Raw genomic sequence first — 56,214 nt, forward strand, 5'->3', positions numbered from 1 at the left:
TTCGCCGGCGCGCTGCGAGCCGCCGGCGGCCGTCGGGCCGGCCGGATTCAGCCGGCCGACCAGCACGAACTCGTCGTGCGGGAACAGCTCCGCCAGCAGGGCGGGCGGAGCGGCTTCGCCGGCGTCGTAGCCGGACGCCAGCTTTTCCAGCACGGCTTCGGCGTCGGGGCCCGCGCCGACGCCTTCTCCCGTGTAGCGGATGCCCGGAATCCGCTTGGCGGTGTTCTGCAGGACGCGCAGCAGTTCCTGCGTCTCGAGCTTCGGCTTCAGGATATAGTCGGCGACGCCGTTTTGGAACGTCGAGCGGACGTAGTCGAATTCGCCGTAGCTGCTGAGCACGATCACTTCGATCTCGGGATGATTCTTTTTGATCAAACGGGTGAACTCTTCCCCTTCCATGATCGGCATGACGATATCGGTCAGCACGATATGGGGCCGCAGCCGCTCGATCGCTTCCAGTCCTTCCCTGCCGTTCGAAGCTTCCCCCACGATCCGAAAGCCGTATTTTTCCCAGTCCAAATAATGCTTGATCCCCTGTCTGACCAGCACTTCATCGTCCACGATCAGAATTCTGCATGCTTGTTCCATTCATGAACCCCCTTTTGTCTGCCTGGTAACGTTTACAACATCGTATCATACCTTTTCGATTAATCTCCAGATAAACCAAACAAGCCGCCTCGGGGGAAGGACTCCCCGCCAGGCGGCCTGCGTGTCACGATGGATCACGGCTCGCTTGCGCAAATCGCGTACGTCCTTTTACCAGCCGTCCGGGCTCTTCGCCATCCCCATACGCTGCGTGATTTTCATCTGGATATAAGGCTTGACGAAGGTGGAAGCCAGCACGATGTAAGACAGCGACAGAAGCAGCGCGTACAGCCAGAACGTACCGCTGCCGCTGCCGTACAGCGCCTTCCACCGATCGGACGGATTGCTGTACACCGGGCGTCCCGCCGCTTCGTTGTACGAAAACCAGTAATCGTAGTAAATGCTGACCAGCGCCTGCGCATACAGAACGACAAAGCCCGCCACAAAATTAATCAGCGGAATGAAGGAAAGGAAGGTGCTGGCAAAGCCGAGAATGAGGCTGATCAGAATCATGACGAACAGCGTCGGGAAGAAGTAGCGCAGGCCCGTTTTCAAGACCGTTCCCAGATTCAGCCTGCCGCTGCGAGCCAGCGTCGGCAGGAAAAAGAGCCCCGCGGACAGCACCCGAATGCCGATGCCCGCGATCGCCCCGTACGCGATCAGCTGGAACGACCCCGCCAGCGCCGCGCCCCATTCTCCCGGCGTAATCTCGCCCGCTCCTCCGGCCATCGACTGAAAGCCGTAAACCATAAGCGTTACCAAATAAACGAATTGTCCATGCAGCAGCAGATAGGCAATGACGGAAGGCAGCGCGAACAGCAGCAGGTGATATTTCAGAAAATCCCAGTATCCCGGTACCCGGCCGTAAGCCTGCCTGTCCATGTCGTAAGCGTATGCCGATCGATCGTCCATGTTTTTCTTCCCTTCCGGTTGTTTTTTATGATAAGGAGTTTCCGTCGTGCCTTGCCGTATTTTTTACCCGTTCCTTCGACCCTGCTCCTACATTCCGTATAAAAAGCCTATCCCGCGGTGCAGTTCCGTATCCGGATCTTCCTGAACCCGCTGCCGCATGACGCTTTCCCATCGTCCCAAGAACTCGTCCAGACGGTACGGCTGCCGATTATGATCCTGCGACAACCCCGCCAGCTGCGCCAGATCAAGCTTCATGGCGCGCAGCTCCTTCAGCGTCTCTTCGCGCGAAGCGTCCAGCGCGGCGTCGCCTTCCTGCCAGCTGCCCGCGAGCTCGTTGCCCAGATAAGCATCGAACGCCCGAAGCGTCGCGGGCATCATGTCCGCGGCGGTGAGCTTGTCCGCCTGTCGGGAGATATCTTCGCGCAGGCTCAGCATCAGCCCCGACGCCTGCGATAAACGGACGCGAACTTCGCCGACCGCGTACAAACTCTGCGAAGCGTCCGCGCCTCCCTCGATTTTGCGAATAGCGTCGTTCAGCTGCGAATCCGCGCTTTGGATCAAGGTCATGGCTTGTCCGAGCACTTGATTATTGTCGAAGACGCCTTCCCTTTCTTTCGTAAACAAACTGAAATTGAAGCCTAGGCTGACCGCCAGCAGCCCGGCCATCACCACCCCGAACATCGCCCAACCGCCGCCTTTTTTCCTGCCCGTTTCCGGTTGCGCATCCCTATCCGTTTTCATGCCTCTCTCCTTTTTCCCGCGAAATCTTTCTCAAACCCGTCTCCCATAATGTCTTCGTCTTCCCGTATCGGCCCGATTCGTACTCCCGGCGTTCCAGCGTCTCCCAATCCGCGTCGGGGAAAAACTTCGCGATCTCTCCTTCGTCGAAAAAGCGCCGCAAAATCCCCTCGCTCGCAAAAAGGTACGGATCGTCCGAAACGGCGCGGTCGCGCCCGCCGTCCATCTCCGAGATCGCGTTCAACCGGCACAGCAGCAGACCGTCCGGCGCCAGAGCGCGGCGAATATCGCCGACGATCCGGCGCGTGACGTTTCCCGGGAAATAATGCAGGCTGAGATCGGCCACGACCGCCTGCAGGCTTCCGTCCGCGAAAGGCAGTCCTTCCGCCATGTCCAGCCGCAGCGTGCCGATCCCCGGCTCTTCCCGGCGAAGCCGCGCCAGCGCTTTTTCCGACAGGTCGCACGCCAGCACGTCGAATCCTTTTGCGGCCAGCGCCCTGGCGTTATGTCCCAGCCCGCAGCCCAGATCGACGACGGTCCCCTTCGACGGATGCAGCAGAGGCAGATAACGTTCCAACCAGCCGTCGTGATCCGCGGAGAACGAAGGGTCCGAGTAAGCGGCGTTCCAATAGCGCTGATCCGACCTGCTCATGATGGAATCCCGCCTTTGTCGATGCCGGTATAGCTGCTTCCCGCGGGCAGGGCCGACAGCAGCAGCGCGCCCATGAAGCCGAGTCCGCAGCCGAAATCGACGATGCGCGCCGGCCTGTCGATTTTCCATACCCGCTGCACCAGAAACTCCAGATAATCGTCGTTCCAGATCGATCCCCGCGATGCTTTCAAGTATTCGATCCGGCTGTTCCAAGCATAATGTTCGTCCGTTTTGTTCGTCTCGCCCATTTGCGGTTCCGCCTTCTTTCTTCTTAATCGGCCAGCGTTTCCGCGTTTTCCGCCAGCCCGCATATCTCGATCGCTTCCATCTCTCCGACCCTTCTCGACCCTTCCATAAAAAAGCCTTTGATGCCGACCGCGATTCGCTTAGCATGTACTTCGCGCCGCATGGCCGGGAACAAAATCCACATCCGGGCTGTCCCTTCCCGCGATACGGGTCCTTCGTCGTCTCTCCATACTTCGCCGTCCGCGTCCTCGAACTCCGGATGAATGGCGTAAATGCCGGTCTGCGAAATATCGTCGCCGTCATAAGCGAAATCCGACCGGTAGCCCTGATAAGGCAGACTTCGGCGTCCGCCTTCCTCTTCGGTATAGAACCGGTAGCGGACGCGGAAATCGTGCGGATGACCCCGGCGCGCTTCATACGGCGTCCACATGGTTCGTGCCTCCTTGCGCTGCTTTTTCATTCGTTTCCTGTTCCTTCGCACACCGCTTCTTTTACGAATCTGTTCCGTAATAGTTCCGGTAAAAAGCAAGCAGCTCTCCCCGGGGCGTCAGCAGCGCTTCCTGCAGCCCTTCCAAATGCCGAAGCAGCGCGGCGGCCGGCGCGCCTTCCGTCAGATCTTCGCCCTCCAGCAGATACAGCATCGTGTCGTCCAGCCCCGCCCCGATCAGCAGTTCCGATTCGACGGCGATCCCGGCGTCGAAGCCGGAACTTTTGGCCGCCCAGATCGTCAGCGCGTCTTCCGGCCGCCCGAAGCTGTACAGCAGCACGCAGAGCAGTTTCATCGCTTCATTGTCTTTCCGGTTCGCATCGCCGATCTCCCGCCGCAGCCGCTCCCCGATCTCTTCCCGATCTTTTTCCGCCGGTTCAAGACCGTACCGTTCCAGCAAAATTTCCTCTTCTTCCACTTTGCCGCCCTCCGTTTGCTACCGCCGTTCCCGCAGCGCTTCGAGTACCCGTTCTACCCGCTCTTCCGTACTGCCGGTGCCCTCGATCCGCAGAACGGGGCAGTCCAGATCCGCCATCCAGCGCTCGTGCTGCTGCAGACTGCGCACGTCCTCGCCCGCATGATCGTACAGCGCCGCCCATTCCAGAAAAGCCTGCGACTGCGCGTGCAGCCGGCCTCCCGGCAGCGCTTCTTCGCCGTACCGCCGCAGCTCGCGCGCCCGCAGGCGAGCCAATCTCTCTTCGGGAGGCACATGCAGGAAAACGACAAAATCGAAGTCCGGCTTAAAGCCGTCTCCCCAGCCGCAGACGGCGCCGGTCAGCATCCAGCGCTCGTGCCGCCGCATGTCTTCCGCGAGCAGGCGCGCCCGCTCCACCGGCGGACGGGCTTCGTCGAATTTGCGGCTCCAGAAATAGTCGTCGCCGTCCAGAACGACATGCGGCAGACTCTTGCCCAGCGCGCGGCCCAGCGTCGTCGCGCCGGAGCCCGACGCGCCGAAGAGATGCAGCCGCCGATAAAAGATCTCCTCAGGCATCATATCCGCTCCTTCATCCCGTTATCCCCGCGTACCGCGGCTTCCCCGTCCGGCTCCGCTTTCTTTCCGAATTCCCGATTGAACTTCGCGACCGTCAGCGGCAGACCGAATACCTTCATCCTCCGAAAACACTTCAATGCTAGTTCTCCTCTCGCTGCGCCGCGCCGGCCGAAGCCGGAAAGACGAGCAGCAGAATAACGGCCGCGATCGCCGCCCAGCCGACGAACATCAGATACGTATTCAGATGCAAGAAGTGACCGTTCATATGCGGGGTGCCCGGTCCCGACATGACCGATTCCGCAAAACTCCGGGCATCCCGCATCCCGTCCGCCGAAGCCGCTTCGACAGTCCGCTGAAACAGCCCGCGATAGCGGATACGCTGCAGTTCGAAGCCCGCCGCTTGATGCGCGAACAGGCCGAGCAGCAGCGAGGTCAGAGCGGTTCTTCGGAAACGGCGCGGACGTCCCCAGGCGTAAATCTGGCCGATCAGCACGATTCCCAGCACGCTCAGCGGCACAGCCAGGATCAGCGTCGGATTGCCGTTGCCCGAATGCGCGCCGGGCGGGGCGGCAGAAGCGTTGCCCAGCCAGAAGATCGCCCCGATCAACAGCAGGTTGGCGACCAGGGCAGCCGGATGCTTCATCCGGCTGCCGAGCGCCGCGGCCACGACGCCGCAGACGAACAGCGCCATGACGACGAGCAGAATGATAATGAGCATAAATTCTCCTCTCCGCGCAGCATTATGCAATAATTAAATCAACACGAACACCCAAGGAGTGAAACAAACATGCTGGAGCATATCCGTAAAAACAACGTCGAGCGCTTCACCGGATTCAGTGAACGATATGATCGCAGCCGTCCGGCCGCGCCCGAAGAAGTCGTTCGCATTTTGGACGCGTATCTGGAAGGAACGCCGCGGCGCGTGGCCGACGTCGGCTGCGGCACGGGACTGTCCACTTTTCTGTGGCTGGACCGCGCCGAACGGATCGTCGGCATCGAACCGAGTTCCGACATGCGGAGAATCGCCGAAGCGAAGCGGGAAGCGGCGGGAAATCCCGAGAAGCTGGAATTCCGAGAAGGCTATTCCGACTCGCTCGATCTCGAAGACGGCTGGGCGGATCTCATTACCTGCTCGCAGTCGTTTCACTGGATGAACCCCCAGCCGTCGCTGGCCGAATTCGCCCGCGTGCTGCGGCCGGGCGGCGTATTTGCCGCTTACGACTGCGACTGGCCGCCGGTGCTGAACGCGGATGTCGAGGCGGCGTACGGAGCGTTATCCGACCTGGCCGACCTCCGCTCGGCGGAACTGACTCCGGAAGAAGAACGGGCGCACAAGTGGCCGAAAGAAGAACATCTGCGGCAGATCCGGGAATCCGGCCTGTTCCGCTACGCTCGCGAAGTCGTATTCCATAACCGGGAAATCTGCGATGCGGAGCGCTACGCGAATCTCGCGCTCAGCCAGGGCGGGATGCAGAGCGCGATCAAGCGCGGCGCCGAAGACGTGAAGGCCGCGGCCGGAGATTTCGCACGGCGCGTCGAAGCCTTTTTTGCCGGCCGCGAGCTGGAGGTGCTGCTGAGCTACCGGATGCGGCTGGGCGTGAAGTAGCCCCATAACCATTTTCGTTCGTTTCTGTTCATAGCTGCGCGCCTCTCGCTGGTTGCGCCGTGATAAGCCTTTTACTGTTCGTACCGTTCATTCAAATAGCGATGGGCACGGGGACCGGGATGTTCCTGCACCCGCCGCTTCAGCGTTTCTTCCCAATTCGATCCCAGCGTCTTCATGTCGAAGCGCTTCCGGTTATCCGGCTTGGCCTGCCGCAGCAGCTCGTCCAGATCGGCGTGGAGCGCATCCATGTCGGCGACCGCACGCTCCCGCGCCTCGCCTTCCAGCAAGTCCGGATTTTTCCGCCACTTGGAAGTCAGCTCGTTGTGCAGATAATAATCGAAGTCGATCGCCGTCGCCAACAAAGAGTGTAAGTCGTGCTTCGGAGCCAGCGTCCACAGCATGCCCTGGGCTTCGTTTAAGCGTGTCCGGACATTGTCTACTGCGTAAATGCTGTCGGCCAATCCCGCACCGCTTTCGACGATCCGCGCCGTGTCGTACAGCTGGGATCCTGCGTTTTCCAGGATGGCCAACAGTTGGTTCGTCTGCTGATCGACCGTGATTTGCGAGTCTCTGTCTTCCATGATCTGAAAAAAAACAAGGACGGCACTGAACGTGATCAGCATGCTGATGATGATCGACCCCATTTTTAACGGCCGTTTCGGTTTAAGCTGCACGCGTTTTCCTCCCTCAAGTTTTCCTTACGTTTCTTCAATAGTAAACGTCAGGAAACCCGAAAAAGTTGGACGCAAAAAAAGCACGGCCGAATTTTTCGAAAAAACGCCTTCCGGCGCTTCTTCTCCATTCGGCCGTGCCTTTCGTTCATTTCCCTGCCGAGCGCCCGGTCATCCGCCGAGCCGCCTCTTTGCTCACACGATTCCGTACTTCTTCAGCAGGTCGCCGATCACCGTGCCCGACGCTTTTTTCAGCGCGCCCTGCTCCAGCAGCTTCAGCAGCACCGGCTGCTTCAGATCGGTCAGCTTTTTGCCGTCCATCATCTTGGAGGTCGAGTCCAGCAGCACGCGGATATCGAACTCGGACGCGAACACTTCCGGTACGCCCCGGTCCACGTTCAGCAGCGTGTAGACGGATTCCATCGCGGTGCGCACCGAATATTCGGTCGTGAATACGGTGTCGCGTTCCGTGTCGGCGAACTGCCCGATGAAGGCGAAGTTCACGCAGCCGTCCGGTACCACTTTCGGCCGGTCGCCCGCCGTGCGCGGCATAAAGAAAGCGGTGATATACGGCATCATGCACGGAATGCAGTTGGCGGAACGGGCGGCCATTTCCGGGATATCGGCTTCCGGCACGCCCATATGGTACAGCCATTCCGCCGTGATTTCTTCGCCGGTGCAGTCCTGCATCGGCTTTTTGATATAATCGCCCGGCACGTCGGTGAACAGCGCATAGAACCAGACGACGAGCTGGTCTTTGGGCTGCTTCTTGAAATGCGGCTGGCGGTTGAGCGTCCAGCTCAGCATCCAGCTCGAATCTTTGACGCTGACGATGCCGCCGGTGACCACCTTGCCGCTGAACGGATCGCGTTTGCAGATCTTCTCGATGTAAGGCGGAATCCGGTCGTCCAGCGTCGTGATCGTCGCCGATTCCCATTTGCTTGCTTCGATGTTCATGCAGAATTTGTCCGGACGGCCGAACGATTCGTCCTGCGCGGCGATATTGCGCCACAGTTCCCAGCATCCGCCTCCGCCGGGCTGCGTATTCAGCACCGGCGCGTGATGATGATCGCCGAGCGACGAATTTTCCGTGCAGCTGCCGTTCGTCACGAATACGAGGTCGTCTTCCGTCAGATCGATACTCTCCGGCTGCCCGGCCCGCAGACACTGTATTTTTGCCGCTATTTTGCGCGTGCCATGGTGCTCGAACACCACGTTCGTCACTTGAGTCTTGTACTGAAAATCGACGCCGTGCGCTTCGAGATACTTCAGCATCGGCTGCACGAGCGACTCGAACTGATTGTACTTGGTGAATTTGAGCGCGGAGAAGTCCGGCAGCCCGCCGATATGGTGAATGAACCGCTGGATGTACAGCTTCATTTCGAGCGCGCTGTGCCAATCTTCGAACGCGAACATGGTCCGCCAATACAGCCAGAAGTTCGACGCGAAAAAGTCTTCCGTGAACACGTCCGTGATCTTCAGATCGTACAGATCTTCGTCCCGGGTCAGGAACAGCTTGACGATCTCCATCGACGCTTTTTCGCTGAGCGTGAATTTGCCGTCCGTATGCGCGTCTTCGCCTCGGTTCATCGTGGCCCGCATCAGCGAGTAGTTGGGGTCTTTTTTGTTCAGCCAGTAAAATTCGTCCAACACCGACGCGCCTTCCGCCTCGAGCGACGGGATGGAATGGAACAGGTCCCACAGACATTCGAAATGGTCTTCCATCTCGCGGCCGCCGCGGATCACGAAGCCTTTATGTTCTTCTTCCCCGCCGTCGAGCGCCCCGCCCGCGATATCCAGTTCCTCGAGAATGTGAATTCGCGAGCCTTTCATCTGTCCGTCGCGGATCAGGAAGCACGCCGCCGCCAGCGACGCCAGCCCCGCCCCGACGAGATACGCCGACTTGCCGTCCACGCCTTCCGGTTTCATCGGTCTTGCGAACGCTTCGTAGTTCCCGCTGCTGTAATACATGAGCATTCCCTCCATAAGTTCGATTGATGACCTTCAGGATCTGCTCCCAGCATAGGATTTTTTATAAAAAGGCGACATAGACAATCCCGGCGGCGTGCCGAAAATTTGGACAGAAGGCGGGAATTGTCTAGATTTTCCGGCTTCCGTGCACGTCTGCATGGAAACGTTCCAAAGCTCCCGCAAAATCGCCCTGAATCAGCACGCTGAGCCGGTTCACGATTGCCTGCGGGTCTTCCCGCATGCCGCCTTTGATCCAATCGAGCACGAGGCCGACGAACGCGAATTTGTAAAAGTGGGCGATAAAGTCTTTGTCGTCTTCGCGCACGCTCAGGTCTCCCGCTTTTTCCTCGATCACGCCCATCAGCAGCCGGTACGCTTCCTCGTGCAAATAGCGTTCCAAATGCTCGCGGTTGACGGAATGGTAGGTGTTCACCACGAAGCTGCGGTTATCCAGCACGTATTCGAAAATATGTAAAAAGCCCTGCTGCCACGTTTCGTACGTCTTTTTGCCGTCGAGCGCTTTGGCCGCCTCGTGCGTGTAGATCCAGTCGATCAGGTCGTAAATGTCTTTGAAATGATAATAAAAAGTCTGCCGGTTCACTTCGCAGTCCTCGGCAATATCGATCACGGTGATCTTGTCGAGCGTTTTCTGCGACAGCAGCTTTTTGAGCGACGCGGCCAGCGCGCGCTTCGTGATCTGCGTCACGGGTTTCCCTCCTTTATACCCGGCCGAATCCGCTCAGCGCGGTCCAAATGCCGGAGACGAGAATCAGCCAGAGCGAGACGCCCTTGAACAGGCGTTCGTCGAAGCGGTTCACCGCTTTGACCCCCAGCCAGGCGCCGAGCAGCATCGCCGGGAACGTCCAACCCAGAAATCCGCCCGTTTCCCTGTTCAGCAGCCCGGCCGCCGCGAAAGAAATCACGCTGACCGTATTGAGGATGACGCCGTTCAATGCCAGATTCGCGCGAACCGCCTGCTTGCTCATCCCTTGATTGGACAAGATGAGGGCCAGCGGCGGGCCGCTGACCGAGATGCTGCCGTTCAGCAGTCCGCTGAGCAGCCCGGCCGTGACGAAAGCGGTCCGCTCGCTGCGAATCGGAAACGTCCGGCCGAGCAGCATCAGGGCGGCGAACAGCGTGATCAATACGCCCGTAGCGGCTTTCAACACTTCTCCCCGCACGACAAGCAGCAGATACGTTCCGAAAGGGGCCGCGATCACGCCCGCCAGAATCAGCAGCCAGATCTGCCGGAGACGGATATCGCGGCGGTTCGAAATCGCCACGCCCAAGCAGACGAACAGGCTGAAGATCACGATGACCGGGACCGCCTGGTGCAGCGGCAGGAACAGGCTGAGCAGCGGCAGCGCGATCAGCGCGAAGCCGAAGCTGGTGAGACTTTGGACAAAGCTCGCGGCCAGAATGATGGCCATGCCGGCCGCCAGCAAAGCGAATTCGTTCATGCGCTCCACCCCTTTTCCTGTTTCCATCATAGCCTATTCCTTCGGCCGCGACCAAGGAGGAGGCTTGGCGATTCGGCGTCATTCGCCAATCGATTGTCGCGCGGTGCCAGTTACAAACGGGCTCCGGGCATGTACGATAAACAGGTCACCCATTCCGACGAAAAGGAGACCGACCATGCCTTCCTCTGGATCCGATCGAATCAAAATGCCTCCCGGCTTCTGGACGGGACTGCAAAAAACCGGCATTCGGCCGTCCGACCTTACGCGCGCGGCAGGACTGCCCTTGACCGCGATCGCGGATTCCGCTCTTCCGCTCGGGCAGTATTTCGCGATCTGGCGAACTTATGCCGAGCTGACCGGCGATGCTGCCGAAGCCGTCGTCCGCATGGTCGGCGCCTTCGATACGGCTCAATATCCTCCCATGGCGCTGGCGGCTTACCATGCCCGCGATTATCGGGATGCGCTGCAGCGAATGGCCCGCTATAAACGAATGTGTCCGCCTGAGCTTCTCGCAATCGAAGAAAAAGGGGCTTTCTGCACGATCGAACTGAATTGGGCCGCTCCCGAAGAGGCAGGACCGCCTGTGCTGACCGGCACGACGCTCGCCTTCCTGTTGGAACTCGGACGTCGCGGGACCGGAAAGGACATAACGGCTCAGCTCGTCGAATTCGTCCTGAAGCCCGGGGACCGAGCCGTTCTGGAGCGGTATTTCGGCTGCGCCGTCCAAGGAGGAGCTTCGTCCGATCGTCTTACGCTGCGGCGCGAACATCTCGATCTTCCGTTCGTTTCCTACAATGAGGAACTTTTGGCCCTGCTTACGCCCGTCCTGGACCGCTCGCTGAACGAAGCGCCGATATCCGCTCCCTCGTCGACGGCCGACAAGACCAAGTGGATCATCAAGCGCTCCTTTACCGCCGGCAGACCGGATATGCGCCATGCGGCCCGGGAACTGGGAATGAGCGAGCGGACGCTTCAGCGCCGCCTGTCGGCGGAATCGACCGGCTTCAATCAACTTCTGAACGAGGCCAGACGCGAACAGGCGCTGGAATATCTTGCCGATCCGGCGCTCGATATTCGGGATATCGCTTTTCTGGTCGGCTATGAAGACGAGACTTCGTTTTACCGCGCTTTCCGTTCATGGGAAGGCGACACGCCCGCCAATTGGCGGGCCGGGCGGCAGGGTTGAACCCGCGCCGCCGATTATCGATACCGGGAGGCTGTTTAAGGATGGAACTGAATTTAACCGGCAAGACCGCTCTGATTACCGGCTCGACCCGGGGGATCGGCAAAGCGATCGCCCGGGAACTGGCCCGCGAAGGGGTCGACGTCATCGTCAACGGGCGGGACGCCGGCGAGACCGCAAAGACCGCGGAAGAAATTCGCGAAGCTTTTCCGTCGACTTCCCCCGGCGCCGCCGCGGCCGATCTGACCGATCCGAAGCAGCGCGAAGCGCTGTTTGAACAGGTGCCCGCCGTCGATCTGCTGATCAACAATATGGGCATCTACGAAATTATGGCTTACGAGGATGCCGGGACGACGTCTGGGAACATTATTTCCGCACGAACGTGTTCGCCGCCAATGCGCTGTGCCGTTTTTATCTGCCGGGCATTCTGCGAAGCGGCGGACGCATTCTTTTTATTGCCAGCGAGGAAGCCCTCATGCCGTCGGGACAGATGCCGCATTACGCGGCGGCAAAGTCGGCGCTGCTGTCTCTCTCACGCAGCCTGTCGAAGCTGACGGCGGGAACGGAAGCGACGGTCAATGCCGTGCTTCCCGGCCCGACGCTGTCGGAAAACGTGCAGCGGATCGTCGAAGGATCGGATACCCGCGCGGAACTCGACTTTTCCGCGAAGGAGCGGAACTTTATGGAGAACGCGCTGCCCGGCTCCGAGCTTCGCCGCTTTATCCGTCCCGCCGAGATCGGCAGGCTCGCCGCTTTCGTCTGCAGTCCGCACGCGCAGGCTTTCCGCGGATCGCCGATCCGGATGGACGGCGGCATGGTGCCGACGGTGTATTGATTCCCGACCTTCCGAAGAAGCCCCGCCTTTCCCTTCCGGGAACGCGCCGGGCTTCTTTTTTGTTCGTTTACGGCCTTTTCCCCACTCGCACAACCAAAAGTAGCGGAAAAACAACCGACGGTAGCGCCCTTTTTCTTCCATCTCCCGTCGGGTCCGGTTAAGCTAATGGCGTCGACAAATCCATACGAACGAAACCGAAAGAAGGGATCCACATGTTAACGCCGATCGAGATCGGAACCAAAATCGCGGAAGCCCGCAAAGCCAAAAACTTGTCACAAGCCCTGCTCGCGCAGAAGCTGTCCCTCAGTCCGCAGGCGGTCGGAAAATGGGAGCGCGGCGAATCGATGCCGGACATCCTGACGCTGAACCGGCTCGCAAAGACGCTGAACGTCGATCTGAATTATTTTTCGGAAGACTTCCCGCCGGCTTCCGCACCCGCGGCCCAGGCCTCAGGCCCGCTGACGGCCCCGGCCGTCCCGCATGCCGATCCGCCGCTCGTCCCGTCCCCGGACATGATCCGCCCCGACTCGGCCCGGAAGAAGCCGGGCTGGAATATGTCGGAAGGCAGTTGGGTCGGCGCGGACTTCTCCGGACTGAAAGATCTGCACGACAAATTCGGCGCTTCCTTTATCCGGGACTGCCTGTTCGTCGGGTCCCAACTGTCGGGCCTTCTGCTGGACAGCAATCACGCGGAGCGGTGCGACTTCACGGACGCCGATCTCGGCGGCAGCCGGATCCGCAATTCGCACCTCGCGGGAGATCTGTTCCTGCGCAGCTCCCTGCGGGAGGCGAGCATCACGGGAAGCCACGTCAAAGACTGCGACTTCTCCGGCGCGGACTTCACGGATGCGACGATCGAATCGAGCCAACTGCAAAACTGCGCGCTGGGCGGAGTCGTATGGGACCGCACCCGTTTCAGCCGCTCCCAACTGACCGGGCTCGTGCTGGAAGGCGCGTTCGGCGGCTGTTCGTTCGAGAACTGCTCCTTTAAGGATGTCGTGTTTCAGAACGCGACGTTCACCGAAACTTTTTTCAAAAACAAAAGCCTCAAAAAAATCCGTTTTATCGACTGCAAAGCGGACCGTCTCACCTATTCTTTTTTGAAAAACGGCAAAGCGGATATGAGTCAAATCGCGTTATTCACCCCTTAAGAGGAGGAACGAGCCATGCCGAAAAACGAAACGGCCATCACGGTCAAAGGGCTGCGTAAGTCTTACCGGAACGTGCCCGTCCTGCAGGAAGTCGACTTCGAAGTGGAAAAAGGAACGGTGTTCGCCCTGCTCGGCGCAAACGGCGCGGGCAAGACGACGATCGTCAAAATTTTGGCCACGCTGCTCAAGCCGGACGGCGGGAGCGCCTTCGTCAACGGATTCGACGCGGCGCTGCAGCCGGACGGCGTGCGGCGTTCGATCAGTCTGACGGGGCAGTTCGCCGCCGTGGACGAAGTGCTGACCGGACGCGAAAATCTGATTCTGATCGCGAAGCTTCGCCATCTGGACAATCCGCGGGCGATCGCGGACGATCTGCTGAACGCTTTCGGATTGACGGAAGCCGGCGGCCGGCGGGTATCGACCTATTCGGGCGGCATGCGGCGCAGACTGGACATCGCCATGAGCCTGACGGGCAGCCCGGCGATCGTGTTCCTCGACGAGCCGACGACCGGGCTCGATCCCGAGGCCCGCCTCGAAGTCTGGAAGCTCGTCAAGCAGTTGGCGGAGAGCGGAACGACCGTATTTCTGACCACGCAGTATCTGGAGGAAGCCGAACAGCTGGCCGACCGGATCGCCATTTTGCATCAGGGTCGGATCATCGCGGACGGCACGCTGACGCAGCTCAAAAGCCTGTTCCCGCCGGCCAAAGTCGAATATATCGAGAAGCAGCCGACGCTCGAAGACATTTTCTTGTCCGTGATCGCCCAAAAGGAGGAGCGTTAACATGAATATTCAACCGGAAAACGCGAAGAACCGCCCTTTTTTCGACGTCTCTACGATGCTGGGCCGCTCTATGCGGCATATTTTCCGCAGTCTCGACACCATCATTACCGTGACGATCATGCCGATCGCGTTCATGCTGCTGTTCGTTTACGTATTCGGCGGCGCGATCCGGACGGGGACGGACAACTACGTCAATTACCTGCTGCCCGGCATTCTGCTGATCGCGATCGGCACGGGAATGTCCTATACGGCGGCGCGCCTGTTCGCGGACAAGCAGGGCGGACTGTTCGAGCGGTTCCGCTCGATGCCGATCGCCCCGTCTTCCCTGCTGTGGGGACATGTGCTGACCTCGCTCGTCTCGAACGCCATCTCTCTGATCGTCATTCTGCTTGCGGCGCTGCTGATCGGTTTCCGTTCGCCGGCCGGCCTTCTTGCCTGGCTTGCGGTCGTCGGCATTCTCGCCCTCTTCACGCTCTCGCTGACCTGGATCGCCGTCATCGCGGGCCTTTCGGCGAATTCGATCGACGGAGCGGCCGCTTTTTCCTACCCGATCATTTTCCTTCCGTTTATCAGCTCGGCGTTCGTTCCGACCGCCTCCATGCCGGGGCCGGTACGGGCTTTTGCCGAAAACCAGCCGGTCACGTCCATCGTCGAGACGATCCGCGCCCTCTTGGCGGGCCAGCCCGCCGGCACGGAAATCTGGACCGCGTTGGCCTGGTGCCTGGGTATTCTCGTCGTCGCTTATTGGCTGGCCATGCGGGTGTACAAGCGGCAGACCGCCTGATTTTATCGCTTGCCTGAGCCGCTCCGCGAATAAAAACGGCGCAAATACTTGAAAGGAACCGGACAAGCATATTAGGCTTAATGGGTAATGGTTCGATATTCCCCATTTGCACAGGAGGCCTGACATGGTTCATCATTTCAACGAAATCTTTATCCAGATCCTGATCCTGCTCGCCATCGCGCTGGCCGTCATCGGGATTGCCCAGAAGCTGAACCGGCCCTATTCGATCGCGCTCGTACTGGTCGGACTGCTGCTGGGCATGATTAACATTCCCGTGCTGGAGCAGGCGGAGACGTACATCACGCAGAGCAACGTTTTCCAGGCGATCGTCATTTCGCTGTTCCTGCCGATCCTGCTCGGCGACGCGACGCTTAAGCTGCCGTTCTCGCATCTGCGCGAGCAGTCGAAGCCGGTCGTCGCGCTCGCGTTCGGCGGCACGCTGCTGTCGTTCGTGCTGATCGCGCTGGGCTCATACTACCTGCTGGGACTTCCGCTGGTCGTCGCCTGCACGTTCGCCGCGCTGATGAGCGCGACCGACCCGATCAGCGTCATCTCGATCTTCAAGTCGCTCGGCGTACCGAAAAAGCTGACGACCGTCATCGAAGGCGAATCGCTGCTGAACGACGGCATCGCCGTCGTCCTGTTCCAGATCTCGTCGATCTATCTGCTGTCCTATTTGGAAATGGGCTGGGCCGGAGTCGGCAGCGGCCTGCTGCTGTTCCTGCAGTTCGCGGTCGGCGGCACGATCGTAGGTCTGATTCTGGGCTATATTTTCTCCCGGATCATCGTGTACTACGATAATTATCCGTTCGAGACGGCGCTGTCGGCGGTTCTGTTCTTCGGCTGCTACTTCATCGCGGAGCATCTGCAGGTGTCGGGCGTAATCGCGGTTGTCGTCGGCGGACTCGTCTTCGGCAGCTACGGCCGCCGCGTCGGCATGTCGGAGACGACCCACACGAATATCGACACGTTCTGGGACACGATCGCGCTGATCGCCAACTCGCTCATCTTCCTGATGATCGGGCTGGAGATCCGCAATATCGACCTCAGCGGACGCTGGCCGTTCATGCTGCTCGCGATCCTGATCGTGCTGATCGCCCGTTCCGGGGCCGTCTACCTCAGCCTCGCGCCGGTCAAAGGCTTCGAAAGCAAGTTCAAGCATATCCTCAACTGGGGCGGCCTCAAAGGCAGCCTGTCGATCGCGCTGGCGCTCAGCCTGCCGATCGAATTCGAAGGACGCGAAGACATTCTGGCGCTGGCGTTCGGGGTCGTGCTGTTCTCGCTGCTGTTCCAGGGCCTGTCGATCGAGAAGCTGATCCTGAAGCTCGGCGTGGCGCCCCGCAAACCCAAAGGAAAGCGCCCGGCCGAGAACGAAGCTTGATCGGATCGGCTTAGAAGCAAGCTGGTCGGACGCAAGCGGACGTGAGTAAAGAAACGGACGTGGGCGGAAAAGCGTTCCTGGCGGAAAAAGTCCAGAAACGCTCGCGTCCGTCCGTCTAATACCCGACTCTCCAAACGGAGAGTCGGGTTTCTTTCGCTTGCCCGGCAGGTCGGCCGACGCGTTCGCGGGCCCGATTTGCAGGTTCGAACTAGGGGTGTCTTCAAATTCGGACGGGAACAGATGAAGTTCTATTTTTGTTCCCGAGAAAGAGCGTTTTGAAGGCGTGCTGGGGCACGTCAAAAAAAACGGCGCAGCGTCGAGGATTCGGCCACGCTTCAAGCCCAATAAGAAATGTGGCAAAAATCCATCATTTTCTGCCGGTATCTGCATTGGATCAGCAAAATGTTGCGGAAATCCATTATTTTCGCGGATTTCATATGATTTAAGGGTGGTTTATTCGAAAATGATGGATTCCTGCAATATTTGCGTCCCTTACTTCTGTCTGTCCGCAAAAATGATGGATATAGACAGCATTTTTACAGTGAACCAAGGTTGGTCGCTGTGTTCGCCGGTTTTTAGTCGTATGCTGCGGGCAGCATAAACTTGAAGACACGGCCTGATAAATAGCTGCGTATAAGCAGTTATTTCCCCAGAAAGCGTTCGTTTTTTAAAAATAACTGCGCCAGAGCAGCTATTTCACAAAAAAGAGCGCAAAAAGGAGGCAAGATAAACAATTAGCTGCTCTCCTGCAGTTATTTGTTGAGAACAAGCGTTTTGGAGCAAAATAAGTGCTGATACGCAGCTATTTATGGAACGAGGGAAAATAGAAGTCCATGTTAACCCGTCGGGAGCGAATACGGCTTGACGAGGGGGTTAGCGAGAAAACTAGTGAGCGAATTAGCGATCGAGTCGATAAGCGGGTCGGTGAGCGAATTAGCGTTTGAGTCGGTAAGCGAGTCGGTAAGCGGGTCGTTCAGCCGGCGCGCAAAAAAAAGCAGTCGGCGCAAAAAGACGGACCGCCAGAGGCGATCCGTCAGCATGCCGAGAAAATCCGGCTTTAATCCGTGTGAAGAGGCGAAGCGAAACTCCGAGATTCGAAGGCGGGTCGAGCGGAGCGACGCCTAGAATTCCGCGGTCGGCCGGCGGCTGCACGGCTCCGCCGCATCCGCGTCTTCCACGCCTTACTCGCCGACCGCTCCGCTTGCGTCAGCTGCGCCGCTGCACAACCGCGCCGCACTCGCATCTCCGCCTTACTCGCCGGGCGCTCCGCTTGCGGCACCTGCGTCTCACTGCCTCATTCGACGGCCGTTCGGCTTTCGACGGCTGCACGGCTCCGCCGCCTCCGCGTCTTCCCCGCCTTACTCGCCGACTGCTCCGCTTGCGTCAGCTGCGCCGCTGCACAACCGCGCCGCACTCGCGTCTGCCCGCCTTACTCGCCGGCCGCTCCGCTTTCGTCGGCGGCGCCTTCCCCGTTCGCCGCGGCGTCCGGGGCCGTTTTCGAATCCGCCGCGGCGCCCTTGCCGCTTTCGGCCTTCGTACCGCCGTCCGCGTTCGATTCGTCATTCGACGAAATCTGCGGCTTCTCGGCCGCTTTCAGGTCGTCCGGTTTCACCGCGTACGCCCAATCGCCGCCTTCCGCGATGACCCAGACGAGCGTGTCGACGTCGGGGTCTTTTTTGCCCGTGTACGTCTGCGACGTTTCTTTGCCGTCCTTGACCGTGACGAGCTTAAGCGTAAAGTCTTCTTTCGCCGAAGCCAGCGTCGAAGCCCGTACCGGCAGCCGGTCGCTCGAAATGTATTTCAGCGAGCCGGATACGGTCGTCGCGTCCTTGCCTTCGATCGCTTTGCCGTCCAGCGTCCAGACCGGCGAAGCGGCGTCGGACGAGGAGTTCTTCAGCGTCCAGCCGGCCGAGCCGCGCTTGTACGCCAGCTCTTTCAGATCGGCGTCGTCCCAGGAGAACGGCGACGTATCGACTAGCGTCGTAATGCTCGGCAGCAGCGACGAAACGGTATTCGAGTCAATCCCGAAAACGGCTCCTCCGTCCATCCGCGCATAATTCGTGCTGCCGGTCGGCAGCGTGCCGCCGATCGCGATCGTGACGACTTTGCCGTCCGAGTCGGTCAGCGTGATGCCCTTTTTCGCGATGTCGAGGCCGTAGCCGCTTACGTCTTCCGGAGCTTCTTCGACTACGCCGCCCCGTTCGGCGCCGGCCAGCGTCTCGAGCCAGGAGTCGACGGCGTACGGATTAACCGGATATTTGTCCGGCTCGGTAAAAGCCCAGCCGTCCTTTCCCTTAACCAACTGAAAAGCGAGGTCGCCGTTCGCGATGCGGATGCCGGCGATCTTCGAGGTATCGAGTTCCGTCAGCTTGGCGGCCGCAGGCTCTTCTTCCTCCCGGAAGAAGTTCTGCGAATAGGCATAGCCGAGGCCGCCGACGAACACCAGCACAAGCAGAAGAGTAGGTATATATTTTCTCATACGCGTCTCCGTCTCCACCAGAACAGCAGCCCGATCAGAACAAAGGCCAGCGGGAAGACGATCATCGTGCCGATCAGAATATAGCGGGCCTGCGGAGCGGTCAGATAAGCCGTCTCGTACTGCTGCTGCTCGCGCGCCCGGATCGTCAGATCGCTCTGGTTGCCGCTCAAGTAATTGATGCTGTTCAGCGCAAAGTCTTTGTTGCCCTGCTCGGCGATCTGGTCGTCGGTCAGGAAATAAGAGGTGCCGAGCAGCACCGCTTTCGGATTGCCGTCCGCATCGTCAACCGCGTAGCCGAGGTAGAGCGGTCCGCTCAGGTCGGTGCCTTTGTCATATTCGCTTTTGGACTGCAGCAGCCCGGCCAAGTCCGTTTCTCCGTAGCTTTCCGCGGACGTGCTAAGCAGCGGCGACACGGTCAGCCCTTTCGGCGCTTCGGCGGCCGCATTCAGCGCCACGGACAGATAAGTCATCGGATAAACTTTTCCGTCGCGCAGCTTCTCCGTGATCTTGTGCGATTCATAGCTCGGCACGACGGTCAGCGGATCGTACAGCTGCGTGTTCGTTCGATCGACCGCGACGGCATGTTCGTCGGTCACGCCGTACTTTTTCATCAGCGCGTCGATGTTTTTCCATGCCGCCTTCATGTCGGGGTTGAAGCCGAGCGACAGGAACAGCTTGCCTTTGCCGTCCAGATACGTCTCGATCAGCTTCAATTCCTTGTCGCTCAGATCGTTCTCCGGCGCGACGATCATCAGCAGGTCGGCGTCATCCGGAATCTTGCCCGCTTGATACAGCTGCAGCTCCGATACTTCGGTGTTATCGGCTTTGAGGCCGGCCGTCAGCTGGGTAAGCCGCGTCAGATCGAACTCGCCGTGACCGGCCAACAGATAAGCTTTGCGCTGTTCGGTCGAAATCAGCGAATTCAGCGCGCTCGTCAGCTTCGATTCGCCCAGAAACGTATACGAGCTGCTGTCGCCGGAGCCGAACATTTCGCGGAACGTAATCGTCTGCGACTTTTTGCCGTACGTCAGCACGACCGAGCTCGACGACAGATTATATTGGCGCGCCAGCTCCGGCTGCTGCACAAGGCTGTACGTGTGCACGTCGAGCTTACTGCTTTTTTTCGCATATTCTTGGACAAGATCCGTCACTTCGCGGGTCACCAGCTCCCCGTCGCCGTCCTTATGCGTAAAGACTTCCAATTTGACCGTGTCCGGCAGCCTGCCGAGCACCGTGTTCGTCTGATCCGACAGCGTATACTGCTTGTTGGCCGTCAGGTCGAGCTGGAATTCGGACGCTTTGTTCAGAAAAAGGGTTAACAGCACGAAAATGCCGATCGATGCGATCGCGACGACGAGCGTATTCGCATGATGCAAAATACGACGTGAATTCGGGTTGCTCGCTTTGGGTTGTTTGTTCATCGCTCTACCTCCACCGTTTCCGTTCGATCACCTGGATGCTGAGCACGACGAACAGCACCGCCAGCGATACGTAAAAGATTACGTCCGGACCGTTAATGACCCCTTTGGTCAGGTTCGAAATCCGGTCGGGCAGCGAGAAAGGCTGAATCCAGGCGGACAGCGTCTCGTTTTGCGACGTCATCGAGCCGGCCAGCCAGAACAGAAGCAGCAGCACGAAACCCGCCACCGCGGACACCATCTGATGCTGGGAAAGCGCCGACGCGAACAGCCCGATCGCCATCATCGAAGCGCCCATCAAGAAGACGCCGAGCAGCGACAGCCAGAGCGTCAGCATGTTCAGGTTCCCGAACAGCGACATGATCGCCGGATAGACGAGGTTGCAGACCAGCAGCATCAGCAGCACGCCGAGCGAAGCCAAATACTTGCCCAATACGACCTCCGTCACGCTGGCCGGGGAAGTGAGCAGCAGTTCGTCCGTGCCCTGGCGAAATTCTTCGGAAATCAGCCGCATGGTCAGGATCGGAACGACAATCAGCAGCATGAACAGCATATCGCTCAGGATCAGCCGGTAATCGATGATGCTCGGCTGATAGGTCACGAAGTCGACGTAGAACATAAAGCTCGACATCAAAATATAGATCGCGAAGGCAAAGTACGAAGTCGGCGTCAAAAAGTACAGCCGCAGCTCTTTGCCGCTAATCGCCAAAATTCGGTTCATGGTCGCTCGCCTCCGGTCGGAGATTTTTGCGCCGGGTCGGCCGGTTCGGAGACAGACGGTTCGGAAATCGGCGATCCGGCATCCTCCTCTTCGGCTCTCTCGCGGGAGGAAGCGGATGGCTTGCGGACGCTGCGCGCTTCTTCGGCGGAAGCGCCGCCGTCTTCCGTCAGCTTGAGGAATACGTCTTCCAGCGTCAGATTTTCCTTGTGCAGCTCCAGGATCGGCAGATCGGCCGCGGCCAGGAAGCGGAACAGTTCGATCCGGAAATCTTCCTGGCCGGGAGCGGTCAGCAGGGCGCGAACGCTTTCGTGAGCATGCGCCGAAGCCTCGGGGGAAGCGGCGCGCCGCGCGGGCGAAGCGCCGTCCGTATCTTCGGCGGCCGCTTCGGCCGATGTTTCCCGCAAAGCGTCCGGAAGAACGGCGGCTTGGCCCGAATCCCGCAAATTCTCCGCCGACTTCGCCGCCGATTCGTCCGCAACCTGCGGCTTCGTCCCTTCCCGAATTTCGGCGCTGATGCCTTTCGCTTCCGCCCATTCTCCCAGGGCCGATTCCACGCGCTCCCGTTCGCCCCGCACTTCGAGCGATACCGCGAAGCGGTTCTCCATCCGCGCTCCGATCTCGTCCGGCGCTCCGTCCATGACCAGCTCTCCGCGGTTGATGATCAATACGCGATCGCACAGCGCTCCGACCTCCTGGAGGATATGCGTGCTGAGCAGCACCGTATGATTTTCGCCCAGCTCGCGGATCAGGCCGCGGATTTCGATAATCTGGCTCGGATCGAGACCGGAGGTCGGTTCGTCGAGCACCAGAAGATCGGGCTTATGAATAATGGCCTGCGCCAAACCGAGCCGCTGCTTGTAGCCTTTGGACAGATGCCGAACCGACTGTTTCTCCCGTCCCGTCAATCCGAGCCGCGAGACCATTTCCGCCGTTCGCATCTTCTGCTCCCGCGCCGGCACGCCGCGCAGCTTCGCGACGAATTTCAAATAAGACTCCACCGTCAGATCCGGATAGAGCGGCGGCGTCTCCGGAAGATACCCGATGCGCGACCTCGCTTTCCTCGCTTCTTCGTGCACGGACAGGCCGTCCACCGTGATCATGCCTTCCGTCGGGTACAAATAACCGGTGATCATGCGCATCGTCGTCGTTTTGCCCGCGCCGTTCGGCCCGAGAAATCCGACGATCTCGCCGCGCTGCATCGAAAAGTCGATCCCGTGCACGCCGCGGCCGCCGTCGTACCTTTTGCTCACCTGTTTCACTTCGAGCACTTCGCTTCATCCTTTCCCGTACCTATGTAGCTTTCCCGACGCCCGCAAGCAGGCATCCAAACTTTTTTAACTATAGGACGGGAAATATAAAGAAGGCTTAAACGAACTTTAATCGAGGCTTAAAAAAATGTGTCTGAATTGTGAACGAAAAGGACGCGGTCAAAACGGCAGCAAAAAAAGACGAAGCCCAAGGTATACGCAGCTTCGTCTTTTGTTTTGCCGTAACGCCGATCTTCTCTTTTCCTTCGGCCGTCCTGCCGAATCACGACCGCGGTTCCAGTTCTCGCGGCGCTTCTTCCGGCTCCCGCTCGATCAGCTCCATCGCCTCTTCCGGTCGTTTGCTTTTAAAAGCGGCGATGATCGCTTCCAGATCTTCCCGATCCAGCAGCACGACTTCGTTATAAGCGGCAAGCTTGCGGCAGGCGCCGGTATACCTTCCCGATGTCAGCACGACCGCGCGCTGCGCTCCGTACACCCGCTTGGAGCCGTACACTTCCTGTACGGCGGACAGCCCGACGGGATTGCTCGCCGCGTAGCGCTTGGCCTGAAGCACCGTTCGGACGCCGTAGCGATCGTCGAAGATCAGATCCGCGCCGAAATCCCCGCTCGCGTTCGTCTTGAAGACGCCCTCGTAACCGAGCTCCGCAAACAGCCGGTGCAAATACCGCTCGAAATCCGAGCCGTCCAGCATGCCGTCGATCTCCTTCATCGTGATGCGGCGCGGGTCGAGCTGACGGCGAATCCGGCGTCGGCGCAGCGCGTTCAGCCGCAGCACGAGAAGGATCAGCAGCAGGATCGCGCCGGCCGCGATCCAGATCGGCGCGCCTCCCGGCAGCCGTTCGTTCCATTCCCCCAAATTTTGCATGAGCTTGCGCCCACTCCTTCCTTCGATCGGGCCGGGCATTCCCGCCCTGTGTCCGAATGCCCGGATCGTGTTCGTTATACGTCGGCAGCCGTCCGATTATTCCGGTTTGGGCGACTCGGGATTACCGGTGCCGTTTACGGATTCTTCCCTATCGATTTGCCCTCCATCGCAGCCGGCAATCAGCGTCGGAATGATCGGTTCTCCCGCGAACGCCGCCTCGCCGGAATAGCCGACTCCGCGCAGAATATACGTGAGGACGTCCATGACCTGCGTATCCGCATCCGGAAAAGGTTCTTCCATCGCCGTTACGATTCCGCTGCGGTTATCCCCGAACAGAATGCTGCCCATGACCTGTACCATCGTCATATCGAGCGAGCGGAACTGAAACAACCCCTGCCGTGCGCCTTCGTCCAAATACCCTCGCAGCAGCTTCCAGCCCCGCGCGATACGCTTCTGCACCAGCGGCGTCCGCGGCGTTTCCCGGGTAATCTCCTGATGGATGATCCGGGCGATCTCCGGATCGGAACTGCGGAACAGCACGATTTCCCGAACCAACGTGCATAGGCCTTCCACCGGACCGAGCTTTCGCTGAGCCAGAATCGCGCTTGCTTCGTAGATCGGGATAAAGGCGTCGAGCACCGCTTCGAATACATGCTCCTTGCCGCCGTAATAATAGGATACCAGCGACAGGTTCGCTTCCGCTTCCGCGCAGATCTCGCGTACCGTCGTCGCTTCGAATCCTTTCTCCGCCGTCAGCTTCTTTGCGGCTTTCAGGATTCTTATTTTCACATGTTCTTCTTCCCTGCCCATAGCTGCTTCCTCTCCCGCCTGAAATCGTTTGCGTCACGGCATGCGAACGATTCGCCGAACCGGCTGCTCTTCCACGAAAAAGACCGCCGCTTCCGCGGCGGCCCCATGTTCTCCGTCTTTTTCGTTCCGTACGCTTATGCGTTTATCATACCATTATGCTTCCGCGGCCGCCACAATCGGAGGGACCGGAGCTTTGTCCCGGCGCAGCGATGTCGAGAAGACGATCAAGGCCAGCGCCACGGCGAGGATCATCACCAGCGCCGTCACGTCTCCGGCGATGCCCGTTCCGCCGAACAGCGTGTTCATCAGCCCTTCCACCGCGTAAGTGGCCGGGAAAATGCTGCCGATCGCCTGATAGAAATCGGGCAGCAGTTCGCGCGGCATCATTGCGCCGGACGACACGAGCTGCACGGACAGCACCAGAATGTTGAACAGCATGCCCGCCATGCCGAACAGGAACAGGAACATCTGCGCCACGAACATGAACGTCAGCAGGAACAGCGCCTGGAATCCCCAGAGGGCGAGGAAGCCGTGCTCCATCTGTCCGCCGAAGGCCGCCACGAGCGACGTGCCGACAAGCGACACCACGACCGACGAAGCGGCCGTCACGATCAGACGCACCGCCATGCGCTGCCAGCGGCCGAAGCGGGCGCCGAGCGCTTTCGACGACACTTCGAAGTTCTGTCCCATAATCATCGCGCCGACGTACGAAGCCAGCACCATCATCATCGGCACCATCTGGTTGTTCATGCCCTGCACCGCATTGACCGACTCGACGTTCGAGACGACGCGTTCGGACATGACGCCCGCCGCGCCCTGCGCCGCCGCTTCCGGCAGCTTGGCCTGCGTCCTCAAGAGGCCCGTCAGCCCGCCCGCGATCGCCTGCTTGTTCACGCTTGCCGTGATGCGGTCGGCCATGGAAGCCATCATGTTCTTGATCGTCACCGGGTTCGATTCGTTGATGAAATAGTCGATCGACGCCGCTTCCTGCGACTGCGCCTTGGAGGCGAAGTCCGCCGGAATCCGGACGATCATCTGCACGCCGCGGTCCTGCAGCATGTCCTGCGCTTCGGCCAGGCTCATGCCCGTCTTCACGCCCACGGGCAGATTGCCCTGCAGATTGCTGACGATCGTATCGCCCATCGTCGGATCTTCATTGACGATCGCGACGTTCAATCGGTCGATCCGATCGTTAATGCCCTGGTATCCCGTCATCCAAACGACGGTAAAAATCAGCTGGAACAGCACGGCGGTTATAATCCCTACCTTGGTTGTCGGCAGCTTGAAAAATGCTTTGAACGCTTGGCCCATTCGTTGTCTCTCCTTTTGCCGCTTCCGTTTCCCGGAGCCGCTTAAACTAACGTTTAAAACAAACGTTTTAAACTCTGCTCTCGGATTATATATGAAAAGAGAGACAAGGGTCAAGATTTATTTTCAATTTTAACTTTCTCCTTACAAACACCGTTCTTACGGCATTCTTCGCGCAAAAAGAGCCCTAAGAAACGAAGTTTCTCGGGCTCTCGTTTGTCATGCGGCATTATTTTCTTTCATTTTCAAGGCTGCCGTCCAGCTTGAAAAACCATTCCAGAAAAGCGTTGAAGTCGGTCCAACGGGGGGAGTCGATTCCGGCCAGCAGCCGGCGAAGCGGTTCGCCGAGCGACACGTCGGCGACTTCGCCGGTCTCCCGGTTATAGAAATACCCTCCCTCTCCCTCGAAGGCATCCAGCGGAATATACGCCTCCGGCAGGCCGAGCGCTTCGTGCGCGCTGCGGACGGACAATGCGTAATTCGTGTTCAGCGCGAACCAGCCGATCTGGTAAATTTCCCGGTTTCGGCTCGGAAACGTCGGAGCATCCTCCACGTGCCGGTGAAACCGGCCGAACGCCGACGCCGGGTCGATGCCCAGCTCGGCCAGCGCCCGGTCGTATTCTTCCGGCACGTCGTCGTGCCACCAGCCGCGTTCGCGGCAGTAGGCTTCTACCTTTTCGGAAAGCATGTTTGCCTCTCCCTTCCTCTGTCCTTTAACGCGCAATCTCTTTCAGCCGCAGTTCGAACCCTTCGCCTTCCACGACCACGGCCGTCATTCCTCCCGCACTGCCGGAAGCGTGATGCTCGCCTTTTTCCCAATAAGCCGCCTGCCCGGGTCCGATCGGCGTCTTCGCCCCGTCCTGCCCGCTGACCCAGCCTTCTCCCTGAACGACGAGAAAAAGCTGCTCGCTGACCGCTTCGTGGCGTCCCACTTCTCCGCCGGCTTCGATATGCATGCAGACCATATGCGTCTCGCCCGAGCCGCCCAGAATCCCCGCAACCGTAAGCCCGTGGCTGCCGAAAGCTTCGACGGCGCGTCCGCTTTCCCGTCCGAACGAATAAATGCGCACTGCAACCCCTCCTATTCCGCTTTGACGGTGATATCGTACACGACCGGCACGTAGGCGACCGCGCTGGCCGGGTAGGTCGTGCCGGACCCGCCGGAAGGCGGAGAAGTCGGCACATACGTGATGACCGCTTCCGTGTCGGACACGAATTCGATCCGGCGGATCTTCAGCCCGTGCCCGGCGCCCGGCAGATTGCCGCGGGTGAGCGTGACTTTGTTGAAATTCGGATCGACGTTCTCGACTTTGTACGTCACCGTCGCTTTGTCCGAAGAAGCGTAGCTTTTGTTGACCATCCGTTCGGCGTGATAGATCATTTCCGCCGCTTCCATCCGGGTGATCGCGGCGGTCGGGCGGAAATTTTTTTTGCTGTCCAGCGCGGCGACTTTCGTCATGAGCAAGTATTCGACCGCCACGCGGTTTTTCGCAGCGATCTGCTTGGCGTCGGCGATCGACGTGTATTTGCTGACGTTGGCGTAATTGCCCTTTTGCAGCAGGCCGAGATACAGCAGCTTGGCGAACTGCTGGCGTGTCGGAACCCCGTTCGCGTCCCAGGTGCCGTCGATCACGACGCCGCGCTCCAGCGCGGTCTTGAGCGCGCCCGCGTACCAGGCATCCTGCGGCACCGAGAGGAACCAGGGCGGAGCGTCGGTTTTCTTTTTGGCCGTCTCGAGTCCGATCGCATCCACGATCAGCTGCACGGCCTGCGCGTTCGTCAGCTTGGCGTTGGGAGCGAATTTGCTCGCGCTGACGCCCTGAATCAGTCCTTTATCCTGCAGCGACTGCACGATGGCGGCCTGCTTCGAATCGGTGATGTCCGAAAAAGCGTACGCCGGCACGGCGCTGAGCAGCAGTCCTGCAGCGGCGGCGGCCGCCAGGATGCGAGTCCGGTTTTTGTTGCGCATGATGAATGTCCTCCCGGGATTACATGATGATCGTCCGCTCGCCCGGCTGATCCGGTTCGCGGAGCTGGTTCGTTCTCTTCCGTTATCATACCATGCCGGAAGCCGCCTAGAAGCCGTCGTACGCGGATGTTCGAAATTCTATCCCGCCCCGCGGCCGATACCCGGCGTTCGGAGCCTCCTCTCCGTTCGTGAATCGTCCGCCAAAACGGTATAATGGAGGCAGCTCGGGAGTTTCGGACGGCATGCGCGCACGCCGGACCGGCTCGAGAAACGCAAGATATATCCGGGAGGAGCCAGACCTTATGAAACCGAACTACCAGGAGATCGATTCGACCGAACAATGGGAAGCCCTGCTGGAACAATCCGGGGAACGCGCCCTGCTGCTGCTCAAGCACAGCACCGCCTGCCCGATCAGCGGCGCGGCTTTCAAGGAATTCAACGTGTATACCCGCAAACCGAAACGGCCTCTGAACTGCGTTCTCGTCAAAGTCATCGAGTCGCGCCCCGTATCGAACGCCATCGAAGCGAAGCTCGGCATCAAGCACGAATCGCCGCAGGTGCTGCTCGTGCGGGACGGAGAAGTGCTCTGGCACGCCTCGCACTGGGACATCAGCTACGAGCGGATCGAGCAGCAGGTGAACGCGCGGATCCCGAAGGCTTGAACAACGGAATTTTGCGAAAGAAAGGAACGGCGAGCATGAACGATAAAGAACGGCTCCGCGCCGAATTCGACGCGGAGCTTCTGAAGGATCTGGCGGCGGCCGAAGCGGCCACGGACGATGCGAAAGCGGACGGCTCCGCAAACGGCGGGGAAACCCGCGAAATATCCCCCGAAGACGAGCTGGCGGACCTGGCGCCTTTTACCCGGGCCGTCGTCAAGACGATCCGATCCATTCCCCCCGGGCGGGTCATGAGCTACGGCCAGGTGGCCGCGGCGTCCGGAAGCCCCCGCGGCGCGCGTCAGGTCGCGCGCATTCTCCATTCCCTCAGCCGCAAATACGGGCTTCCCTGGCACCGGGTGGTCAATATCCGCGGCGAGATCGCGCTGGACGAAAACGGCGGCGGCGGCGAGCAGCAGGCGCGGCTGGAAGCCGAGGGCGTCGAATTCGGCCTGGGCGGCCGAATCGATCTGAAGCGTTACGGGCACGGGGCGGATGCGAGCGAGTGAAGCGCGCCGGCGAGGAGAGCCCGGCGCGGCGGCGCGGGGCGTGCCGCAGCGGAGGGCAGGCGCGGCCCTAAGGCGTGACGACGCGAGGCGTGCCGGGGCGGAGGGCAGGCGCGGCGGCCTAAGGCACGCCGATGCGGAAGGCGCGGCGCTGCAGCGCGGGGCGTGCCGACGCGGAAAGCAGGCGCTGCGGCTCATGGCGCGCTTCCCGCTTCAGCCGGGCGGGAGTACGATCGGCGTATACGCCAGTGCCCGATCGACGACCTCTTCGGGCTCCAGCTCGTCCCAGAAGATCAAGTCCGACACGCCCGGCATCGCGACATTGGCCTCCAACAGCTCCACGTAAAAAGCTTGCAGCGCGGCGATTCGCCCGCCTTCCGGGATACCGGTTCCGCCGGAAGCCGGAAGCGGTTCGAATACGTCCGGCCGATCCATTTCGGACGGTTGACACCCGAAGCTGCCGGATTCCCGGCCTTTCGGATGCTCCGCCCGATCGGGCTCAATGATCCGCCGCACGATCTCGATCAGCTCCTCCCGGGTGATGTCCGGCACCCGGCGCGGATCGGGCTGCGACGCCTGCAGCGCGAATTCCGTACGCGGCATCGAACCCGCATAATCCCGGAAAAATTCCGGCTCGAAGCTCCGTCCGTACGCGGCGTTAAAGCGCGCGATCGCGGCCGAAGCCGCTTCCTCCGCTCCGCGCTCCGACAATCTTTCGATGTCCTCGATTTCCCCCTCGATCTTCCGCAGCTCCGCCGCCGATACCGGCCGCGGCCGCAGTTCTTTCCGCAAAATCATGCTGCGCTCCCTCCCTTTCGCATCGTTCCGTTCTCGTTTGATTTCTAACGGATCGCATATCCGTTACAGGCCAAGTTTGCCGGGTTTCGACAGGCTAACGGATCGCATGTCCGTTAGCGGCGTTTTTAATCCTCGAAAAGGCGTCTTTACCGCCGTTTCGGCATTCTAAGCGCCGCCTCGTTCCGTTAAAATCAAAACGGAACGCAAAAATCGCGCTAAGCGCTTCTGAGATCCGTCAGAATCGGAGAGCCGCCCGGACAGGACCGTCCGCTAGCGCCGCTGCAGGGCGCGGCCTCTTGCTGCCGGAATATCGGCCGAGCCGCCTCCGGAAGTCCCGCCCTCGGCAGCTCGGCTCGCGGCAGTTCAGCACGGGACGGATCTCCCTTCTGCGGCTCGGCCCGCGACAGTTCCGCCGGCAGGCTGCCCTGCTCGCCGATACCTTAGCCATCGCCGCCCTGCGCCCGGCTTCGCTTCAGCCCGCACAAGCCGGGCTCATCCGGCCGCTTTTCGCGCCGGCTTCTTCCCGTCCCGCCAGATCAGTCCCGGCACCGCCCGGACATAGACCAGCTCGCCGATCAGTTCGGTCATCGTCTGGGCGACGATGACCGCCGCGGCGGCATTCGCCGCTTCGCCCGGCAGCGCGAGCGCCAGCGGCAGCACGACGAGCGAGTTCCGCGTGAACGCGCTGAAGATCAGCGCGCGGCCGCTGCCGGCTTCCAGCCGCAGCAGCCGGCCGATCAGCCGCGCCAGAGGCGGCATGATCAGCAGGAACAGCGCGTACACCGGGAGTACGCGCAGCACCGGGCCGGGGTCGGCCGCGATCCGGCCGACCTGCGACGCCGCGAAGGCGATCAACACCAGCGCCATGAACGGCACGGGAATCCAGGCCGCGGCGTCCAGCACGCGCGTCCCGATTGGGGGCGCGCCGGCAGCTGCCGCGCCCATTCTTTCCGCGCGATCCGCCGCGCCGCTCCCGACGACTGCCCTTCCTCCGCCGGCTTCCGCGCTGCCGGCGCCTTCCGCCTCCGCGCGATCCGCCGCGCCGCCCGCCTTCTCCGGCGCGTACGAGCCCGCCTCGTCTCCGCCCGCTTCCTGCAGGGCCTCATATTTCCTGCGCACCGCAGCCGCTGCCGCCTCCGCCGTCCGCCCTGCCCCGCCGCTCCGCGCTGCCCACAGCTGCGTCATTAAGGCAGCGGCCAAAGGCAGCAGAATCAGCGTCAAAAAGGCTTCCGCGAACGGGCCCGCTTGAACCAAGCCGGCGGCTTCCGGTCCCGCGAACAGCCGCAAATACAGCGGAAGCAGCGCCATCTGCAGCACGAACAGCACCGGAGTCGCCGCCGTCATCGCTTTTTCGTCGCCTCTGCCGAGCGCGGTGAATACAATGACGTAATCGATGCACGGCGTCAGCAGCACGAGGCAGACGCCGATCGTCACCGCTTCCGGCTGCGGGAATAACGACAGCAGCCCCCAAACGATCAGCGGCACGACCGCAAAATTCGCAATCAGCAAAGCGGCGACAAATTTCAGATCCGCCAGCGCCTCGCGCAGCCGCAAAAAAGGAATCATCGTGAACATTCCGAACAGCAGTACCGCCAGCAGCGGCGAAATCAGCGGCTCCAGGCTTCGGCCGAGCGGCTCGCTGATCAGGCCCGCTCCCGCGCCGATGACCAGCGCCGCCGCATAGACGGAAATCTGATTCCGTTCCAATCCTTCTCTTTTTTCCATGCTGCATGCTCCGCCTTTTCATGAATTCCGCCTGCTTTCCTGCCGAAGGACGCGCACCCGCGCGTCAAGCCGCGCCGATCAGTTCGAATCCGCCAAAATCCGCTCGAACTTCGCGTCTCCGTTCAGCTCCCGCATCATCGTCTCCAAATGCTCCGGATTTTCGTCATGGTCGAAGAAGTACAGCATGAAATCGTCCGTTCGGCGCAGCGCATCCAAGCCTCCCTCCGACCGCAGCCGTTCCAGCACCCGGAAAGCGAGCGGACGCAGCAGATCGTCGAAGATTCGCACGTCGAACAAATAAGGCCGCGCGCAGCCGTAACCGCCGTACATTTCGTCGTAACGCGCGTGACTCGCCCCTTTCAGCAGCAAACGGGCTTCGAACAGATCATGAAGCTCTTCGCCGAAGCGCGCCGGATAGACGCCGAAGACGTTGCTGCCGTACCAACGCGGCGAGAGCAGCTTTTCTTCTTTCGAAGCTTCCGGATTGCGTTCCTCCTCGTCCGATCGTTCTTCGATGTTCAGAACGGGGTCGATCCGTTCGCTGCCGCCGTCGACATGATAGCCGAAAGCATACACCTCCCGGTTAAAGCCCGACGCTTCGAAATGACGCAGGTACACGAGCGACTCTTCCATCAATTTCTCTTCCAACTGCCGCGGACCGATCGGCGCGACCGCCGCTCCCAGCGCTTCCGGATCGTCGGTCCGCACCGTGCCCGTCTCCTGCGACCAGCCGATGTAACGGAACCCGCCGTATTCTTCGATCATTTCTTCCCTCGATCTTATGTATTGACCTCGCAGCAGCCCGCCGAGCGAAAAATCCATTCCGAACCCTCCTGTTTTCCGTATATCGTCCTTTTCGTATCCCGCCTCTTGAATCCCTGCCGCCTAAAAAAATCCGTCCCGCCGAAACGAAATGTTCCGCGCATGCCGAAGCTTTTTCAGTACGGCGGGCCTTCCCTCGATCCGGTGATTGACCAGCACCAGATATTCAAGCTTCTTCAAATTCGCCAGCTCGTCCGGCAGCTCCGTCAAGCCGCTGTAAGTGACGTCGAGCACTCGCAGATCCGCAAGCTGTCCGATCTCCGGCGGAAGCTTCGTCAGCTTCAGTTCCTCTTTGGCCGGCGCCTTCCACCCGGGTTCCGTGTGCGGCTCGGGATGGCTTCCGTTGGTGATATTCAGCCTCTTCAGATTCTTGGCTCGCCCGACCGCCGCCGGAATGCCGTGCAGATTGCCCGTATAAACGGTGAGCTCCTCCAACAGCGGAAGATCGAACAAGCTGTCCGGAAGCGCTGCAATATGGGCGTCGAACAGCTCGACGATGCGCAGTTCGGGCAGCTCGCACAGGCGGGGCAGCACTTCCGCCGTACCGGCGCCCCACAGATTCAGACGATCCGAACCGTGATATTCGGCCAGCTCGACCAATTCCTTCGGCGTCGGCGGCGACTTGGGGTCGACCAGCATGACGCCGCGCAGCTCATCCTTCAACGTTTCGGCTTCCTCCGCCGCGGCGTTCAGTTCCCGGATGCCTTCGTGCGTGACCGTCCAGAGCCAATTTTTGCCGTCGGCGTTCTGGAAGCAGAGGTCTTCGGGCATCCCTTCCCCGCCCCAACCCTGCAGATTATCCGTGTGCGCTTTCACGATCATTGCGGCTTCCGGGCAGCATTTCCAGACATAGACGGGCGAATCGTACGGATAAAAACGCTGCCCCGTTCCGATCCCGCTCTCCGCCCACTTTTCCCGCACCAGGTAAGGCTTCAGTTCTTCGACGATCCGCAGCGGAAAGTAAGGCGGAATATCGAATTCCTCTCCTTCCGGCACGCGGGCGTCCGTCAGCGAAAACGTCTCGCAGCGCTCCATCGCGTAATCGATCAGGCGGTAATACGCGTCCCCAGACGGGTTGTTATAGATGTTCATGCAGACTCCCTTTCCAACGAATGATAAGTTCGAGCGGCTCTTATTTACCGTCATCCGAAAACTATAACGCTCGATGCACCGTTACTATAACGAAAGGAGGGTGAACGATGCACCCCTTGTTCCGTATCCTCGGTTTTTTCGTCCTGCTGTTCACGGCGATCGTCTTTTTTGTTTTTGTCGTCAGATTGGTTATTTATTTTTTCAAACGTACACGGTTTCCGCGAAAAACCCTGGTATCGGCTTTGACCGGCCTTATCGTTTTTTCGGGTATCTTCGTGTACCTTCAGTATTTTTTCTCTTTTGACGCCATCGATCGAAGCCATAAGCAGGAAGGTCCCGCGACTTCGTCGCCGGCAGGACAGTATACGGCCAATGCTTATTATGAACCTTACGGCGGCGCTGCCGGCGGCGTAAACGTATGGATCGAAGTCACCGACCATGCCGAGAACGCGACCAGAACGATTTATTACGCAGATGCCAAGCAACAATTTTCCCTGAACTGGATCGACGAAGAAACCCTTTCCGTGACGAACGCGGACGAATACCCCGATTCCGATCGCAGCGCGGTATTGAAAGTGAGAAAAGAAATTTATGACGAAAACGGCCTGGCCTGCAAAAGTTTGTTGATGAAAAACGATTATGAAGAGTGCTACCGATACGAAAAACGCTGATCAAAGAATCGCTCGGCGCCGTAAACGAGCCGGTGCGCGCAGTCCCTGTTATTCGCTTTCCCCCATTATCGCAGAAAAAGAAGGCGCCGGGCAAAACCGGCGTCAACATGTCGAGAAAGTCTAACGCAGCTAGAATCGAGAAGGCGGAGGGAGAAATTCAGTGCAGGAGCGCCAGCGTTCGCCTTTGAAATCGGGAAAATTCCACTAAAATCTAATCCTTTTCCCGATTTCAACACGCGACCGGAACGAATTTCTCTCGGAGCCTTCTCGATTCCCCCGCCTATGTGACTTTCTCGACAACCTGGCGCCGGGCAAAACCGGCGTCTTTTTCGTCTGCTTTCCACCAAACTTCCAAAATCCCGCTTCATTCCTTCACCGGATTTACGCACAGTTGCTCAACACTTCTCTAAACTTCCACCTTCTTTTTTTCGCTTTTTTGCTTCTTCGCGAACAAATTCCTCTTCTTTGTCTTTTGGTTTTCGGATTTTGCGTATAGAATAGGGACAGACGAACTTTATCAACATCTCACAAAATTCCTTCTTAGGAGACGCATAAATGATCAAATCGCAGCGCATCAACCAAATCAAGGAATACGTTTTCGAACACGAATCCGTCTCGCTGGAGGAATTGGTCGAGCATTTCGGCGTCTCGATGAACACCATTCGCCGCGACGTGAAAGACCTGGTCGACTCCGGCGTTCTGCGCAAAGTGTACGGAGGCGTCTCGGTCAATCATTCCACGCTGGTCGTGTTCGACGAACGCAAAGACCGCAACTTGACCAAAAAGCAGGAGATCGGCCGCCTGGCGGCGCAGTTCGTGGAAGACGGAGACGTCATCTTCATCGATTCCGGCACGACGACGCTCGAAATTCTGCCCTACATCAGCCAAAAACAGCTCACCGTCGTCACCAACAATTTCGACTTTATTCATCAGGCCAAACCGTATCCGGGACTGACCATCTTCTCGACGGGCGGCATGTTCGAGCGCAAAACGGATTCGTTCGTCGGCTTCCAAAGTATCGAGCTGCTGAAAAAATACAATATCAACAAAGCGTTCGTCGCTTCGACCGGCATCTCGCTGACCAACGGCGTGACCAACTCCTCGCCGCTCGAGACGGATCTCAAAAGCACGGTCGTGCAAAAAAGCCTCAACGTGTTCCTGATGATCGATGACAGCAAATTCGACAAGTACGCGCTGACGACGTACTGCTCGCTGAGCGACATCGACGTTCTCGTGACCAACAGCGTGCCGAACGATACGTACACGCAGTATGCCCGGGAAAACGACATCCGGATCGTCACCCCTTAAGCGCGGATTCTCCCGGCGATCCGATAAAATAAGCCGCGGCTTCATCCCCGCTTCTGCCTCAAACCGCAAAAAGACCCGCATGCGCAGGATCGCTCCCGGCGCGCAGCGGGTTTTCGTTTTTTTCTGCTCGTCTCGTTTTGCGTGTCCGGCTTTGCGCGATCGCTTTCCGTTCCCCGGCCGTTCCCCGACCGTTCTCCGCGTAAGCTGCCGGCGACCGCCTGCCGCGTTCGCTCCGACTTACGCCAGCGGCTGCACGCCGGCATCTTCGCGCTCGCCTGCCGGCATTCTCTCCGGATTTCCCGCCGCGCCCGCGCGGCCGCTCGAGCCGAACTCGCGGATCTTCTCGCGCACCGCGTGCCGGATCGCGTCCCGGGCCGGCGTCAGAATTTTCCGCGGCTCGGTCGTCTCCCGGTCCTCGTCCAGCGTGCGTCGCAGCTGCTCGGACCAGACGGTCACGCATTCCGTATTGATGTTGACCTTCGCATGTCCCAGCTGAATCGCCCGGTGCAGCTGATGCGTCGGAATGCCCGACGCTCCGTGCAGCACCAGCGGCACGCCGACGGCTTTGGAGACGGCTTCCATCTCCGCAAAGCCGAGCTTGGGCTCGCCGACGTACTTCCCGTGCACGGAACCGAGCGCCGCGGCCAACGCGTCGATTCCGGTATCCCGGACGATACGGACGCACTCGCCGAGATCCGCATAGGAGATGCCGCCGATCAAGCCGTCTTCCATGCCGCCGACGGTGCCGACCTCCGCTTCGACCGAGACGCCGTGCGCCCCGGCATATTCGACGACCTTTCTCGTATCGCGGACGTTGAGTTCGATGGGGTCGTGCGAACCGTCGTACATGACGGACGTAAAGCCGGCGTCGATCGCCCGGAAGCAGCTCTCCACGCTTTTGCCGTGGTCCAGATGCAGCGCCACCGGAACGGTAATGCCTTTTTCTTCGGCCAGCGTCCGCACCATGTTCGCGACGAGGCGATACCCGCCGAGGAAATCGATCAGCCGGTCCGACGCCGCCACGATGACCGGAGCGTCTTCCTCCTGCGCCCCGTCCAAAATCGCGTGCACCCAGGACAGGCCGTTCACGTTAAACTGGCCGACGGCGTACCGCTGCTTTTTCGCCCGCTCCAGCATCTCTTTCATGGATACCAGGGTCATGCCTTCCACCTCCGCTCGTCAGGCCGGTCTGTTTTACGCCAGCCCGAGACCTTCCTTCATTTTTCTCAGCGTGATCTCGTTGGACCAATCCACCTTGTCCCCGTAAGCGAATACCGCGTTGGTCGCGATGCCGTCGAATTTCATTTCGCGCAGCTTGCGGAACAGCGTATCGAAGTCCACGTCTCCCTCGCCGATGTTCAGATGCTGGTGCACCGTCACCTGCGCGTCCGGCGGATTCACGATGTAGCGCAGTCCGTAGGCGGCTTTGTGGTTGAACGTATCGGCAAAAAGAACGTGATCGAGCAGGTCGCCGGCTTCGTCCAGCATCTTGGCGATATCGCCCACCCCGTCGTCGTAGAAGAACGTATGGGCCACGGAGTAGACCAGCTTGATCCAATCGCGGTCCAGCGCCCGGATCATGTTGATGGCGCCGGTGTTCGTCTCGATAAAATCGTACGGATGCGCCTGCAGGTTCAGCCGGATGCCTTCGCGTTCGAATACGGGGATCAGCTCGTCCATCGACTTGACGAACTTCTCCTCGCAAATCAGCGGCTCGTACTTGGACCCGCTGAATTCGCTGTTCATCAGGTCGACGTCCAGCTCGACGGCGATCTCGATCGCGCGCTTCCAGTTGCGGACGGCGGCCTGGCGGCGGTCTTCGTCGGGTCCGGCCCAGTGATAGAGCGGCAGCAGCGAGGAGAACTCGAGGCCGGCTTCGCTCATCCATTTTTTGACCTGCTTGATCTTATGTTTGTCGACTTTCGGATATTCGTAGAACCAGCAGAAATCTTCCCGCGGCGACAGTTCGATGTATTTGTAGCCGAGATCGGCCACTTTGAAAATCATTTCTTCCAAAGAATGCGAATGGCGCAGATGCGACGGGTCGTAGGCGAGTTTCATGGTTTTCCTCCTATTCGGCTTCTTGGGCGGAGAGACTGCCGGGAGAGCCCTCCGCTTCGCCAAGCCGCTTTGTACTCGTTGTATTTGTACTCGTGCTGGGGGTTAAGGGATTAAGGGGCGATCAGTATTTCTTCGCCGATTCCAGCTTCTTCGCGCGGCGGGCATAGGCCTGCCGGACGCTCTCGCTATCGGACACTTCGGCGACGCCGACGTTCCACCAGCCGTCGTAGCCGTCGGACATGGTCTTCGGCAGCACCTTCATCTCGATCAGCGTCGAGACGGTCTGCTTTTTGGCGTCCTCGACGGCGGCTTTCACTTCTTCGGCGGTGTTGGCGCGGTAGACTTTGGCGCCGTAGCCTTCGGCGACTTTGGCGTAGTCGATGTTCATGACCTTGCCCTGGTAATCGCGGAATTCGCAGTGGAAGCTGCCGCTGCCGTTCTCCATCTGCAGGTTGTTGATGCAGCCGAAGCCGGAGTTGTCGAACAGCATGACGTTGATCTTATTGCCGGTCTGAATAGCGGTGATCAGCTCGGAATGCAGCATCAGGAAACTGCCGTCGCCGACGATGCTGTACACTTCTTGCTCCGGCTTCGCGAGCCGGATGCCCAGGGCGCCCGAAATCTCGTAGCCCATGCAGGAATATCCGTATTCCAGATGGTACGTATTCGGCGCTTCGGCATTCCACAGCCGCTGCAGATCGCCGGGAAGCGAACCCGCCGAGGAGACGACGACCGCGTCTTTGTCGACCGCTTCGTTGACCGCGATCAGGGCGGCGGTCTGCGCGAATTCCGTGCCGAGCGCGTCGGCGTATTCGTTGAGAATCTCCTGGGAGAACTGCTCCTTGATCTCCGGCTCGAAGCCGGAGCGCTTGAACGTCACGCCGCCCAGACGGGCGCGTTCGGCGTCCCATTCGGACTTCAGTTCGGCGATGCGCGAGCCGAATTCCGCCTTGTAGCCGGACAGCCGCTCATGCAGCGCGGATATCGCCAGCTTCGCGTCGGCCACGACCGGAAGCCCTTCCAGCTTGTACGTCTGCATCCGGCTGACGTTGATGTTCAGGAAGCGGGTCCGGTCGAAGTCGAACGCGGTCTTCGACGATGTCGTGAAGTCCGTATAGCGGGTGCCGATTCCGATAATCAAGTCGGCTTCGCGCGCCGCCGCGTTGGCGGCCGACGTGCCGAGAATGCCCGTGCCGCCCAAATGGTTGGCGAACGTGTACTCGACCGTCGATTTGCCGGCATGCGTCTCCACGAGCGGAATGCCGCACGCTTCCGAGAACGCGATCAGCTCTTCCCGGGCGTCGGAATATTTGGCGCCGCCGCCTACGAGCAGCAGCGGCTTTCGGCTTGCCCGGATCAGTTCCTCGGCGGCATCCAGTTCGCGCTCGCTCGGCTGCAGCCGGTCCATGTAATGTACGCGCTTACGGAAAAATCCGGCGTCGTAATCGAAGGCTTCGCCTTCGGTATCCTGGCAGATGCAGATCGTCGCCGGGCCGCTGCGGGCCGGATCGGTCAGCACTTCGAACGCTCGCAGCAGGCTGCTCATCAGCTGCTCGGGGCGGGTGATGCGGTCCCAATAGCGGGAGACCGGCTTCAGCGCGTCGTTGGTCGTGACCGCGAAGCTGTATTCCTGTTCGAACTGCTGAAGCACGGGATCGGGCTGGCGCGTCGCGAACGTGTCGGCCGGCAGCAGAAGCACCGGCAGATTGTTGGCCAGCGCCGTCGCCGCCGCCGTCACGAGGTTGGCCGAGCCGGGACCCGAAGACGCGGTCACGGCGTAGATGCTGCGGCGCAGCTTCTCCTTGGAATAGGCGATGGCGGCATGCGCCATGCCCTGCTCGTTTTTGCCCTGGAACACTTTCAGACGGCCGGGGTCCTGCTCGAGCGCCTGGCCGATGCCGAGCACGTTGCCGTGGCCGAACACGGTGAAGACGCCTTCGACGAACGGCGTCTCTACGCCGTCCACCGAAATGTACTGCTGGTTCAGGAATTTGACCAGCGCCTGCGCTGTCGTCAAACGGATTGTCTCGCCCATATGCTAATCCACCTTTGATTGAGAGTGTGTGCCGACGCCTCAGGAATGCAGCAGAGGCTGCCCGGCGATCAGCGCCTCGATCTCGTCGACGCCCGGCATGGCGTCCGAGGAGCTGTGCCGGCTGACGACGATCGAAGCCGAAGCGCTGCCGTATTTGAGCGCCGTTTCCAGGTCTTTGCCGGTCACGAGCGCGTACAGGAATGCCGAAGCGTACGAATCGCCGGCGCCGAACGTTTTGAGCACGTTCGTCTTGTAGGCGTGCGCGCGGAACGTCCCGCCTTCCCGCGTGTAGGCGTAAGAACCTTCCACGCCGTGCTTGATGACGACGGTCTGCGCCGCGTGCGCGAACAGATAAGCCGTCGTTTGCTCGTTGGAGCCGCCTTCCCCGTTTTCCATCATGTCGTATTCGTCGCGGGTGCCGATCACGATGTCCGACTGTTCCGCCACGAGCGAGTAGTAGACCGACGTTTCTTCCGCCGACTTCCACGTATACGGACGATAGTCGAGCTCGAACACGACTTTGACGCCGTTCTTTTTCGCCAGCCGGACCGCTTTGAGTACCGCTTCGCGCGAAGGACTCTTCGCCAGCGCCGTACCGGACACGATCAGCATGCCGGCCCGCTTGATGTAATCTTCCCGCACCTCGTCCGCTCTCAGGTACAGGTCCGCCACGTCGTCCCGGTACATCAGGATGCTGCATTCTTCCGGGCTTTTGATCTCGGTAAACGCAAGTCCAGTCTTATGTCCTTCCGTATCGACGACCATGCCCGATACGTCGATGCCGGCCTTCTCCATATAGCTCCGGATAAAACGGCCGTGCTGGTCGTCCGCGAGCTTGCCGATGAAGCCCGCTTTCAGCCCCAGCTTGGCGGAGCCGATGGCGATGTTCGCCGGGGAGCCGCCGACGTATTTGGTAAACGTCATCGTCTCCTCCATCGGCCGGTTGTATTCCGTCGCGTTCAGATCGATGCAGGCCCGCCCGATCGCGATCAGGTCGAATTTTTCGCTGCTTGCTGCACTGCTCATGTTTTCACGGCCCCTTTGGCTTTGACGTTAGATGTACGCTGCTTGCGCGATTTCCGCGCTTCCATGTCGTTAAGGACGATTCAGAATCCATTCGTGGTCCGGATCGTTATGGAACTTCCAGATCCGCTTCGGTCCGGCCATCACGTTCAAATAATAGGACGTATAGCCGTCGGGCACGCCTACCGGATGATAGCCGGCCGGCACGATCACGACGTCGCCGTGTTCGACGGCCATCGTCTCGTCCAGACTGCGGTCGTCCGTGTACACGCGCTGGAACAGGAAACCTTGGCCGGGATCGATCTCGTGGTAATACGTTTCTTCCAGAAACGACTCTTGCGGCAGATTGTCCCGGTCGTGCTTATGCGGCGGATAGCTCGAAAAGTTGCCGCCTTCCGTATACACTTCCACGACGAGCAGGCTGCTGGCCGTCGGGTCCGAATCCGGCAGAATGTTGTGCACGGTCCGCCGGTTCTGGTATTTGCCGCGCTGCTCGGTTCCGACTTCGTCCGCCCGAATCAGCTTGGTCGGCAGCGGCTCGAGCGACGGCGAGTAGCAGAGCGCCGCCCGCGCTTTCGTCACGCCCGTGACGGCGATCGATTTGCCGCCGGACACGAAGACGCTGTCCGTCGGTTTGCGTTCGAACACGCTCTCCCGGGTGCCGATATTTTCGAAAACATGCTCGCCTTCGGCGACGGTAATCCGGCCGGTCAGCGCCACGATGCAGCACTCGTCGCCTTCCAGCGTTTCTTCGTATGCCGCTCCCGGCTCCAGCTCGATCAGCCGGAATTCCACGTACTTGAGCCGCGAATCGCGCTTCAGCACTTCCTGCACGATGCGGACCTCTCCCCGCCGTTCGTTCAGCGGTTTGCGCTGCAGATGGCTTGCCAAGTCTATTCCTCCCTTTAACCTGCATCTCCTGCGGGCGAGCAGAAATGCTGCCTCCCGGATGCGGCTTCTCAGTCGAATTTAGGTTCCGTATAACGCGCCGTCACGACTTTTTTGCGGGTATAGAAGTCGACGCTGTCTTTGCCGTTCGCGTGCAGCGTGCCGTAGAAGGAAGACTTCCAGCCCGAGAACGGGAAGAACGCCATCGGAGCGGGAACGCCCAGATTGATGCCCAGCATGCCGGCGTCGATGTTCTCGCGGAAGTAACGGATCGCATGCGCATTGCCGCTGAACAGGCAGGCGCCGTTGGCGAATTCTGATTTGTTGGCGATCTCGACGGCTTCTTTCAGGTTTTTGACGCGGATGACGGACAGTACCGGCGCGAAAATCTCGTCTTTCCAGATCGTCATGTCCGGCGTCACGCCTTCGAAGATCGTCGGTCCGATGAAGTAGCCGTCGCCTTCCATCCGTTCGCGGCCGTCGGTGAGCAGCGTCGCGCCTTCTTCGATGCCTTTTTCGATGTAGGAAAGGGTGCGCTGCTTGTTCTCTTCGCGGATAACCGGGCCGAGGAACACGCCGTCGTCCAGACCGTTGCCCATCTTCACGCCGAGCGTCTTCTCCTTAAGCCGGGCGATGAACTCGTCCGCGATGCCTTCTTCGACCGTCACGACCGCGCACGCCATGCAGCGTTCCCCGGCCGAACCGAAAGCCGCCGAAACGACGTTCGTGACCGTGTCTTCGAGGTTGGCGTCGTTCAGCACGATCGTATGGTTTTTCGCTCCGGTCAGCGCCTGCACTCTCTTCAGGTGCTCGCTGCCCTTCTTGTAGACGTATTCGCCGACCGGCTTGGAGCCGACGAACGAGATCGCTTTGATCTCCGGGTGCTCCAGAATGCCGTTCACGACGTCATGCGCGCCGTACACGATATTGAACACGCCGTCCGGCAGGCCGGCTTCGGTGAACAGCTCCGCCAGTTTCTCCATCAGCAGCGGCGTGCGTTCCGACGGCTTCAGGATGAACGAATTGCCGAGGGAAATGGCCATCGGGAACATCCAGCACGGCACCATCATCGGGAAGTTGAACGGTGCGATGCCGCCCACCACGCCGATCGGATAGCGGTAATTCGCCGCTTCGACGTCCGTCGCGATGGAAGCGAGCGAATCGCCCATCATGAGGGAAGGCGTCCCGGCCGCGAACTCGACGTTCTCGATGCCGCGCTGCACTTCGCCGGATGCCTCGCCGAGGCTCTTGCCGTTCTCGATCGTAATCAGGCGGGCCAACTCGTCCTTATGCTTGGTCAGCAGCTGCTGGTAGTTGAACAGGATGCGGGCGCGCCGGGGAACGGCTACCTTTTTCCACTTGTCGAACGCCTCCTGCGCGACCTTCGCCGCGTATTCTACATCTTCGCGGGTCGAAATCGGCACCTGGCAGATCAGTTCCTTCGTCGCCGGATTGTAAACGTCTTCATATTGAGTCGTCTTGCTCTCTACCCATTTGCCGCCGATATAGTTCTTCAGCTTTCTTGTGGTCGCCATTGTGGACATATTCGTTCTCCTCTCGCAGTCGCTCCTGGCTGCAGGCCGCTCACCAAAACCGCTGTCACGTTTGATCATATCTTGGTTATGTTTTTATCATATCCAAACCAAACATGCCCGTCAAGTCTAAATACGCATTAAAAATAATCATTTCGTCTGAAAAACCATGAAAAACATTGAATTAATACACATGGATTTTATCACAACCTTGTCAAACTATTCTCTCTATAAAACTTCTCATTAAAAATGTATCCGTTAACATCTTGAAAATTACGCTTTGACGATCTTTTGTTTTAAGCGTTTATTGGTCATATTTAATTAACTATTGATTAACTTTTGGATATCATTTATAATTCTGCGTATCAAACCAACAGGAGAATGCCTATGAAAGCCAGACGACTCCAGGATATCGAAGAATACATCCATAGCCGGAAAAATGTCACGCTGGACGAACTGTGCTCGGCATTCGACGTCTCCAAAAATACGATCCGCCGCGATATCAACCAGATTTTACGGAAAGGCTCGATCGAAAAAGTGTACGGAGGCGTCGTGTCGGCCGCGGAATTGGTTCCTTTCGAAAACCGAAACGTCAAGCATCAAAACGAAAAAGCCGAAATCGGGCGGATCGCCGCCGGGTACGTCGAGGAGAACGATCTGATCTTCATCGACTCGGGAACGACGACCTGCAACATGATCGATTATCTCGACCCCGACAAACACCTGACCATCCTTACCAACAGCCTCGACGTCATCAACGGGGCTGCCGGAATGCCGAACGTCAATCTGCTCGTGCTCGGCAGCACGTACAAACGCAAGACCCGCTCGTTCGTCGGAGTCGACGACGTGCGGACGCTGGAAAAGTACAACGTCAACAAAGCGTTCATGTCCGCGACCGGCGTCAGTCTCGTGCACGGTCTCACCAACTCCGACCTGCTGGAATACGAGATCAAAAAGTCGATCGCCGGACGGGCGGAGCGGCTGGTTCTGCTGGCGGATACCAGCAAATTCGGCCGTTCGACGCTGCTTACCTACGCTTCTTTCTCGGATTTGGACGTGCTCGTCACTTCCCGCGAGCTGCCGCAGGAATATCTGGAAGCGTGCCGCTCGAACGGCATTTCGCTGCGGCATGCTTGAGCGTTCGCCGCTTCGCCTCTACCCCACAACCATGAAGGAGGAAATTGTATGCCGTTATTGCGTTTTGACGTTCAGGAAGGTCGAAGCCCCGAGGATTTGAAAAAGCTGCTGGATTCCGCCCACGAAGCGATGGTCGAGGCGCTGGGCGTCCCGGCTTCCGACCGCTATCAGATCGTGCATCAGCATCCCGCCCATGAATTGGTCATCGAGGACACCGGGTTGGGCTATCCCCGCACCCGCGACATCGTGGTCATCAGCGTCGTCAGCAAGACGCGCACGACGGAGCAGAAGCAGCGCTTGTATGCGCTGCTGGCCGAGTACTTGCGGCGCGACTGCGGGATCGCCCCGACCGACCTGATCGTATCGATCGCCGAGAACGGCGAAGCGGATTGGAGCTTCGGGATGGGGAAGGCTCAGTTTGTGGAGGGTCTATTGTAGGGGGGAAGGCTGTGAGGGGGAAGGCTGTGGGGGAGAGTTCCGGGGGAGTCCGTTACGGTCGCGTGTTGCAATCGGGAAGCCTGGATGAGGTTAAGACGGAAGCTTCCCGATTGCAAAGGCGAACGTTATCACTCCTTCACGGTCTCCCCCTCCACTCTCCCCCCGAGCCTTTGGGGGGAAGAGTGAAAAGAGGGCCCGTTTGCTTACTCGGCAAACGGGCCCTCTTTTTTGCGGCTGTAGCTGTAAGGCGAGGCCGCACCGGCGTAGCGGCAAGGGGATGGCGCGCCGAAGGCGACGCCGGGAGGGGCAACAAAGGCGAGGGCCAAGGCGGGGGCGCGCCGAGGGCGACGCCGGGAGGGGCAAAGGCAAGGATCAAGGCGGGAGTGATGCCTTGCTTCCTCTAACGGAACGAGCAGGCGCTTAGAGGTGCAATCAGGCGGTTCCGTGTTTTTAACGGAACGAGCCGACGCTTAGGCTGGGGAAAAAGGAGTTTTGCGCTCCTTTACACCGTATGCGAGCGTTTAAGGGGCGCCCGGTTCCGTTAAAAACGGGCAGTGCGCAAAAAGAGCCCGTTAACGGGCTTAAGCCGCTCCGGCGGAGCGCAGAGTCGAGTCCGGGCTGCACGGCGGGCAGCCCGGCGGAGAATTACGGGCGGAACGGGATCAGGCCAGCGCCTGGACCGGATAATGGCGGGATACGACTTCGAGCGTCGTCTCTTTCGCCGTGCGGATCGTTTCTTCGGCTTCCAGTTCGTAATATTCCGGACGGAACAGTTCGACGGACACGGCGTCGTCGTAGCCCTTGGCGCGCAGCGTGGACAGCAGGTAATCGAGATCGATCGCCCCCTGCCCCGGCCATACGCGGTCCTCGTCCGTCAGCAGGCCGATCTGGAAATCTTCCGTATCGTCGATATGCAGAATGAAGATCTTGGAGGCGTCGGCGCGCTCCAGGTCTTCGCGCTTGGAGCCCATCGCATGAAAGTGGAAGCAGTCCAGCACCAGGCCGACATTGTCGCGGCCGACTTCTTCGACGACCTCGTAAGCTTCGCCGAATGTGTTGATCGTGCACTGCGGATGGCCGACGAATTCGACGGCGATGCCGATGCCGTAAGGCTTCGCGATATCCGACAGTTCGCGAAGCACGCTGACGCTGCTGGAACGGATCTCCGAGCGTGCGATTTTCTCTTCGGTCACGAGCGGCACGGCGACGACGTAGCGGACGCCGAGCCGGGATCCCCATTCCATCATCTGTTTGAACTCCGCGATGATCTTGTCATGGTCTTCGCCGCTGCGGTTGTTGAAGAACACCAGCGCGTTGAAGGCCAGCGGCTTGATATGATGCGATTCGAAGTAGGCCGCCAGGTCGTCGAGCGAATGGCTTTCCAGATATTCCGGCAGCTTGTCCATCGTACGGATCTCGATATAGTCGTAGCCGTGTTTTTCGCAAATCTCCAGATCTTTGACCAGGTTGGAGTTGTTCAAGGTCGTCGCTTGGTTAAAACACAATCTCATGAGTATTCCCGCCTTTTCGCTAATAGTGGATTTTCTCCCATGTCCTGTATCGATACCCTTGCCCAAAGGCCGGGCTTACGCCTGGCTCAATGCGCGTCCTTCGTACAGCGCCGGCTTCTCGCCCAGTTCGATCTCTTCGCGCGCGCCGCTCTGCTGCGCTTTGACGCAGGCGTCCGCCGTTACCGCCGCGATATAGCCGTCCCAAGCGGTCGGTCCCTGAGGTTCGCCTCCGCCGCTCACCGCGTCGATAAAGTCCTGAATTTCGCGGTCATAAGCGTCGATGAAGCGGTCTTTCCAGTCCATGAGCACGCTCGTCCCCTGCGTCGCGTCTTTACGGAAGGAGATGCTGGCCGGCTCCGGAAGCTTGACGATGCCTTCTTCTCCGATGACTTCGCACTGGATGTCGTAGCCGTAACGGCAGTTGACGAAGATCTCGGCCGTGATCAGGATGCCGCCGTGCGTCTCCAGCGTCACCACCTGCGGATCGCCCAGATGACCCGACGCGTGACGCGACTTTTTCGGGAAAGCCACCTGCACCGATTTGTAATCGTCGTTCACCAGCCAGTGCAGCACGTCGATTTCGTGGATCAGCGTGTCCGTGATCGCCATGTCCGTCGTGTACCCTTCGCCCACTTCCGGATTGCGGTGCGCGCAGCGGATCATAAGCGGCTCGCCGATAAAACGTTCGTCGATCGCCCGCTTAAGCTGAACGTATCCGCTGTCGTAGCGCCGCATGAAGCCGACCTGCACGAGGCGTTTGCCGTGCTTGATCTCCGCGTCGACGATCCGGCGGCAGCCTTCGGCCGTGGTCGCCAGCGGTTTTTCGCAAAAGACGTACTTCCCCGCTTCGATCGCGGCCAGCACGCTCTGCTCGTGCGCGGGTCCCCAGCTCGTGACCAGCACGGCGTCGACGCCGCCCTGCGCCAGCAGCGTTTTGTCGTCCGGATAGACTTGAGCGTCCAGCCCGAAGTTTTCCACGACCGCCTTCGCGGCCTCCTGATTCACGTCCGTGACCGCCGTGATCTTTCCGCCCGACAGATTGCGCGCAATGCGCCGGATATGCTCCCGTCCGATAGCTCCCGTGCCGATTACTCCGATATTCAATGTCATATGGATGTTCCTCCCCGAATTGGTATGAGTTTCGTTCAAGCGGGCTTCGTGATTCGAGCGTGCTTTCTTATTTCAGCGTGCTTTCTTATTTCAACGTGCTGTCGGAGACCGGAGCGGCCTTGGCGGTATAGCTCTGATCCGCGGCCGGTCTTTCCGGGACGGCTTTGCCGTGGTTGCGGAAATTCTCTTCGACTTGTTCCAGCGTCAAATCTTTCGTTTCCGGCAGGCACATCTTGACGAACGTGATCGCCCCGAGACCGAGCGCCGCAAAAATGTAGAACGTCGCCGACAGGCCCATTCCGGCGAGCAGCACCGGGAACAGCAGGCCGACCGCGAAGTTGACCATCCAGAGGAAGAAGACCGTCGTCCCCATCCCGATCCCGCGCAGCCGAAGCGGGAAAATCTCGGACAGCATCAGCCAGGTTACCGGCGAGATGGCGCCCTGCTGGAAAGCGAGGAACGTGACCGTCAGCGACAGCACGACGTACGGCAGCGCTGCCGAGCCTTCGAGCACGGACGACATGACGCCGATCAGCAGCAGCGCGCATGTCGTGCCGATCAGCCCGGTGATCAGCATCGGACGGCGTCCGACGCGGCCGAGCAGCCAGATGCCGACGAATGTCGCAAGCACCGAAATGACACCGTTTGCAATGTTGCCGATCAGAGCCGCCTGGGTGGCGAAGCCGGCATCTTTCAAAATTTCCGTACCGTAATACATGATCGAATTGACGCCGGTGATCTGCTGCACGATCGCGATCCCGATGCCGATCAGCATGATCCGGCGAACCCACGGCGTGCCGAAATCCTTGAAGCTCGCTTTTTGAAGTCCGCGTTCCTGGTGCACGGTCGTCTCGATCTGCATCAGTTCTTCCTGAGCTTCGCCCTCGCTGCGCATTTTGCGCAGCACGCCCAGCGCGTCGTTCGTGCGGTGTTTCGATACGAGCCAGCGCGGGCTTTCCGGAACCCGGAACATGCCGATAAACAGGAAGATGGCCGGAAGCGCGGCAATGACGAGCATGTAACGCCACACGTGCGGGTGATCGCCCATGAACGAACCGAGAATGGCGTTGATGACGAAAGCGGCCAACTGCCCGCTGACGATCATCAGCTCGTTGCGGGTGACGATGCCGCCGCGCTGGCTTGCGGGCGACACTTCGGCCAGATAGGACGGTACGGTTACGGAAGCGCCGCCGACGGCAAGGCCGAGCAGGAAGCGGGCGAGAATCATGACTTCCATATTCGGCGCCAGCGTACAGCCCAGCGTGGCGAAGAAGAACAGCACCGACAGCCACATGATATTTTTGCGTCTTCCGTTGCGGTCGGACAGGCGTCCGCCGAATACCGCACCGAGCGCGGCGCCGAAGAGCAGCGAACTGGACACCATGCCTTGCCCCAGCGCGGTGAGGTTCAACTGGCTCGGATCGGACATATAAGGCAGCGCGCCGTTAATGACGCCGGTGTCGTAACCGAACAGCAATCCGCCGAGGGTGGAGATCAGAATGACTTTGGTCAGGAAAGACTTTTGAGCCGTGCCGTTTTGCATGTCGATCGCCTCGCTTTCAGGTCTGAATTGGAGTCTGCGCCAGCAGCCTTTCATTAATGTAGCGTCTTGCCATCAAAGCGTATTCCAGCGGATGCGCCACATCGGGGTCCTGTTCGGCCTCGACGACGATCCACCCCTTATAACCTTCGGCGATCAGGAAATCGAAGACTTCCTTGAAGTCGATACAGCCGTCGCCCGGCACGGTGAACATTCCGCTCAAGAACGACTGCATAAAGGACCTGCCGTTCCGTCTGCAGTCGTCCAGCACATTCAAGCGGGCGTCCTTGAAATGAACATGCCCGATGCGTCCGATATGCTTGCGCAGAATCGTCATGCAGTCTCCGTCCGACACGAAAATATGTCCCGTATCGTACAGCAGCTGAACACGTGCCGGATCGGTGCCTTCCATCAGACGATCGATCTCTTCCGCCGTCTGGACGCCCGTGCCCATATGATGGTGATACACGAGACGAAGTCCGTACTCCCCGGCAATGCCGCCGAGCTCGTTCAGTCCTTCGCACAGCGTCTTCCACTCCGCATCGTCGAATTCCGGCTTTTCGGCGAAGACGCTGCGGTCCAATCCTTGAACGCTGCCCGTCTGTTCGGAGACGACGATCACGTCCGCTTTTACCTCCTGCAGATAGCGGCACTGCGTCCGGAATTGGCCGATAACCCGATCCAGGCCGTCGCGAATAATGAAACTGCTGAACCACTGACCGGCAATCCGAAGATTGCGCAGCTGCAGCTCTTTGTTTAGAAGATGGGCCTCCGGAAAAAATCCGCCGACCTCGGTCCCTTCGAATCCCGCTACGACGATATCGCTGAGCAGGTGCTGCAGCGTATTGCCCGCGCCGATCTCCGGTATGTCGTCGTTGCGCCAACCGATCGGCGCAATGCCCCAGGCGATGTCTTGTCCTCTCATGACCGTTCCCCTTTGCAGTAATTTAAAAGCCGCTTTCCCTTTTCGATGATGTATTGATTAACTTTTGATCATTATGTGATTATATAGTAAGTCTAAAAGCGCTTACAGTCAACTTTTTTCTAAAAAAATTTCGATATTTTGAAACAAACAAAAAGAATAACATTCATATTGTTCATTAATGAATCCATTATTGGTGAACTTTTGATAACATTCGACCAAAAAATCGGCATCGAAAGACGGCAAGGGTAAGCGCTCTTTCTTCCTTTAAAAACAAAAAATTTTGCACAATCTTATGGCAGACGCTAAATTCCGCGCCTTTCGCGGCCGATATATGTACATGTCCCAGGCTTATGGATTCATTTGACCCCGTTTGTCGAATATACGAGGAGGAGAGAATACACCATGAATAAAAAGCATCTGTCCGTCGCCCTGTCTTCCCTGCTCGTCCTGCCTCTGCTCGCCCAATCGGGCTTGCCGGCCGCTACCGCGGCTTCCGCGATCGAAGGCACCGACCAGGATGTCGTGATCGTCTATAAAAACGAAGACGGCAAGGAAGCGGCGCTCGAACAAAGCACCGAGGTCCAGCACGAATTCGAGACGCTGCCGGCCGTGTCGGCTACCGTAAGTCCCGCAGATCTGCAGGATCTTGTCCGGAATCCGGACATTGCTTATATAGAACGCAACATTTCGTTCCAGATCGCCGATTCGGAACTTGAAGGCTTCAGTTCCACCCCTCCGGCGAACGCGACCGAGAAGTCGAAATGGAACTTCATTGAGGTCGCACCGAATACGATGTGGCAGAAGGGCTTCACCGGAGCAGGCGTCAAAGTCGCCGTGATCGACTCCGGCATCTCGCCTCACAGCGAACTGAAGATCGCAGGCGGCGTATCTACCGTCGGCGAAGGAACGAATTTCCCGAACTTCGCCGACGATAACGGCCACGGCACGCATGTCGCGGGCATTATCGCCGCCGACAGCGGAAAAGGCGCCGTCGCCGGCGTCGCGCCCGGAGTCTCCCTCTACGCCGTCAAGGCTCTGGGAGCCAACGGCCAAGGCGATTTGAAGGACGTTCTGGAAGGGCTCGACTGGGCGATCCAGAATAAAATGGACATTATCAATATGTCGCTCGGCAGCGCCGAAGACGCGCAATCCCTGCACGATATGGTCGATAAAGCTGCCCAGCAGGGCATTGTCGTCGTTGCCGCCGCGGGCAACAGCGGAAAGCCCGAGAACATCAACCAGGATACCGTCAACTACCCGGCCAAGTACGACAGCGTGATCTCGGTAGCCGCGGTCGATCAGAACCTGCAGCACGCGAGCTTCTCTTCCGCCGGCCCGAGAGTCGACTTTTCCGCGCCGGGCGTAGCCATCACGTCCACTTATCCTGGAGAAAAATACGCTACAGGCGACGGCACTTCCCAGGCCGCTCCGCACGTGGCGGGCCAATTGGCCTTGCTCAAAGAGAAAAACCCTCGCGCTTCCGCTTCCGTGCTGCGCGGGCTGCTGGACAGCTATGCGGTCGATCTCGGTACGCCGGGCCGCGACAATCTGTACGGGAACGGATTCGTGACATTCAAAACGCAAAACGACACGGCCGCTCCGGCGGAAGTCGGCGGCGCCGCCGTCACGGCCGCTTCGACGGACAGCCTGACACTGGGCTGGACGTTCCCGGCGGACATCGACTTCAAAGAAGTCCGCGTCTATCAAGACTCTTCCGCGCAGCCTACGACCGTGACGGACAGCGTCTACACGGCAGCAGGCCTGACGCCGGATACGGCGTACGAATTCCGTCTGACGACGGTAGATACGTCCGGCAACGAATCGCAGGGCGTTAAAGTCTCCGGCAGAACGCAGGCCGTTCAAGCGGCGCCTGCCGAAAACGGAGCTTCCCAGACGCCGGCGCCGGATACGTCCGCGCCTGTGTCCTTCGCGCCGGCTCCTTCGGCTCCGGCGGCTCCTCCGGCCGTTCAGATGCCGGTCGTAGCAACGCCTGCGCCTTCCGGCGGCAGCGCGCAGATTCCTTCCGGCGGCGGCGGTGGCGGCGGCGGTGGCGGCGGAGCCGCGCCGGCGCCTGCGGCTCCGGCAGCTCCTGCTCCGTCCAAGCCTGCCGTCACGACGCCGGCTCCGGCTGCTTCTAAGCCGGCTCCGGCAGCGACAACGCCGTCGGCTCCGACTCCGGTTCCGTCCGCTCCGGCTCAGTCGCCGACGGCCGCAGCACCGGTCAAGCTTCCGTTCGCCGACGTCCCGGCCAAGTTCTGGGGACGCGAAACGGTCGCATGGGCGTTCGAACGCGGCCTGGCCAAAGGCTATGCCGACGGACAGTTCAAGCCGAATGCCAAGGTATCGGAAGCCGAATTCCTGGCCATGCTGATCCGCACCTTCGAGCCGGGAGTGAAGAACTCGACTTCGGGTACGTGGTCGAATACGTACTATGCCCGCGCCAAGCAGTTGGGTCTTCCGGTGCAAGGCAGCGCGTCGAAATCGGCACGCACCCAGATGCTGACCCGCCTTCAGGTAGCCGAGCTGATCGCATCCGCCGACGGCAAGAATTACACCGGAAACGCCGCGATCCGCTACCTGCTTTCTTCCGGCATCGCCAGCGGCACCAGCAAAACGCAAAAAACGATCGCTTCGTTTAACGGAAACCGCACGCTCACCCGGGCCGAAGCGCTTCAATTCCTCAAAAACCTGACGGAAAAAGGCAGCGGAAGCTTGAAATAAGCCCGCCCGATTCCTCGAACGAACGCAAACGAAAAGAAGGGAGAACCGATCGTATCGGTTCTCCCTTCTTTTTGCGCATTCTGCAAGTGTCATCTTTTACCGCCGATCAATGGTTCTCCAGGTCTTCCTGATCCAGGAACGGCTTGTTGACCACGTAATACATGAAGCCCATCAGCCCGACGCCGCCGACGAGGTTGCCCATCGTGACCGGGACCAAGTTATGCACGACGCCCGCCATGGAAATCTCCGCCGGGTGATCGACGACGAGCGCGATCGCGAACGTACACATGTTGGCGATGCTGTGCTCGTATCCCGAGATGAAGAAGCAGAACACGAACAGCATCATCGCGAACATCTTCGCGCCGTTCTCCTTCATGAACATCGGCACGAAGAAGGCCATGCAGACGAGCCAGTTACACAAAATCGCGCGGAAAAACAGCTGGCTGGTCGGCGCTTCCATCTTGTGCTGCACGACGTTGAGCAGGAACCCGTTGATATCCGGCGAAGCGAACAACCCCGTCAGGAAGATGAAGCCCGCGAAAAAAGCGGCTCCGATCAAGTTGCCGGCGTAGCTCATGATCCACAGCTTGACCACTTCCGCCCAGCGCAGCTTTTTGCGCAGCGCGGCATACGTGTAGTAGAAGGTGTTGCCGGTAAACAGGTCGCCGCCGCCGTACGAGATCAGGATGATCGCCGCGCCGAACGTCAGCGCCGCCATCGGGTACGTGAGCGGGGACTGTTCGAGGTAGAAAAAACTGCCGGCGCGGAACGCCACGATGACGCCGAAGCCGATGAACATGCTCGCCAGAACCGAGCGCAGGATGTAGCGGATGACGCTTTGCTTGTAAATCTTGTGCTTTTTGAGCGCTAATAGCTCTACGTTTTTGAGTGCTTCCGTTTCCATGTCGACCTCCGCTATCGCCTAGAATTTGTTAGGTACGGACCGGGAAAAAGTTCCGCAGATGCAATTGATGTATGCTTAACACGTCCGTTTGGCTTTGAATCATCTCCCTATTTTAACGGAGAGCGGCGAAAGCGGATATGGGGAGAGCGAATTATTTTGAATTTTAGACGTTTATCTGTCCGACCGCCGTGACATGCAGATTCAGCTTATGCTTGCGGCAGGCTTCGTAAAAATCCGCCGATATGATCGGTTTCCACAGATTCACGTAAGCCGGCAGGAAAAATTCGCGTCCGCCGATCTCCTCTTCGCGCAGGCAGATCCGGGACACGACCTTCACGATCTTGCGCGGCGGTTCATGCACGGATGCGGCGATGACCGCTTTGCGCCCGTATTCCGACCGTTCGTAATCGAAGACGTCCAGCCGGTCCGGCCGATGCGCGACCCAATAGGTCTTTGCGGCCGGACGTCCGTCGTGGCAGCGTACGGCGGCAGGAATAAACTGCACCCCCGTTCGCCGCTGTTCCAGCAGCGTTTTGAAGCCGTCCGATATGATCTTCGTCCCCGTCGTCGTCTCGAAATAATCGGCTTTGAGGCTGCGTACCGACGACAGCAGCACGACCTCCGCCGTCGTTCCTTCCGGCAGCGGATCGTCGATAGCCGAATAATTCGTGTTCAGTTCGGGTGCGAAAATCGTTTCTCCGCCGATAAATCCGCTGCGGGGGTATTGGGATTCGAGAAAGTAATAGTCCATTCGCTGGGGTTCTCCTTTCGGGTGCGATTCTCTGTCTTCATTGTAAAGGGAGTCCGCATAGGAAAAAAGCCGCCCTGCCCGGAAAGGGAGAGCGGCTTGAGCAGATGTGTCGGAGCAGGCAACCTCTCCGCCGGTCAGGAAGCGCGCAGCGGCTCTAAGCCTGCGCTCGCGAAAGTTCCGCGGCCGGCTTCGCCTGACGCTCCTTAGCGTAAACGACGTACGTCAGCAGGCTCAGCAGCGCGATGCCCGCCATCATCCACTGCACGTAAGACGGCGGCAGCGTGTCGAGCATGCGGCCGGCGGTAACGGAGAACAATCCGCCGCCGACGGCGCAGCCCGCCATCAGGATGCTGGTGTTGCGCGCGATGTTGCGCGGCATCAGCGTCTTGGCGTAGACGAGCGTGACGACGTACAGGCCGGACAGCGTCAATCCGAGCAGCACGATCAGCGCATAGCCGACAACCGCGTTGCGGTTGATCGCGAACAGCGACAGCAGCGCGATCATGCCGCCCCAGTGGATAAACAGATACTTGCGGTAGCCGAGCTTCTCGGCCTCGTAGCCGGCGAACATCCGCCCCGCGATCATGGCGGCCCAGAACACGGTGACGCTGATCGGCGCGGCGGCCGCGTCGGCCATGCCCGTTTCCAGCATCAGCGAAGGCAAGTAATTGACCAGCCCGATATCCGTCGCGCCGTAGAAGAAGAACAGCAGGACGAAGGCCGGGAGCATCAGCGCGCCCGGAGCGCTCAAGATGCGCTTTTTGCGGGCGGAAGGGTGATTCGTCGCCGCGGCGGCCACGACCGCGCCGACCGGGCCGGACGAAGCGGCTCCCGCCGGAACGGCGTTCGGCACCTCCGCCTTGGCTTTGTGCGCCGGCCGGAACAGCGGCTCCGCGTCGCCGAAGCGCGCAAAGCGGACGAACAGCGACAGGAATACGCAGTAGGCCGCGATGCCGAAGAGCGCGTAGCTCCAGTGTCCGCCCGCGATCAGCACCCCGATCGCCAGCGGAAGCACCAGCGAGCCGACGCCGAAAGCGACTTCGAGCCGACTCATCGCGATCGCGGCGTTGGACTGCAGCCCTTCCAGAATGACGGCCGCGATGACCGATTCGATAATCCCGCCCAGGAAGCCCGCCAGCGCGAATCCGGCCAGCAGCAGCGACCACGGCGGCAGAAACGCGATCAGCAGATACGAAGCGGCGACGCCCCAGGCGCCGATATGCAGCATCGCCTTTTTGGACATGCGATTCGCCAGCCACGGCTGGATCAGCATGCCGAAGATCGAAGCGCCGAACTCGATGAAGATCAGCGCGCCCGCATCGGTGTAGACCCGTTCGTACAGCGGAAGCAGCACGGTGATGATCGAAGCGACGGTAACCTTAATGAAACCCATGAGGAGATAAAACAAGCTCCCCATCCAGACCAACTTTTTCAAACTTCGTTCAGTCCTCCTTCGGATGCTTGCTTCTTGCAGCTTTTCTTGCGACTTCTGACTTCTATCGAAAGAACCGCGGGAACAGGACGTCTCGCCTAACACGCCGCCTGTGCCGAAAACGGTTTCTGTAAAGCTCGACAAAGCGCCTGTTCGATCGGTACAGACCGCCTCCGAACGAACGGCAAAAGCGGCCGATTCGGGATCTCCGGATCGACCGCTTCTCTATGAAAGATTATACCGAAAATTGCTGCGCGGTACAGAGGTTTTTCAAGAAAATACAGCAAGAAATTTTATATTTTCTCAAGCGGGCCGGCGGGCATGCCGGACGCCGCGAAATTGCTCAGGATTCCGCGCAGCAAAGCAAAGGATTCCGCGATGCGCTCCTGTTCCGACAGGATAGCTTCCGCGCTTTGAACCGTGACGTGGTCCCGGCGCAAATCATGCTCCCAGACGTCCAGCATCGTGCGCATGCAGGACTGCGACGTTTCCAGATGGAACTGAACCGCCAGCACATTATCGCCCCAGGCGTACGCCTGGTTGGCGCAGTGCTCCGAACTCGCGAGGCGCACCGCGCCCGGCGGCAGATCGAACGTATCGCCGTGCCATTGAAGCGAGCGGAACGCGTCCGGCAGACCGACCAGCGCCGGATGGAAGGCTTCGCTGCGGCGGATCTCGTGCCAGCCGATCTCTTTGAGCGAATGGGCATACGCGCGGCCGCCCAGCAGCTCCGCCAGCATTTGCGCGCCGAAGCAGATGCCGAAGACCTTGATGCCGCGGTCTACGGCGGCGCGGACGAAAGCTTTTTCCGGAACGAGCCACGGGTGTTCGTCCTCCTGATAGACGCCGGCCGGAGAGCCGCCGACGATCAGCAGATCGGTACCGTCCAGCAGCGAATCGTCCAGAGCCTCTCTCGTCGGATTCAGGATATTCAGGCGATGGCCTTCCTCCTCCGCCCAGCCCGTAAACACGGCCGGATCGTCGAAATCGAAATGTTTGAGCAGAATGACCTTCATGCGCGATCGCCCTTTCTTTTTTCTGCTCATTATAAGGATCAAGGGCTGACATCGGCAAGAGGGATGTAAGGTTTTCTTCCGCTCCCCTCTATTGCCCCAACTGCTGCACCTGATCCAACAGTCCTCGGATATTCTGAATCGTCTGCATGACCTGCGAATCCTGCAGCAGATCCGGCGTGAACTCTCCGGCTTCGATGCGCTGCTGAATCCCGTCGATCTGCGTGTTCAGCGTCTCGTTGTAACCGGTCAGCTGCTGATGGATGCCCTGCGCGAATTCCGGGACGTCCGTCTGGGCGAATTCGGATGCGCGCTGCTGCACCCGATCCAGCTCCTGC

General features: G+C 59.5%; 56 protein-coding genes and 1 pseudogene (1 of these 57 only partly in view). 14 read left to right on the plus strand and 43 right to left on the minus strand.

Annotated elements, in window-relative coordinates; all coding sequences use genetic code 11:
* The 10 genes from GYN08_RS14975 to GYN08_RS15020 all read right to left on the minus strand — a co-directional run.
* The coding region (locus GYN08_RS14975; RefSeq protein ID WP_166275662.1) for a response regulator at positions 1–588 on the minus strand (588 nt) is incomplete at its 3' end.
* 168 nt (positions 589–756) lie between these two features.
* Entirely contained in the window at positions 757–1,497 is a 741-nt protein-coding gene (locus GYN08_RS14980) for a hypothetical protein (protein WP_166275664.1), read from the minus strand.
* 87 nt (positions 1,498–1,584) lie between these two features.
* Positions 1,585–2,238, minus strand: a complete 654-nt coding sequence (locus tag GYN08_RS14985) for a hypothetical protein (protein WP_166275666.1) — start codon at positions 2,236–2,238, stop codon at positions 1,585–1,587.
* Entirely contained in the window at positions 2,225–2,887 is a 663-nt protein-coding gene (locus tag GYN08_RS14990) for a class I SAM-dependent methyltransferase (RefSeq protein ID WP_166275668.1), read from the minus strand. The genes GYN08_RS14985 and GYN08_RS14990 overlap by 14 nt, the downstream gene beginning before the upstream one ends.
* Positions 2,884–3,135 carry a class I SAM-dependent methyltransferase gene (locus GYN08_RS14995; protein WP_166275670.1) on the minus strand — a complete coding sequence of 84 codons (252 nt, stop codon included), beginning with the start codon at positions 3,133–3,135 and terminating at the stop codon, positions 2,884–2,886. Before GYN08_RS14995 ends, GYN08_RS14990 begins: the two co-directional genes overlap by 4 nt.
* Before the next feature lie 23 nt (positions 3,136–3,158).
* Positions 3,159–3,563: a hypothetical protein gene (locus tag GYN08_RS15000; RefSeq protein WP_166275672.1), complete on the minus strand. Its 405-nt coding sequence runs from the start codon at positions 3,561–3,563 to the stop codon at positions 3,159–3,161.
* Positions 3,564–3,624: 61 nt separating this feature from the next.
* Positions 3,625–4,038, minus strand: a complete 414-nt coding sequence (locus GYN08_RS15005) for a hypothetical protein (protein ID WP_166275674.1) — start codon at positions 4,036–4,038, stop codon at positions 3,625–3,627.
* An 18-nt stretch (positions 4,039–4,056) separates the two neighbouring features.
* Positions 4,057–4,611, minus strand: a complete 555-nt coding sequence (locus GYN08_RS15010) for an AAA family ATPase (protein WP_166275676.1) — start codon at positions 4,609–4,611, stop codon at positions 4,057–4,059.
* The gene (locus GYN08_RS15015; RefSeq protein ID WP_166275678.1) at positions 4,611–4,748 is read right to left on the minus strand and encodes a hypothetical protein; all 138 of its coding nucleotides are present in this window, start codon (positions 4,746–4,748) and stop codon (positions 4,611–4,613) included. The genes GYN08_RS15010 and GYN08_RS15015 overlap by 1 nt, the downstream gene beginning before the upstream one ends.
* Before the next feature lie 2 nt (positions 4,749–4,750).
* Positions 4,751–5,329, minus strand: coding sequence for a hypothetical protein (locus tag GYN08_RS15020; protein WP_166275680.1), 579 nt, complete (start codon positions 5,327–5,329; stop codon positions 4,751–4,753).
* Between the two features lie 69 nt (positions 5,330–5,398).
* On the opposite strand from GYN08_RS15020, the gene GYN08_RS15025 reads away from it, so the two are divergent.
* Complete coding sequence (locus GYN08_RS15025) at positions 5,399–6,217, plus strand: class I SAM-dependent methyltransferase (protein ID WP_166275682.1); 819 nt, start codon at positions 5,399–5,401, stop codon at positions 6,215–6,217.
* A gap of 71 nt (positions 6,218–6,288) precedes the next feature.
* Here the strand turns inward: GYN08_RS15025 and GYN08_RS15030 are convergent, their stop codons facing one another.
* The 4 genes from GYN08_RS15030 to GYN08_RS15045 form a co-directional block, all read right to left on the minus strand.
* A complete protein-coding gene (locus tag GYN08_RS15030; protein ID WP_166275684.1) occupies positions 6,289–6,891 on the minus strand; it encodes a hypothetical protein in 603 nt (200 codons plus the stop codon).
* A gap of 192 nt (positions 6,892–7,083) precedes the next feature.
* On the minus strand, positions 7,084–8,859 hold the full coding sequence (locus tag GYN08_RS15035) for an oleate hydratase (protein ID WP_166275686.1): 1,776 nt from the start codon (positions 8,857–8,859) through the stop codon (positions 7,084–7,086).
* A gap of 127 nt (positions 8,860–8,986) precedes the next feature.
* Positions 8,987–9,565, minus strand: coding sequence for a TetR/AcrR family transcriptional regulator (locus tag GYN08_RS15040; protein ID WP_166275688.1), 579 nt, complete (start codon positions 9,563–9,565; stop codon positions 8,987–8,989).
* A 13-nt stretch (positions 9,566–9,578) separates the two neighbouring features.
* The gene (locus tag GYN08_RS15045; protein ID WP_235946305.1) at positions 9,579–10,349 is read right to left on the minus strand and encodes a sulfite exporter TauE/SafE family protein; all 771 of its coding nucleotides are present in this window, start codon (positions 10,347–10,349) and stop codon (positions 9,579–9,581) included.
* Between the two features lie 145 nt (positions 10,350–10,494).
* On the opposite strand from GYN08_RS15045, the gene GYN08_RS15050 reads away from it, so the two are divergent.
* The 6 genes and pseudogenes from GYN08_RS15050 (at position 10,495) to GYN08_RS15075 (ending at position 16,436) form a co-directional block, all read left to right on the plus strand.
* Entirely contained in the window at positions 10,495–11,505 is a 1,011-nt protein-coding gene (locus GYN08_RS15050; protein WP_166275690.1) for an AraC family transcriptional regulator, read from the plus strand.
* A gap of 41 nt (positions 11,506–11,546) precedes the next feature.
* Positions 11,547–12,337, plus strand: a pseudogene (locus GYN08_RS15055) (SDR family NAD(P)-dependent oxidoreductase).
* 212 nt (positions 12,338–12,549) lie between these two features.
* Positions 12,550–13,488, plus strand: a complete 939-nt coding sequence (locus tag GYN08_RS15060; RefSeq protein ID WP_166275692.1) for a helix-turn-helix domain-containing protein — start codon at positions 12,550–12,552, stop codon at positions 13,486–13,488.
* 15 nt (positions 13,489–13,503) lie between these two features.
* Positions 13,504–14,271, plus strand: a complete 768-nt coding sequence (locus GYN08_RS15065) for an ABC transporter ATP-binding protein (protein WP_166275694.1) — start codon at positions 13,504–13,506, stop codon at positions 14,269–14,271.
* 1 nt (position 14,272) lies between these two features.
* A complete protein-coding gene (locus tag GYN08_RS15070) occupies positions 14,273–15,055 on the plus strand; it encodes an ABC transporter permease (RefSeq protein ID WP_166275697.1) in 783 nt (260 codons plus the stop codon).
* 124 nt (positions 15,056–15,179) lie between these two features.
* Positions 15,180–16,436 (plus strand): cation:proton antiporter, encoded by a 1,257-nt coding sequence (locus tag GYN08_RS15075; protein ID WP_166275699.1) that lies wholly within the window; start codon positions 15,180–15,182, stop codon positions 16,434–16,436.
* A 1,429-nt stretch (positions 16,437–17,865) separates the two neighbouring features.
* Here the strand turns inward: GYN08_RS15075 and GYN08_RS15080 are convergent.
* The 10 genes from GYN08_RS15080 to GYN08_RS15125 all read right to left on the minus strand — a co-directional run bounded on the left by GYN08_RS15080 (position 17,866) and on the right by GYN08_RS15125 (position 27,274).
* Positions 17,866–18,915 carry a DUF4340 domain-containing protein gene (locus GYN08_RS15080; protein WP_166275701.1) on the minus strand — a complete coding sequence of 350 codons (1,050 nt, stop codon included), beginning with the start codon at positions 18,913–18,915 and terminating at the stop codon, positions 17,866–17,868.
* Positions 18,912–20,336 carry a GldG family protein gene (locus GYN08_RS15085; protein WP_166275703.1) on the minus strand — a complete coding sequence of 475 codons (1,425 nt, stop codon included), beginning with the start codon at positions 20,334–20,336 and terminating at the stop codon, positions 18,912–18,914. Before GYN08_RS15085 ends, GYN08_RS15080 begins: the two co-directional genes overlap by 4 nt.
* Before the next feature lie 4 nt (positions 20,337–20,340).
* Positions 20,341–21,054: an ABC transporter permease gene (locus GYN08_RS15090; protein WP_166275705.1), complete on the minus strand. Its 714-nt coding sequence runs from the start codon at positions 21,052–21,054 to the stop codon at positions 20,341–20,343.
* Positions 21,051–22,322 carry an ABC transporter ATP-binding protein gene (locus GYN08_RS15095; RefSeq protein WP_166275707.1) on the minus strand — a complete coding sequence of 424 codons (1,272 nt, stop codon included), beginning with the start codon at positions 22,320–22,322 and terminating at the stop codon, positions 21,051–21,053. Before GYN08_RS15095 ends, GYN08_RS15090 begins: the two co-directional genes overlap by 4 nt.
* Before the next feature lie 262 nt (positions 22,323–22,584).
* Positions 22,585–23,187, minus strand: coding sequence for a restriction endonuclease (locus tag GYN08_RS15100; protein WP_166275709.1), 603 nt, complete (start codon positions 23,185–23,187; stop codon positions 22,585–22,587).
* A 96-nt stretch (positions 23,188–23,283) separates the two neighbouring features.
* On the minus strand, positions 23,284–23,976 hold the full coding sequence (locus GYN08_RS15105; protein WP_166275711.1) for a TetR family transcriptional regulator: 693 nt from the start codon (positions 23,974–23,976) through the stop codon (positions 23,284–23,286).
* Positions 23,977–24,150: 174 nt separating this feature from the next.
* Positions 24,151–25,308 carry a YhgE/Pip domain-containing protein gene (locus GYN08_RS15110; protein WP_166275713.1) on the minus strand — a complete coding sequence of 386 codons (1,158 nt, stop codon included), beginning with the start codon at positions 25,306–25,308 and terminating at the stop codon, positions 24,151–24,153.
* A 226-nt stretch (positions 25,309–25,534) separates the two neighbouring features.
* Positions 25,535–25,993: a hypothetical protein gene (locus GYN08_RS15115; protein ID WP_166275715.1), complete on the minus strand. Its 459-nt coding sequence runs from the start codon at positions 25,991–25,993 to the stop codon at positions 25,535–25,537.
* Between the two features lie 25 nt (positions 25,994–26,018).
* Positions 26,019–26,375 carry a cupin domain-containing protein gene (locus GYN08_RS15120; protein WP_166275717.1) on the minus strand — a complete coding sequence of 119 codons (357 nt, stop codon included), beginning with the start codon at positions 26,373–26,375 and terminating at the stop codon, positions 26,019–26,021.
* 11 nt (positions 26,376–26,386) lie between these two features.
* Positions 26,387–27,274 carry an S-layer homology domain-containing protein gene (locus GYN08_RS15125; protein WP_166275719.1) on the minus strand — a complete coding sequence of 296 codons (888 nt, stop codon included), beginning with the start codon at positions 27,272–27,274 and terminating at the stop codon, positions 26,387–26,389.
* 302 nt (positions 27,275–27,576) lie between these two features.
* On the opposite strand from GYN08_RS15125, the gene ytxJ reads away from it, so the two are divergent.
* Both ytxJ and GYN08_RS15135 read left to right on the plus strand, forming a co-directional pair.
* Positions 27,577–27,936 (plus strand): bacillithiol system redox-active protein YtxJ, encoded by a 360-nt coding sequence (ytxJ, locus tag GYN08_RS15130; protein WP_166275721.1) that lies wholly within the window; start codon positions 27,577–27,579, stop codon positions 27,934–27,936.
* 188 nt (positions 27,937–28,124) lie between these two features.
* Positions 28,125–28,442, plus strand: coding sequence for an MGMT family protein (locus tag GYN08_RS15135; RefSeq protein WP_166276143.1), 318 nt, complete (start codon positions 28,125–28,127; stop codon positions 28,440–28,442).
* Between the two features lie 210 nt (positions 28,443–28,652).
* Here GYN08_RS15135 and GYN08_RS15140 read toward each other — a convergent pair whose 3' ends face one another.
* The 4 genes from GYN08_RS15140 to GYN08_RS15160 all read right to left on the minus strand — a co-directional run bounded on the left by GYN08_RS15140 (position 28,653) and on the right by GYN08_RS15160 (position 32,876).
* Entirely contained in the window at positions 28,653–29,237 is a 585-nt protein-coding gene (locus GYN08_RS15140) for a hypothetical protein (RefSeq protein WP_166275723.1), read from the minus strand.
* A 492-nt stretch (positions 29,238–29,729) separates the two neighbouring features.
* A complete protein-coding gene (locus GYN08_RS23770; protein ID WP_235946307.1) occupies positions 29,730–30,962 on the minus strand; it encodes an arsenic resistance protein in 1,233 nt (410 codons plus the stop codon).
* A gap of 78 nt (positions 30,963–31,040) precedes the next feature.
* Positions 31,041–31,784: a hypothetical protein gene (locus tag GYN08_RS15155; RefSeq protein WP_166275725.1), complete on the minus strand. Its 744-nt coding sequence runs from the start codon at positions 31,782–31,784 to the stop codon at positions 31,041–31,043.
* A 63-nt stretch (positions 31,785–31,847) separates the two neighbouring features.
* Positions 31,848–32,876 (minus strand): leucine-rich repeat domain-containing protein, encoded by a 1,029-nt coding sequence (locus GYN08_RS15160; RefSeq protein ID WP_166275727.1) that lies wholly within the window; start codon positions 32,874–32,876, stop codon positions 31,848–31,850.
* Between the two features lie 107 nt (positions 32,877–32,983).
* Between GYN08_RS15160 and GYN08_RS15165 the strand changes: the two genes are divergently transcribed.
* A complete protein-coding gene (locus tag GYN08_RS15165; RefSeq protein WP_166275729.1) occupies positions 32,984–33,547 on the plus strand; it encodes a DUF5412 family protein in 564 nt (187 codons plus the stop codon).
* Between the two features lie 555 nt (positions 33,548–34,102).
* Positions 34,103–34,855 (plus strand): DeoR/GlpR family DNA-binding transcription regulator, encoded by a 753-nt coding sequence (locus GYN08_RS15170; RefSeq protein ID WP_166275731.1) that lies wholly within the window; start codon positions 34,103–34,105, stop codon positions 34,853–34,855.
* Between the two features lie 237 nt (positions 34,856–35,092).
* Here the strand turns inward: GYN08_RS15170 and fba are convergent, their stop codons facing one another.
* From fba to iolA, 6 genes are all read right to left on the minus strand, one after another.
* Positions 35,093–36,016, minus strand: coding sequence for a class II fructose-1,6-bisphosphate aldolase (gene fba / locus GYN08_RS15175; RefSeq protein WP_235946308.1), 924 nt, complete (start codon positions 36,014–36,016; stop codon positions 35,093–35,095).
* Positions 36,017–36,049: 33 nt separating this feature from the next.
* Positions 36,050–36,916 carry a sugar phosphate isomerase/epimerase family protein gene (locus GYN08_RS15180; RefSeq protein WP_166275733.1) on the minus strand — a complete coding sequence of 289 codons (867 nt, stop codon included), beginning with the start codon at positions 36,914–36,916 and terminating at the stop codon, positions 36,050–36,052.
* A gap of 121 nt (positions 36,917–37,037) precedes the next feature.
* Positions 37,038–38,951: a 3D-(3,5/4)-trihydroxycyclohexane-1,2-dione acylhydrolase (decyclizing) gene (gene iolD, locus GYN08_RS15185; protein WP_166275735.1), complete on the minus strand. Its 1,914-nt coding sequence runs from the start codon at positions 38,949–38,951 to the stop codon at positions 37,038–37,040.
* A gap of 39 nt (positions 38,952–38,990) precedes the next feature.
* On the minus strand, positions 38,991–39,977 hold the full coding sequence (iolC, locus tag GYN08_RS15190) for a 5-dehydro-2-deoxygluconokinase (RefSeq protein WP_166275737.1): 987 nt from the start codon (positions 39,975–39,977) through the stop codon (positions 38,991–38,993).
* Between the two features lie 69 nt (positions 39,978–40,046).
* On the minus strand, positions 40,047–40,865 hold the full coding sequence (iolB, locus tag GYN08_RS15195; protein WP_166275739.1) for a 5-deoxy-glucuronate isomerase: 819 nt from the start codon (positions 40,863–40,865) through the stop codon (positions 40,047–40,049).
* 68 nt (positions 40,866–40,933) lie between these two features.
* Positions 40,934–42,397, minus strand: coding sequence for a methylmalonate-semialdehyde dehydrogenase (gene iolA, locus GYN08_RS15200; RefSeq protein WP_166276146.1), 1,464 nt, complete (start codon positions 42,395–42,397; stop codon positions 40,934–40,936).
* A gap of 384 nt (positions 42,398–42,781) precedes the next feature.
* Here iolA and GYN08_RS15205 point away from each other — a divergent pair, with 384 nt between their 5' ends.
* Complete coding sequence (locus GYN08_RS15205) at positions 42,782–43,531, plus strand: DeoR/GlpR family DNA-binding transcription regulator (protein WP_166275741.1); 750 nt, start codon at positions 42,782–42,784, stop codon at positions 43,529–43,531.
* A gap of 48 nt (positions 43,532–43,579) precedes the next feature.
* The gene (locus GYN08_RS15210; protein ID WP_166275743.1) at positions 43,580–43,969 is read left to right on the plus strand and encodes a tautomerase family protein; all 390 of its coding nucleotides are present in this window, start codon (positions 43,580–43,582) and stop codon (positions 43,967–43,969) included.
* A gap of 662 nt (positions 43,970–44,631) precedes the next feature.
* Here the strand turns inward: GYN08_RS15210 and iolI are convergent.
* The 4 genes from iolI to iolE all read right to left on the minus strand — a co-directional run bounded on the left by iolI (position 44,632) and on the right by iolE (position 49,055).
* Positions 44,632–45,480 carry a 2-keto-myo-inositol isomerase gene (gene iolI, locus GYN08_RS15215; protein WP_166275745.1) on the minus strand — a complete coding sequence of 283 codons (849 nt, stop codon included), beginning with the start codon at positions 45,478–45,480 and terminating at the stop codon, positions 44,632–44,634.
* 75 nt (positions 45,481–45,555) lie between these two features.
* Positions 45,556–46,590: a Gfo/Idh/MocA family protein gene (locus tag GYN08_RS15220; protein WP_166275747.1), complete on the minus strand. Its 1,035-nt coding sequence runs from the start codon at positions 46,588–46,590 to the stop codon at positions 45,556–45,558.
* A gap of 85 nt (positions 46,591–46,675) precedes the next feature.
* Positions 46,676–48,133, minus strand: a complete 1,458-nt coding sequence (locus GYN08_RS15225; RefSeq protein WP_166275749.1) for a sugar porter family MFS transporter — start codon at positions 48,131–48,133, stop codon at positions 46,676–46,678.
* 16 nt (positions 48,134–48,149) lie between these two features.
* Positions 48,150–49,055: a myo-inosose-2 dehydratase gene (gene iolE / locus GYN08_RS15230; protein WP_166275751.1), complete on the minus strand. Its 906-nt coding sequence runs from the start codon at positions 49,053–49,055 to the stop codon at positions 48,150–48,152.
* Between the two features lie 402 nt (positions 49,056–49,457).
* Here iolE and GYN08_RS15235 point away from each other — a divergent pair, with 402 nt between their 5' ends.
* The gene (locus GYN08_RS15235; RefSeq protein WP_166275753.1) at positions 49,458–51,776 is read left to right on the plus strand and encodes a S8 family peptidase; all 2,319 of its coding nucleotides are present in this window, start codon (positions 49,458–49,460) and stop codon (positions 51,774–51,776) included.
* A 106-nt stretch (positions 51,777–51,882) separates the two neighbouring features.
* Here the strand turns inward: GYN08_RS15235 and GYN08_RS15240 are convergent, their stop codons facing one another.
* From GYN08_RS15240 to GYN08_RS15260, 5 genes are all read right to left on the minus strand, one after another.
* Complete coding sequence (locus tag GYN08_RS15240) at positions 51,883–52,680, minus strand: formate/nitrite transporter family protein (RefSeq protein ID WP_166275755.1); 798 nt, start codon at positions 52,678–52,680, stop codon at positions 51,883–51,885.
* A 163-nt stretch (positions 52,681–52,843) separates the two neighbouring features.
* Complete coding sequence (locus GYN08_RS15245; RefSeq protein WP_166275757.1) at positions 52,844–53,431, minus strand: imm11 family protein; 588 nt, start codon at positions 53,429–53,431, stop codon at positions 52,844–52,846.
* 154 nt (positions 53,432–53,585) lie between these two features.
* Entirely contained in the window at positions 53,586–54,866 is a 1,281-nt protein-coding gene (locus GYN08_RS15250; protein WP_166275759.1) for an MFS transporter, read from the minus strand.
* 290 nt (positions 54,867–55,156) lie between these two features.
* Positions 55,157–55,879, minus strand: coding sequence for a type 1 glutamine amidotransferase (locus GYN08_RS15255; protein ID WP_166275761.1), 723 nt, complete (start codon positions 55,877–55,879; stop codon positions 55,157–55,159).
* Positions 55,880–55,967: 88 nt separating this feature from the next.
* Positions 55,968–56,214, minus strand: partial view of a DUF6376 family protein gene (locus GYN08_RS15260; RefSeq protein WP_166275763.1) — the 3' portion only. Its footprint extends 200 nt past the window's final position; the window shows 247 of its 447 coding nt (coding positions 201–447); the start codon falls outside the window, past its right edge; it ends in the stop codon at positions 55,968–55,970.

The sequence above is a fragment of the Saccharibacillus alkalitolerans genome, from assembly GCF_011090185.1.
Classification (GTDB): domain Bacteria; phylum Bacillota; class Bacilli; order Paenibacillales; family Paenibacillaceae; genus Saccharibacillus; species Saccharibacillus alkalitolerans.

What these genes read in the sequence shown, in the direction of transcription:
- GYN08_RS15140 (WP_166275723.1), bottom strand. Translation starts at nt 29,237, where the DNA reads ATGATTTTGCGGAAAGAACTGCGGCCGCGGCCGGTATCGGCGGCGGAG.
- GYN08_RS23770 (WP_235946307.1), bottom strand. Translation starts at nt 30,962, where the DNA reads ATGGAAAAAAGAGAAGGATTGGAACGGAATCAGATTTCCGTCTATGCG.
- GYN08_RS15210 (WP_166275743.1), top strand. Translation starts at nt 43,580, where the DNA reads ATGCCGTTATTGCGTTTTGACGTTCAGGAAGGTCGAAGCCCCGAGGAT.
- GYN08_RS15205 (WP_166275741.1), top strand. Translation starts at nt 42,782, where the DNA reads ATGAAAGCCAGACGACTCCAGGATATCGAAGAATACATCCATAGCCGG.
- GYN08_RS15180 (WP_166275733.1), bottom strand. Translation starts at nt 36,916, where the DNA reads ATGAAACTCGCCTACGACCCGTCGCATCTGCGCCATTCGCATTCTTTG.
- GYN08_RS15085 (WP_166275703.1), bottom strand. Translation starts at nt 20,336, where the DNA reads ATGAACAAACAACCCAAAGCGAGCAACCCGAATTCACGTCGTATTTTG.
- GYN08_RS15245 (WP_166275757.1), bottom strand. Translation starts at nt 53,431, where the DNA reads ATGGACTATTACTTTCTCGAATCCCAATACCCCCGCAGCGGATTTATC.
- GYN08_RS15240 (WP_166275755.1), bottom strand. Translation starts at nt 52,680, where the DNA reads ATGGAAACGGAAGCACTCAAAAACGTAGAGCTATTAGCGCTCAAAAAG.
- GYN08_RS15020 (WP_166275680.1), bottom strand. Translation starts at nt 5,329, where the DNA reads ATGCTCATTATCATTCTGCTCGTCGTCATGGCGCTGTTCGTCTGCGGC.
- GYN08_RS14990 (WP_166275668.1), bottom strand. Translation starts at nt 2,887, where the DNA reads ATGAGCAGGTCGGATCAGCGCTATTGGAACGCCGCTTACTCGGACCCT.
- GYN08_RS15155 (WP_166275725.1), bottom strand. Translation starts at nt 31,784, where the DNA reads ATGGATTTTTCGCTCGGCGGGCTGCTGCGAGGTCAATACATAAGATCG.
- GYN08_RS15070 (WP_166275697.1), top strand. Translation starts at nt 14,273, where the DNA reads ATGAATATTCAACCGGAAAACGCGAAGAACCGCCCTTTTTTCGACGTC.
- GYN08_RS15050 (WP_166275690.1), top strand. Translation starts at nt 10,495, where the DNA reads ATGCCTTCCTCTGGATCCGATCGAATCAAAATGCCTCCCGGCTTCTGG.
- GYN08_RS15065 (WP_166275694.1), top strand. Translation starts at nt 13,504, where the DNA reads ATGCCGAAAAACGAAACGGCCATCACGGTCAAAGGGCTGCGTAAGTCT.
- GYN08_RS15165 (WP_166275729.1), top strand. Translation starts at nt 32,984, where the DNA reads ATGCACCCCTTGTTCCGTATCCTCGGTTTTTTCGTCCTGCTGTTCACG.
- iolE (WP_166275751.1), bottom strand. Translation starts at nt 49,055, where the DNA reads ATGAGAGGACAAGACATCGCCTGGGGCATTGCGCCGATCGGTTGGCGC.
- fba (WP_235946308.1), bottom strand. Translation starts at nt 36,016, where the DNA reads ATGACCCTGGTATCCATGAAAGAGATGCTGGAGCGGGCGAAAAAGCAG.
- GYN08_RS15115 (WP_166275715.1), bottom strand. Translation starts at nt 25,993, where the DNA reads ATGCTTTCCGAAAAGGTAGAAGCCTACTGCCGCGAACGCGGCTGGTGG.
- GYN08_RS15110 (WP_166275713.1), bottom strand. Translation starts at nt 25,308, where the DNA reads ATGGGCCAAGCGTTCAAAGCATTTTTCAAGCTGCCGACAACCAAGGTA.
- GYN08_RS15045 (WP_235946305.1), bottom strand. Translation starts at nt 10,349, where the DNA reads ATGATGGAAACAGGAAAAGGGGTGGAGCGCATGAACGAATTCGCTTTG.
- GYN08_RS15170 (WP_166275731.1), top strand. Translation starts at nt 34,103, where the DNA reads ATGATCAAATCGCAGCGCATCAACCAAATCAAGGAATACGTTTTCGAA.
- GYN08_RS15035 (WP_166275686.1), bottom strand. Translation starts at nt 8,859, where the DNA reads ATGTATTACAGCAGCGGGAACTACGAAGCGTTCGCAAGACCGATGAAA.
- GYN08_RS15160 (WP_166275727.1), bottom strand. Translation starts at nt 32,876, where the DNA reads ATGAACATCTATAACAACCCGTCTGGGGACGCGTATTACCGCCTGATC.
- GYN08_RS15225 (WP_166275749.1), bottom strand. Translation starts at nt 48,133, where the DNA reads ATGCAAAACGGCACGGCTCAAAAGTCTTTCCTGACCAAAGTCATTCTG.
- GYN08_RS15060 (WP_166275692.1), top strand. Translation starts at nt 12,550, where the DNA reads ATGTTAACGCCGATCGAGATCGGAACCAAAATCGCGGAAGCCCGCAAA.
- iolD (WP_166275735.1), bottom strand. Translation starts at nt 38,951, where the DNA reads ATGGGCGAGACAATCCGTTTGACGACAGCGCAGGCGCTGGTCAAATTC.
- iolA (WP_166276146.1), bottom strand. Translation starts at nt 42,397, where the DNA reads ATGGCGACCACAAGAAAGCTGAAGAACTATATCGGCGGCAAATGGGTA.
- GYN08_RS15255 (WP_166275761.1), bottom strand. Translation starts at nt 55,879, where the DNA reads ATGAAGGTCATTCTGCTCAAACATTTCGATTTCGACGATCCGGCCGTG.
- GYN08_RS15235 (WP_166275753.1), top strand. Translation starts at nt 49,458, where the DNA reads ATGAATAAAAAGCATCTGTCCGTCGCCCTGTCTTCCCTGCTCGTCCTG.
- GYN08_RS14980 (WP_166275664.1), bottom strand. Translation starts at nt 1,497, where the DNA reads ATGGACGATCGATCGGCATACGCTTACGACATGGACAGGCAGGCTTAC.
- iolC (WP_166275737.1), bottom strand. Translation starts at nt 39,977, where the DNA reads ATGAGCAGTGCAGCAAGCAGCGAAAAATTCGACCTGATCGCGATCGGG.
- GYN08_RS15125 (WP_166275719.1), bottom strand. Translation starts at nt 27,274, where the DNA reads ATGCGCAACAAAAACCGGACTCGCATCCTGGCGGCCGCCGCCGCTGCA.
- GYN08_RS15100 (WP_166275709.1), bottom strand. Translation starts at nt 23,187, where the DNA reads ATGCAAAATTTGGGGGAATGGAACGAACGGCTGCCGGGAGGCGCGCCG.
- GYN08_RS15080 (WP_166275701.1), bottom strand. Translation starts at nt 18,915, where the DNA reads ATGAGAAAATATATACCTACTCTTCTGCTTGTGCTGGTGTTCGTCGGC.
- GYN08_RS15025 (WP_166275682.1), top strand. Translation starts at nt 5,399, where the DNA reads ATGCTGGAGCATATCCGTAAAAACAACGTCGAGCGCTTCACCGGATTC.
- GYN08_RS15010 (WP_166275676.1), bottom strand. Translation starts at nt 4,611, where the DNA reads ATGCCTGAGGAGATCTTTTATCGGCGGCTGCATCTCTTCGGCGCGTCG.
- GYN08_RS15220 (WP_166275747.1), bottom strand. Translation starts at nt 46,590, where the DNA reads ATGACATTGAATATCGGAGTAATCGGCACGGGAGCTATCGGACGGGAG.
- GYN08_RS14995 (WP_166275670.1), bottom strand. Translation starts at nt 3,135, where the DNA reads ATGGGCGAGACGAACAAAACGGACGAACATTATGCTTGGAACAGCCGG.
- GYN08_RS15090 (WP_166275705.1), bottom strand. Translation starts at nt 21,054, where the DNA reads ATGAACCGAATTTTGGCGATTAGCGGCAAAGAGCTGCGGCTGTACTTT.
- GYN08_RS15075 (WP_166275699.1), top strand. Translation starts at nt 15,180, where the DNA reads ATGGTTCATCATTTCAACGAAATCTTTATCCAGATCCTGATCCTGCTC.
- GYN08_RS15000 (WP_166275672.1), bottom strand. Translation starts at nt 3,563, where the DNA reads ATGTGGACGCCGTATGAAGCGCGCCGGGGTCATCCGCACGATTTCCGC.
- ytxJ (WP_166275721.1), top strand. Translation starts at nt 27,577, where the DNA reads ATGAAACCGAACTACCAGGAGATCGATTCGACCGAACAATGGGAAGCC.
- GYN08_RS14985 (WP_166275666.1), bottom strand. Translation starts at nt 2,238, where the DNA reads ATGAAAACGGATAGGGATGCGCAACCGGAAACGGGCAGGAAAAAAGGC.
- iolI (WP_166275745.1), bottom strand. Translation starts at nt 45,480, where the DNA reads ATGAGATTGTGTTTTAACCAAGCGACGACCTTGAACAACTCCAACCTG.